Origin of the sequence: Anaerotruncus colihominis (assembly GCF_010206195.1) — a bacterium.
Taxonomy (GTDB): domain Bacteria; phylum Bacillota; class Clostridia; order Oscillospirales; family Ruminococcaceae; genus Anaerotruncus; species Anaerotruncus colihominis_A.
Genome location: NZ_VIQT01000009.1, coordinates 1 through 57,671 on the forward strand (window position 1 = coordinate 1; position 57,671 = coordinate 57,671).

Annotated in this window: 55 protein-coding genes, 1 tRNA gene and 1 pseudogene (1 of these 57 running past the window's edge); 42 read left to right on the plus strand and 15 right to left on the minus strand. The window is 52.4% G+C overall.

Annotated elements, in window-relative coordinates; all coding sequences use genetic code 11:
* Together FMM72_RS04180 and FMM72_RS04185 are read left to right on the plus strand one after the other, a co-directional pair.
* Positions 1 to 532 (plus strand): AAA family ATPase (locus FMM72_RS04180; RefSeq protein ID WP_162220695.1); only part of this gene is annotated, 532 nt, incomplete at its 5' end.
* Between the two features lies 1 nt (position 533).
* Entirely contained in the window at positions 534 to 1,415 is an 882-nt protein-coding gene (locus FMM72_RS04185) for a DUF4435 domain-containing protein (protein WP_162220696.1), read from the plus strand.
* Between the two features lie 302 nt (positions 1,416 to 1,717).
* On the opposite strand, the gene FMM72_RS04190 is transcribed toward FMM72_RS04185, so the two are convergent.
* From FMM72_RS04190 to FMM72_RS04235, 10 genes are all read right to left on the minus strand, one after another.
* Positions 1,718 to 1,933, minus strand: a complete 216-nt coding sequence (locus FMM72_RS04190; protein ID WP_162220692.1) for a hypothetical protein — start codon at positions 1,931 to 1,933, stop codon at positions 1,718 to 1,720.
* The gene (locus FMM72_RS04195; protein WP_162220697.1) at positions 1,923 to 2,060 is read right to left on the minus strand and encodes a cysteine-rich KTR domain-containing protein; all 138 of its coding nucleotides are present in this window, start codon (positions 2,058 to 2,060) and stop codon (positions 1,923 to 1,925) included. Before FMM72_RS04195 ends, FMM72_RS04190 begins: the two co-directional genes overlap by 11 nt.
* A gap of 18 nt (positions 2,061 to 2,078) precedes the next feature.
* On the minus strand, positions 2,079 to 2,663 hold the full coding sequence (locus tag FMM72_RS04200) for an MATE family efflux transporter (protein WP_347561259.1): 585 nt from the start codon (positions 2,661 to 2,663) through the stop codon (positions 2,079 to 2,081).
* A 281-nt stretch (positions 2,664 to 2,944) separates the two neighbouring features.
* The gene (locus FMM72_RS04205; RefSeq protein WP_162220698.1) at positions 2,945 to 4,921 is read right to left on the minus strand and encodes an ABC transporter permease; all 1,977 of its coding nucleotides are present in this window, start codon (positions 4,919 to 4,921) and stop codon (positions 2,945 to 2,947) included.
* Positions 4,918 to 6,138, minus strand: coding sequence for an ABC transporter permease (locus FMM72_RS04210; protein ID WP_162220699.1), 1,221 nt, complete (start codon positions 6,136 to 6,138; stop codon positions 4,918 to 4,920). The genes FMM72_RS04205 and FMM72_RS04210 overlap by 4 nt, the downstream gene beginning before the upstream one ends.
* Before the next feature lie 181 nt (positions 6,139 to 6,319).
* Entirely contained in the window at positions 6,320 to 7,183 is an 864-nt protein-coding gene (locus tag FMM72_RS04215) for an ATP-binding cassette domain-containing protein (RefSeq protein ID WP_162220700.1), read from the minus strand.
* Position 7,184: 1 nt separating this feature from the next.
* On the minus strand, positions 7,185 to 8,351 hold the full coding sequence (locus FMM72_RS04220) for a hypothetical protein (RefSeq protein ID WP_162220701.1): 1,167 nt from the start codon (positions 8,349 to 8,351) through the stop codon (positions 7,185 to 7,187).
* A 2-nt stretch (positions 8,352 to 8,353) separates the two neighbouring features.
* Complete coding sequence (locus FMM72_RS04225; RefSeq protein WP_162220702.1) at positions 8,354 to 9,388, minus strand: hypothetical protein; 1,035 nt, start codon at positions 9,386 to 9,388, stop codon at positions 8,354 to 8,356.
* A 116-nt stretch (positions 9,389 to 9,504) separates the two neighbouring features.
* Positions 9,505 to 10,731, minus strand: coding sequence for a sensor histidine kinase (locus FMM72_RS04230; protein WP_243157726.1), 1,227 nt, complete (start codon positions 10,729 to 10,731; stop codon positions 9,505 to 9,507).
* Between the two features lie 47 nt (positions 10,732 to 10,778).
* Positions 10,779 to 11,453: a response regulator transcription factor gene (locus FMM72_RS04235; protein ID WP_160208084.1), complete on the minus strand. Its 675-nt coding sequence runs from the start codon at positions 11,451 to 11,453 to the stop codon at positions 10,779 to 10,781.
* Positions 11,454 to 11,730: 277 nt separating this feature from the next.
* Between FMM72_RS04235 and FMM72_RS04240 the strand changes: the two genes are divergently transcribed.
* Positions 11,731 to 12,135 carry a hypothetical protein gene (locus FMM72_RS04240; protein ID WP_162220704.1) on the plus strand — a complete coding sequence of 135 codons (405 nt, stop codon included), beginning with the start codon at positions 11,731 to 11,733 and terminating at the stop codon, positions 12,133 to 12,135.
* A gap of 625 nt (positions 12,136 to 12,760) precedes the next feature.
* Here the strand turns inward: FMM72_RS04240 and FMM72_RS17585 are convergent.
* Complete coding sequence (locus tag FMM72_RS17585) at positions 12,761 to 13,048, minus strand: polysaccharide biosynthesis C-terminal domain-containing protein (protein WP_243157727.1); 288 nt, start codon at positions 13,046 to 13,048, stop codon at positions 12,761 to 12,763.
* A gap of 461 nt (positions 13,049 to 13,509) precedes the next feature.
* On the opposite strand from FMM72_RS17585, the gene FMM72_RS04250 reads away from it, so the two are divergent.
* From FMM72_RS04250 to FMM72_RS04265, 6 genes are all read left to right on the plus strand, one after another.
* Positions 13,510 to 14,328 (plus strand): 4Fe-4S binding protein, encoded by an 819-nt coding sequence (locus FMM72_RS04250; RefSeq protein WP_162220705.1) that lies wholly within the window; start codon positions 13,510 to 13,512, stop codon positions 14,326 to 14,328.
* 127 nt (positions 14,329 to 14,455) lie between these two features.
* Positions 14,456 to 14,584 carry a hypothetical protein gene (locus tag FMM72_RS17365; protein WP_257431933.1) on the plus strand — a complete coding sequence of 43 codons (129 nt, stop codon included), beginning with the start codon at positions 14,456 to 14,458 and terminating at the stop codon, positions 14,582 to 14,584.
* 14 nt (positions 14,585 to 14,598) lie between these two features.
* Positions 14,599 to 14,712: a TnpV protein gene (locus tag FMM72_RS17125; protein ID WP_243151521.1), complete on the plus strand. Its 114-nt coding sequence runs from the start codon at positions 14,599 to 14,601 to the stop codon at positions 14,710 to 14,712.
* A gap of 149 nt (positions 14,713 to 14,861) precedes the next feature.
* Entirely contained in the window at positions 14,862 to 15,575 is a 714-nt protein-coding gene (locus FMM72_RS04255) for a LytR/AlgR family response regulator transcription factor (protein WP_162220706.1), read from the plus strand.
* A 1-nt stretch (position 15,576) separates the two neighbouring features.
* Positions 15,577 to 16,887 carry a sensor histidine kinase gene (locus FMM72_RS04260; protein ID WP_160208275.1) on the plus strand — a complete coding sequence of 437 codons (1,311 nt, stop codon included), beginning with the start codon at positions 15,577 to 15,579 and terminating at the stop codon, positions 16,885 to 16,887.
* 57 nt (positions 16,888 to 16,944) lie between these two features.
* On the plus strand, positions 16,945 to 17,487 hold the full coding sequence (locus FMM72_RS04265) for a hypothetical protein (protein WP_207710307.1): 543 nt from the start codon (positions 16,945 to 16,947) through the stop codon (positions 17,485 to 17,487).
* A 607-nt stretch (positions 17,488 to 18,094) separates the two neighbouring features.
* Here FMM72_RS04265 and FMM72_RS04270 read toward each other — a convergent pair.
* Positions 18,095 to 18,181: transfer RNA gene (locus FMM72_RS04270), tRNA-Leu, on the minus strand.
* A gap of 343 nt (positions 18,182 to 18,524) precedes the next feature.
* Here FMM72_RS04270 and FMM72_RS04275 point away from each other — a divergent pair.
* The 12 genes from FMM72_RS04275 to FMM72_RS04330 all read left to right on the plus strand — a co-directional run bounded on the left by FMM72_RS04275 (position 18,525) and on the right by FMM72_RS04330 (position 33,070).
* Positions 18,525 to 19,403 carry a MurR/RpiR family transcriptional regulator gene (locus tag FMM72_RS04275; protein WP_160208276.1) on the plus strand — a complete coding sequence of 293 codons (879 nt, stop codon included), beginning with the start codon at positions 18,525 to 18,527 and terminating at the stop codon, positions 19,401 to 19,403.
* Entirely contained in the window at positions 19,378 to 20,631 is a 1,254-nt protein-coding gene (locus FMM72_RS04280) for an NAD(P)/FAD-dependent oxidoreductase (protein WP_162221054.1), read from the plus strand. Before FMM72_RS04275 ends, FMM72_RS04280 begins: the two co-directional genes overlap by 26 nt.
* A 14-nt stretch (positions 20,632 to 20,645) precedes the next feature.
* Entirely contained in the window at positions 20,646 to 21,323 is a 678-nt protein-coding gene (cmk, locus tag FMM72_RS04285) for a (d)CMP kinase (RefSeq protein WP_162220707.1), read from the plus strand.
* Positions 21,324 to 21,342: 19 nt separating this feature from the next.
* Positions 21,343 to 21,915 (plus strand): lysophospholipid acyltransferase family protein, encoded by a 573-nt coding sequence (locus tag FMM72_RS04290; protein ID WP_162220708.1) that lies wholly within the window; start codon positions 21,343 to 21,345, stop codon positions 21,913 to 21,915.
* Positions 21,912 to 23,900 carry a bifunctional 4-hydroxy-3-methylbut-2-enyl diphosphate reductase/30S ribosomal protein S1 gene (locus FMM72_RS04295; protein WP_162220709.1) on the plus strand — a complete coding sequence of 663 codons (1,989 nt, stop codon included), beginning with the start codon at positions 21,912 to 21,914 and terminating at the stop codon, positions 23,898 to 23,900. Before FMM72_RS04290 ends, FMM72_RS04295 begins: the two co-directional genes overlap by 4 nt.
* A 221-nt stretch (positions 23,901 to 24,121) precedes the next feature.
* Positions 24,122 to 26,179: a single-stranded-DNA-specific exonuclease RecJ gene (gene recJ / locus FMM72_RS04300; RefSeq protein ID WP_160208280.1), complete on the plus strand. Its 2,058-nt coding sequence runs from the start codon at positions 24,122 to 24,124 to the stop codon at positions 26,177 to 26,179.
* A gap of 43 nt (positions 26,180 to 26,222) precedes the next feature.
* On the plus strand, positions 26,223 to 28,412 hold the full coding sequence (locus FMM72_RS04305; RefSeq protein WP_160208281.1) for a RelA/SpoT family protein: 2,190 nt from the start codon (positions 26,223 to 26,225) through the stop codon (positions 28,410 to 28,412).
* 32 nt (positions 28,413 to 28,444) lie between these two features.
* A complete protein-coding gene (dtd, locus tag FMM72_RS04310) occupies positions 28,445 to 28,915 on the plus strand; it encodes a D-aminoacyl-tRNA deacylase (RefSeq protein WP_162220710.1) in 471 nt (156 codons plus the stop codon).
* Positions 28,916 to 28,974: 59 nt separating this feature from the next.
* Complete coding sequence (locus FMM72_RS04315) at positions 28,975 to 29,619, plus strand: MBL fold metallo-hydrolase (RefSeq protein ID WP_162220711.1); 645 nt, start codon at positions 28,975 to 28,977, stop codon at positions 29,617 to 29,619.
* Positions 29,603 to 31,057 (plus strand): coproporphyrinogen dehydrogenase HemZ, encoded by a 1,455-nt coding sequence (hemZ, locus tag FMM72_RS04320; RefSeq protein ID WP_162220712.1) that lies wholly within the window; start codon positions 29,603 to 29,605, stop codon positions 31,055 to 31,057. The genes FMM72_RS04315 and hemZ overlap by 17 nt, the downstream gene beginning before the upstream one ends.
* Before the next feature lie 56 nt (positions 31,058 to 31,113).
* Positions 31,114 to 31,590 carry a zinc ribbon domain-containing protein gene (locus FMM72_RS04325; protein WP_160208285.1) on the plus strand — a complete coding sequence of 159 codons (477 nt, stop codon included), beginning with the start codon at positions 31,114 to 31,116 and terminating at the stop codon, positions 31,588 to 31,590.
* 106 nt (positions 31,591 to 31,696) lie between these two features.
* Positions 31,697 to 33,070 (plus strand): MATE family efflux transporter, encoded by a 1,374-nt coding sequence (locus FMM72_RS04330; RefSeq protein WP_162220713.1) that lies wholly within the window; start codon positions 31,697 to 31,699, stop codon positions 33,068 to 33,070.
* Between the two features lie 56 nt (positions 33,071 to 33,126).
* Here the strand turns inward: FMM72_RS04330 and FMM72_RS04335 are convergent, their stop codons facing one another.
* On the minus strand, positions 33,127 to 33,807 hold the full coding sequence (locus FMM72_RS04335; RefSeq protein WP_160208287.1) for a 5'-methylthioadenosine/adenosylhomocysteine nucleosidase: 681 nt from the start codon (positions 33,805 to 33,807) through the stop codon (positions 33,127 to 33,129).
* A gap of 308 nt (positions 33,808 to 34,115) precedes the next feature.
* On the opposite strand from FMM72_RS04335, the gene FMM72_RS04340 reads away from it, so the two are divergent.
* The 4 genes from FMM72_RS04340 (at position 34,116) to FMM72_RS04355 (ending at position 37,357) form a co-directional block, all read left to right on the plus strand.
* On the plus strand, positions 34,116 to 35,837 hold the full coding sequence (locus tag FMM72_RS04340) for a putative polysaccharide biosynthesis protein (RefSeq protein WP_162220714.1): 1,722 nt from the start codon (positions 34,116 to 34,118) through the stop codon (positions 35,835 to 35,837).
* A 46-nt stretch (positions 35,838 to 35,883) separates the two neighbouring features.
* Positions 35,884 to 36,687: a nucleoside triphosphate pyrophosphohydrolase gene (gene mazG / locus FMM72_RS04345; RefSeq protein ID WP_160208289.1), complete on the plus strand. Its 804-nt coding sequence runs from the start codon at positions 35,884 to 35,886 to the stop codon at positions 36,685 to 36,687.
* A gap of 60 nt (positions 36,688 to 36,747) precedes the next feature.
* Complete coding sequence (locus tag FMM72_RS04350) at positions 36,748 to 37,026, plus strand: HU family DNA-binding protein (RefSeq protein WP_006875795.1); 279 nt, start codon at positions 36,748 to 36,750, stop codon at positions 37,024 to 37,026.
* A gap of 88 nt (positions 37,027 to 37,114) precedes the next feature.
* Positions 37,115 to 37,357 (plus strand): RNA-binding S4 domain-containing protein, encoded by a 243-nt coding sequence (locus FMM72_RS04355; RefSeq protein WP_160208290.1) that lies wholly within the window; start codon positions 37,115 to 37,117, stop codon positions 37,355 to 37,357.
* A 60-nt stretch (positions 37,358 to 37,417) separates the two neighbouring features.
* On the opposite strand, the gene FMM72_RS04360 is transcribed toward FMM72_RS04355, so the two are convergent.
* Positions 37,418 to 38,710 carry an alkaline phosphatase family protein gene (locus tag FMM72_RS04360; RefSeq protein ID WP_162220715.1) on the minus strand — a complete coding sequence of 431 codons (1,293 nt, stop codon included), beginning with the start codon at positions 38,708 to 38,710 and terminating at the stop codon, positions 37,418 to 37,420.
* 167 nt (positions 38,711 to 38,877) lie between these two features.
* Here FMM72_RS04360 and FMM72_RS04365 point away from each other — a divergent pair, with 167 nt between their 5' ends.
* The 13 genes from FMM72_RS04365 (at position 38,878) to FMM72_RS04425 (ending at position 51,927) form a co-directional block, all read left to right on the plus strand.
* Entirely contained in the window at positions 38,878 to 39,807 is a 930-nt protein-coding gene (locus tag FMM72_RS04365) for a YhfZ family protein (protein ID WP_162220716.1), read from the plus strand.
* Positions 39,808 to 39,843: 36 nt separating this feature from the next.
* Positions 39,844 to 41,217, plus strand: a complete 1,374-nt coding sequence (locus tag FMM72_RS04370; RefSeq protein WP_160208293.1) for a nitrogenase component 1 — start codon at positions 39,844 to 39,846, stop codon at positions 41,215 to 41,217.
* The gene (locus tag FMM72_RS04375) at positions 41,190 to 42,374 is read left to right on the plus strand and encodes a nitrogenase component 1 (RefSeq protein WP_162220717.1); all 1,185 of its coding nucleotides are present in this window, start codon (positions 41,190 to 41,192) and stop codon (positions 42,372 to 42,374) included. The genes FMM72_RS04370 and FMM72_RS04375 overlap by 28 nt, the downstream gene beginning before the upstream one ends.
* A complete protein-coding gene (locus FMM72_RS04380) occupies positions 42,371 to 43,201 on the plus strand; it encodes an AAA family ATPase (RefSeq protein ID WP_160208295.1) in 831 nt (276 codons plus the stop codon). Before FMM72_RS04375 ends, FMM72_RS04380 begins: the two co-directional genes overlap by 4 nt.
* Positions 43,201 to 44,199 carry an ABC transporter ATP-binding protein gene (locus FMM72_RS04385; RefSeq protein ID WP_160208296.1) on the plus strand — a complete coding sequence of 333 codons (999 nt, stop codon included), beginning with the start codon at positions 43,201 to 43,203 and terminating at the stop codon, positions 44,197 to 44,199. Before FMM72_RS04380 ends, FMM72_RS04385 begins: the two co-directional genes overlap by 1 nt.
* Entirely contained in the window at positions 44,186 to 45,196 is a 1,011-nt protein-coding gene (locus FMM72_RS04390) for an ABC transporter ATP-binding protein (protein ID WP_162220718.1), read from the plus strand. The genes FMM72_RS04385 and FMM72_RS04390 overlap by 14 nt, the downstream gene beginning before the upstream one ends.
* Positions 45,197 to 45,219: 23 nt before the next feature.
* The gene (locus FMM72_RS04395) at positions 45,220 to 46,896 is read left to right on the plus strand and encodes an ABC transporter substrate-binding protein (protein ID WP_162220719.1); all 1,677 of its coding nucleotides are present in this window, start codon (positions 45,220 to 45,222) and stop codon (positions 46,894 to 46,896) included.
* Between the two features lie 78 nt (positions 46,897 to 46,974).
* Positions 46,975 to 47,901 carry an ABC transporter permease gene (locus FMM72_RS04400; protein WP_162220720.1) on the plus strand — a complete coding sequence of 309 codons (927 nt, stop codon included), beginning with the start codon at positions 46,975 to 46,977 and terminating at the stop codon, positions 47,899 to 47,901.
* Between the two features lie 101 nt (positions 47,902 to 48,002).
* Entirely contained in the window at positions 48,003 to 48,944 is a 942-nt protein-coding gene (locus tag FMM72_RS04405; protein ID WP_162220721.1) for an ABC transporter permease, read from the plus strand.
* Positions 48,945 to 48,947: 3 nt separating this feature from the next.
* On the plus strand, positions 48,948 to 49,772 hold the full coding sequence (locus tag FMM72_RS04410; protein WP_160208300.1) for a radical SAM protein: 825 nt from the start codon (positions 48,948 to 48,950) through the stop codon (positions 49,770 to 49,772).
* A gap of 31 nt (positions 49,773 to 49,803) precedes the next feature.
* Complete coding sequence (locus FMM72_RS04415) at positions 49,804 to 50,343, plus strand: YqeG family HAD IIIA-type phosphatase (RefSeq protein WP_347561260.1); 540 nt, start codon at positions 49,804 to 49,806, stop codon at positions 50,341 to 50,343.
* Between the two features lie 77 nt (positions 50,344 to 50,420).
* Entirely contained in the window at positions 50,421 to 50,594 is a 174-nt protein-coding gene (locus FMM72_RS04420) for a hypothetical protein (RefSeq protein WP_162220723.1), read from the plus strand.
* Positions 50,595 to 50,835: 241 nt separating this feature from the next.
* Entirely contained in the window at positions 50,836 to 51,927 is a 1,092-nt protein-coding gene (locus FMM72_RS04425; RefSeq protein WP_160208302.1) for an isocitrate/isopropylmalate dehydrogenase family protein, read from the plus strand.
* A 53-nt stretch (positions 51,928 to 51,980) separates the two neighbouring features.
* On the opposite strand, the gene FMM72_RS04430 is transcribed toward FMM72_RS04425, so the two are convergent.
* A complete protein-coding gene (locus FMM72_RS04430; protein WP_162220724.1) occupies positions 51,981 to 52,859 on the minus strand; it encodes a LysR family transcriptional regulator in 879 nt (292 codons plus the stop codon).
* A gap of 231 nt (positions 52,860 to 53,090) precedes the next feature.
* Here FMM72_RS04430 and FMM72_RS04435 point away from each other — a divergent pair, with 231 nt between their 5' ends.
* The 4 genes and pseudogenes from FMM72_RS04435 to FMM72_RS04455 all read left to right on the plus strand — a co-directional run.
* Positions 53,091 to 54,134, plus strand: a complete 1,044-nt coding sequence (locus FMM72_RS04435) for a tripartite tricarboxylate transporter substrate binding protein (protein ID WP_160208304.1) — start codon at positions 53,091 to 53,093, stop codon at positions 54,132 to 54,134.
* A 111-nt stretch (positions 54,135 to 54,245) separates the two neighbouring features.
* Positions 54,246 to 54,719, plus strand: a complete 474-nt coding sequence (locus FMM72_RS04440) for a tripartite tricarboxylate transporter TctB family protein (protein WP_162220725.1) — start codon at positions 54,246 to 54,248, stop codon at positions 54,717 to 54,719.
* Between the two features lie 71 nt (positions 54,720 to 54,790).
* Positions 54,791 to 56,183: pseudogene (locus FMM72_RS04450) on the plus strand (tripartite tricarboxylate transporter permease).
* A gap of 116 nt (positions 56,184 to 56,299) precedes the next feature.
* Positions 56,300 to 57,671, plus strand: the 5' portion of a protein-coding gene (locus tag FMM72_RS04455) for an NAD(P)/FAD-dependent oxidoreductase (protein ID WP_257431959.1). 506 nt of this gene lie beyond the right edge of the window; only the first 1,372 of its 1,878 coding nucleotides appear in the window; its start codon is at positions 56,300 to 56,302; its stop codon lies off the right edge, out of view.

Sequence of the window (57,671 nt, forward strand, 5' to 3'; positions counted from 1 at the left end):
ATTTGAAAATTTACAACGATATGGTTTTAACAAATTTGAACTAGGTCTTGTCATGAAATTTCAGGAAATATCAAAAATAAAAAAGCTGTTGGACTTAGCAGAAAAAATGGAGCAAAGCAAAGCCGCTGTGCGGAAGCCGACGGAAACCTTTTTACATATAATGAATGAGTTCATTGAGAATGGAGAAGATGGGAAAAAAGTTGAGATAGACTCCATGGGAAGAATCTTCTTTACTACAAAATATAGCAATAATCCGATCAGCATTCAAAATCTCTCCTCAGGAGAAAAGCAGCTTATTACGTTTTTTGCCAATTTGATTTTTAATGTTAAAAGCAATTCATCAGGTATTTTTGTTGTCGACGAACCGGAACTTTCATTACACTTATCCTGGCAGAAGATATTTGTAGAAAAAACTTTAGAATTGAACAAGAATATACAATTAATATTTGCAACACACGCTCCTGAGATTATTGGCAGAAGGCGAAACAAGATGTTTAAACTGGAAAAACAGTATGTGGGGACGGTAGAATGAGATGTGCTTTGAATCAAATGATTTGACATATTCGTTGGAGGCATCTGCCACGCGATTTGTATTCTATCAGGAGCTTAATGATATTAATCTATTTGTAGAGGATAAGGGAGCGGAATATGAATACGAATCAATATTTAAAAGACTTTTAGAGGATAAGTATTGTATCAGAGCAATTTTTTCACTGGGTGGAAAATCTAACGCGAAAAAGCTATATAGAGAGTTCGGAAATAATACAAGAGGCATTAAAAATTATTATATAGTTGATGGGGATTTTGATCGATATATAGATTCAGAGTCTATGATTCAAGATAGCTGTTTTATTTATTTAAAGGCGTATAACATAGAAAATTATTTTTTAGATGAATATGCCTGTGAACAGTTTGCAAAGAGTAGATTAAAGTGCCTGGATCATGAGGTGAAAACGAGGGTCAATTTTCTTGATTGGAGAAAAAAGATTGTGAATCAATCAAAAAAATTATTTTTATGTTATTGTTTCCTTCAGAAATATTATCCTCAAATACCAACTTGTTCAAGATCGCCTTATTTATTTATAGATAATACTACTGGATTTGAAAGAGAAGATGGGGCTTTTCAACGATATTGGGAATCTGTGTTGGAGCTGGATCCATCTGTCGAGATCAAGCTAAATGAACTGGCTTATATTTATGAAAGTGTGAATGGGGAGGACTATTTTAACCTGATTTGTGGAAAGTTCTTATTTTGCAGCCTTTATAGCTATTTGAGAGCTATTATAGGGTACAAATTTGAAAAATTGGATTTAAGGTGGTATTTATTAAATCATTTTGATATTTCAAGTCTTTTTTACGTAAAAACAGCTATTTTATCTGATTTTGTGCATAAAGAACCAATTGCTGTTGGATAAGACTTTGTGCAGTAATAGTGTGTTTTTCGTATAGTCTAAATATTGTCGTTATACTTTGAGTCTAGATGTTAGGCATATGGGCTAAGACGCTGGTTTTTCCAGCGTCTTTATTTTTGTATTCAAAAAAGGTGGTTTTACAAGCTGCATGTAGTTCTGTGTAAGCTGACCTGACTGGTATTGCAAATGCCATAGTTTGTTCTTCGGGAAATATAGAAGGTAAATATTCCCGTTTTCTGCGTTCTGAATCTGGGAGTTATTTCAACATGATTAGTCCCTTGAAAAACTTTTATGTCACAGCTCTATCACTTGATAATTGTCTCAGAAGGAAAATTCTCACTCCAGTCAAACAAAGCCTTCGATTTGTGCTGGCGGACATATTTTTCCACCTCTTTGTACATTTTCTTTTCAATCATGGAAAGGATCATCAAATGTTCTTGATAGGAAGAGACCATGCGCTGCGGCGTAACGGAGAAAACCCGAGTTGTAAAATGCCATTTATCCCAAACCTTATGGATCAAATCCAAAAGATCTGCATTTAGGGCAGTATAACGGCAATCTCTCTATGACCGTATCCTGCCACAATTTAATTCGCGTCTTATGGTTGCAGACAGGGCATAAGAGCCACTGTTCCTGTGCATTGTGCATGGTATTGTTCTCCCTGTTTCAATCAATCCGCTGTATGGTTATCGGCATTTCTTTTTTATCCATATGGTTCTTTAGGATAACCGCTAACAATGCAGATAAAATCCTCGCAAAAACCGTACTCCACCAAATCATTACCTGTCCGCCGAACAAAGGCGGCAGAATAAGCATAAGCACTAACATAAACAGTGGTTCAATGAAAGTCAAAACATAGGAGAACGTGCTTTTTTCTGTGGCATAAAAACTCGCGGTCGTGATGCGGAGAATTGTAACAAAGGGTACGGAAACTAAAAAGACAGGCATTATTTTTGCAATTTCCGTATTCACGAAATCTGACGCTCCAAACAATGCGCCGAGGCTTCCCTTTGTCAAATACATAATGACGCAGCCAATTAAGGACAGAAACATTGCAAATCCATATGCCATTTTCCTTGTGTTTATCAGCTTGTCAAAATTTTTCTCGCCATAATGTTTACTGAGTAACGGCTGGCTTCCGTCGCCTACTCCCTGTAGTATCAGATAGATAATGCAGATAACATATGCAATACACGCATAGGTAGCGATTGCCGACTCCCCGCCGTAGGACATGGAGAAGCGGTTTATAATCTACAAGGAGGTCTGCAAAGATTTTTTATACAAATTCTAATAATTTATAGGCGTTTTTGTTCCTTTTTATTTACTCTCCGGCACTCTCTGAAACCAGTATTTCCACATGTTCCACGTCTGTCTGTGGTTATTTATGTGGTCAAGAAAATCGGTGCACCGAAAGAGACCCTTCACAAACACAACGAAGTACTGTGTAATACGCTCGATTTTCACCCCTGTATTTCTCCGTTTATCCTTATCGACTTTCGTCTCCTGTTTCGATATTGTGTCACTTGCGAAACCTACGCAAAATACAGAAATATGGTGACTTTCTCGCCGTCATAATCAATAGATCGGGCCGCGTCATTTGAAATCTTCAGACTGTCAACGCCATCCCTGCCGCATAGATAAACGCATTCGGAATCCATACGGTTGATGAAATACAGCCCTTGATCTGTCAGGCGGAAGTCAGAGGCAACCATATTCCGAAACGGTCTTGCCTTGTGGGTCCTGGTGTCATACGCCGTCAGCAGAGAATCTTCGTTGATGAAATAGATCGTCCGCCCGTCAAAGGCGATATTTCCTTTTGTGGGGATGTTTAGCATTTGCGTTCGCTGGCTCGTCCTGCCTACTTCCGTAATCCCATCATTCGTAATGAAAAAGAAACTGTTGTTGTTCAAGAAAAAGCCGTAACAGTATTGCAGAAACATCCAGGTATCCCCCACGGTATAGTCAATTCCCAGCAGAGATCGCCCACTATCCGTTATTTTCTCAAAAATAACCTGTTCTTCAAAGGTTTCTGTATGAAACTGGACGATGGACACTTGGGTAGCTGTGCTGTTATAGCTGCCAACCCGATCCACATACTGATCTGTGCGGGAGGTCATATAGTAAATATACGGGGCATCCATATAAACGGCCTTGATGGATTCTCCGTCCGAAAAGACCCCAAACAGCGGAGAGAGGGCCAAATCCGTCAAAGCGCCGGTTGCCCGGTTCTCCAGAGAGTATGTCCGCGTCTGATCGTCGAATATCACGCTGTAAGTTTCCGACACACTTTGCGAAGATGAATTGAATATCCCGTTTGTGGATTCTTTGGCAGAGCAGCCGGACAGCGAGAGCAAAACCAGCAGGCAGAGCACAGCGGCCCCGCAGCCTTTGACGGGCTTTCTTCCAGCTTGCCAGTAGTTTGTGTTTTGCCGCAGAACCCACCATACCATGAGGGCGCAGCACACAGCGGACAGTCCGAGCAGGACCAGCAGCTCCTGGGGGGACCGCTCTGAAAAAGTAACAATGGGTTCACCTGTCAGCGAATCCTCCACAAAGGAGGCCCCCTCCAGAAAGCCGCTTGTCAGCAGGAACGGCAGGGGCAGCGGCAAGCGGTAACAAATCTGTCTGGACAGGCCAATGTAGGGAATCAAGGTGGATGCCACTCCAATCACCACCGTTAAAGCGTATTTCTTCACCAAAACAGAGGTAAAGAGCAGCAGGGCGGCGAGGTATACCGAACCAAAACAGCGCAGGGCAGTCAGAATCAGATACGCGGCCAGCAGGGAGACATTTTTTGTACTGCCCCCGAAACTGGCGATACTCTGAACAGGGTACTCCCCGTGGGGCAGACCATATTTCATCCCGAAGAATACAAAACGAATCAGGGCCAGCCCTCCGCAGAGAGCGAACACGGCGCAGAGGGTCATTACAGCCTTGCTTCTGGCACTTTTGCGGCTCTGCGGAGCCGTCCGCAAAAGCGCGTCCATCTGGCAGCTATACTCCGAGCAAAAAACCGTAGCTGCCAAAATCAAAATGACAAGGAACAGCGGGAAGTCCAGCGTTTGGGAGGAAAACAGCCCCGCCCAGCCGTTTGTGTTCAGAAAGTAACGGTTGCTGGTGTTCTCGCAGACATATAAATATTGCCGGTACGCGGCTTCAAAGCCATGCTCATGGGCCAAAACCGTGTTGACCTCCGCGATCTGCCGCTCATACTGTTTCGCTGTGATCTGGCCGCTGTAATAGCTTTCCTGGGACCCGGAGCGGGCATAGCGGGCCTCTGTGATGGCCTGGGCCTCCTGTTCCAGCCAAGCGGCCTTTTCCTCTGTGTACGCCCCGTCCAGCCGTTCCAGATACCACTCGTATTCCTCGCGGTATTCTTCCATCGCGCTGTTCTGCGGCCTGTCGGTTGCGGCCAGCCAAACCGTACTGACCAGGAGCGCAGCCAGGATATAGCATAGGCCCCGCTGGTAAATCATCAGTTTTTTCCATTCATAAGAGAAAACGCTCATTTTGCCCTCCGGACACAGCGGTGACAGTTTTCCGCTGACAGAAAATAGATTGCAGCTACAAGCACAAGGCCCGCGATCAGAGCAAACCATATTGCGGCCTGCCAAGTCAAGACGGGGAATCCGCCCAGGTTTACAAACTCCGTTTTGCCCAGGAGAACACGGGTTGTCAGCAGAGAATAAGGGTTCAGCACCTTTGTCCAGAAGAAATTGGAGTAGGCGCAGGCGGCTCCGCTGACAATCAGCGCCATACAGAGGGCAAAGTCGATGACAAAGGGGAGCAGGGCATTTTTCCAGAACATCGAAACCAAAAGCCAGAGCATCCCGATCACCCATATGCCAGCGCATTTGAGCGCCGCAGACAGGAGGACATACTGAAAAATGCTGATATTGACGGAGCCTTCAGCAAAGTTTGGAATTGCGAACACCGGCAGGGCCAGCCCTTCCAAGGTCTGAAAGGAGGCCGCAAAACCAATCAGGTCAAGGAGAGAAAACCACAACGAGGTCAGGAGCAGAAACAGGGTGGCCGCGAGGATTTTTGCCAGGACGGTTTTTCTGCCGCCGTTGGGGCTTACCAACAGCAACATATCCATCTGTGTCTCCCGCTCGCTTACAAAGGTTCCAATAATCCCATAGAGGCAGAGCAGAAGGGTCAGGACAATGGAAAAATCATAGTTCAGATAGTAATTGCACATTTCCCGGTAGGCAAAGGCGGGGATGGTGCGGCCAGCATAAAGGTTATAGATCGCGCCGCTCTCCCTCTGCTGATAGACCGCTCCCAGTTCCCCATAGAGCGCGGCGCTTTGCCGCGCTCTATTTGCCACTTGTTCCGACTGGCCGCTGTACTCATAGAAATACTGCATAGGCTGCACAAAATACTTGTCCAGCAGGTTCCTGTCGCTGTACAGGTTCCCGGTCATCGTGTTGGGGTCATCAGTGGCGGTGCTTGCGGTCATATCTGACGTAGCCTCCACAAGAGGCTGATAGACCGAAAGCAGGTGTTCAATCTTCTCCGGGGTAATCTCACCACGGTATTCCTCGTAAAGCTGCCAATGGAGCGTGTGCCAGCTTCGCTCCCCGTTCCCATCTGCCAAATAGGAGTAGGATTTGTATTCGCCATAGATTTTGAACAGGTTGGCGAGGCTGAACACCACAAAGAGCGCCAGGATAGAGCGTTTACAGAACTGCTTGATAAACTCATACCGTATCAGACGTATCATGGCGCTCCCCCCTGCAATATCGTCAAACAACGCGAAAAACAGCCTTGCTGTTTTTCAGACGGGCAGAGCCCGTCCGCGCGTGAAACACGCTGTGTTTGACGATGAAATCCAAACCAGGGCCGCTGAAAACGGCCTGCTGCGGCCTTTACGCCGCAGCGCATGAAAAAGATCAATATCTTTTTCATGCCGTTTGATTATAGTACAAGAACACATCCTCCAGGTTGGGCTGGACAGGCTGTGCGGTCTTGATCGGGCATCCATCGGTGGCAATGCGGAGGGTAAACTGTCCGCCCTCCTGCTTCATATTGCTGACGCAGTACATATCGGTCAGCAGCGCGGCACTTTCGGCCCCGGCGGTCACATTCCACACCTTGCCCTCAATGTTCCGTTCCAGGGCGGCGGGCGTTCCCTGCATGAGAAGCGTCCCCTGTTTCAGCAGCAGGATTTCCCGTGCGATGCACTCAACATCTGAAACGATGTGGGTTGCCAGCAGGATCGTCCGGCCCTGGGCAAACCGGGAAATCAGGTTCCGAAACCGTATCCTCTCGCTGGGATCAAGACCGGCGGTAGGCTCGTCCAGAATCAGAATTTTGGGGTCGGACAGCATGGCCTGCACAATGCCGACGCGCTGACGCATACCGCCGGAGAGCGCACCGATTTTCTTGTCCTGTGCGTCCGTCAGGTTCACCGTGGCAAGCAGCTCCGCAACCCGGTCTTGCGCTTCATGGATGGGAATGTCTTTCAGCGCACACATATAGAACAGAAAATCCTTGACGGTAAAATCCCGGTAAAAAATAGGGTACTGCGGCATATAGCCGATTTGGGACAGGAACACTTTGCCCAGCGTCCGCACATCCTGACCGTCCACCCGGATCGTGCCGCTGTCCCCGTGCAGGATGCCCACAAAGGTATTGATGAGCGTGGTTTTTCCGGCCCCGTTTTCACCCAGCAGGCCGTACACGCCCTCGCTCAACGTGGCGGTAAAGTTTTTCAGCGCATACTTGCTTTTGTACTGCTTCGATACCCTTTCAAATATGATTTCCATGTTATTCTCCAAAGGTAAATGTAGATACCAGCGTATCAACTTCGCTGATACTGCCTCCAAGAACGACTACGGCGGTTTTGGCCCCGTCTAAAAGGTAAATCCTGGGGATGCGGTTGAAATATGTGGGGTCGGAGTTCTCGATCACTTCGGTGGCAACCAATTCACCGGAGGCCACATCATAGACGCGAACAGTCAGATCATCGCCCAGAACGACGGTTGCAACATAGTTTCCCTGCTCCGAGCTGTACACGCCATCTTTGCCCTCGCCGCTGCCAGAGAAAGAAAGCGTATTGGTGCTGCCTGCTGCCCGGTCCACCCAAAGCAGCGTTCCATCGGCCTGGGTAAAGGTCTGCGGGAAAAACAACCGGCTGACGCTGCTCTGGATTTCTTCCATATCATAGCCGGACGGCTTCGTGAGCTTCAAACCGCTGCCATCCACGGCGATGCTCCCATAGATGGAAAAGCTGTCCTCGCCGTCTACTGCGGGAATTGAGTTTCCACTGCCATAAAATACGATCTGGCTGTTATCCTGGGCAAACGCGGCGCCGTTCAGCATGGAAATTCCAATGCTGGCTGTTCCGGCGTTTTGGGTCAAGTCCAGGAGGGTAGTCAGGCTCCCGCTTTCTAGGTCATACAGATACAGCCCGCCCATGCCTGTGAAAGCCAGCTTCTTTCCATCTGTGGAGGCCGCTACGCCCCCGGATTCGCTGAAAACAAAATCTCCCTGCAAAAGCTCATTCACCGTAATCTCCTTGTTCAAAGAGAGGGAACAGTCATAGATGTACGCCATCATGCCGTCATCTCCCATGCCGGACAGGACGTAGCCCCCGTCAATGGCCTGGGCTTCAAAGTCGCCCAGGGGCGCTTCTGCGGTGGCCAGCACCGAGGAAGTCCCGGTGTCGTAGAGGTACAGCTTATCCGCCAGCACAAGGAGCGTTCCGTTCCCGGCATAGGCGCAGCTCTGGAGCTTGCCGCCAAACAGGGCGGGGTCGAAGGTGCAGGAGGAGGGGGACTGTCCCGGCTGACCGCCAGAGGTGGGAACAGAAACCACGGGAGTGTCGGAGGGAGCGCTTCCCGAAACCGCAGGGGCAGGGGCATCCGTCTTACCGCAGGCGGACAACGCCAGGGTAAAAAGCAGCGCCAATGTGATGCAAAATGTCTTTTTCATGTTCAGTTCTCCTTATACAATAAAATAGAATTGGTCTTAAAGAACGGGGCGGAGACTCCGTCCTGGGGGACGGCCACACAGTAGAAGGTGTGAAACTGCCCCAGCTTGTCCGGGTCGATCACGGCCTCAAGCTCCATGACGCCGCCCTTGTTCAAGGTAATGGAGCAGAAAGTGCTTTCGTCAAGTTTCACCGGCTGATGATCCAGAAAGAAAGCGATGCTGTAACTTGTCCCGGCTGTGCCGCACATGGTAAATCGCAGGGGAACGAGGGCGGAGACCCGCAGGTTGTCATAGGTGATGCCGCCGTCACAGGAGAATGTGTAATAGATTCCGCTGTCCAGCGTGTCCATGCTCACACCGCCCCAGCCGTATTTTGGAAGTTCGTTTTCTACATACTGCGCTGTGACCTTTTCCTCCCGCACTTCGCATTGTGAAAAGATTTCCCGGACAGGCGTAGCGTCCGAACGGGCGACGGGTGCGTCCGCGTTGAATTTCAATTCAACACGGGAATCCAGCGTCTTATGATACCAGCCATAGCTGGAGGTGGATTCCATATCCGGCTGGAAGTCCGGGTTGGTGATGCTCACCACGGTCAAGGCCAGCGTATCGCCGGTACTGCCGGACACAGGCTCAAAGAGGAAAGAAAAGCTCTGGTCCTCCCCTGCGGGAAAGCTGTGGCAATACTCATACTCCGCTGTGGTATCGTTCACCTTGTAGGGCTGGGGTTGGCCGTCCAGAAACAGGAGAAATCCAACGGTATCCATCTTGCCAGTGAGGGAAAACTGGTACTCCAGCCGAAACTCGCCGCCGTCATAGGGAAATGGCAGGCACTCCCCTCTCTCGGAGAAATTGGGCGCAGCGGCCTTGTGGGTGAGCATCCCCAGAAATCCGGCATCCTCCTCCGCCGCCTCAAATGGATTTGCGGCGGCAGCCTGTGACAGTGGGGGCGTACTGTCTGGAATGGCATAGTTCCCGCAGGCGGCGAGGGATAAAAGTGCGCCGCACATCAGGGGAACAGCGATCCATCGTTTTCGCATAAATGGCCTCCTTTGCTTTGATGGATTAAGCATAGCGGGCAAAAGTCAAAATTCGGTCAAGAAAAGTGAAATGCCGCCCAAAAAACTTGGGCGACATCCGGGGGAAATAGTTTTTATCATGTGGATTGTTCAATCTTGATAGAGGCTTTCACGCAGGCCCCGTGGGGCTTCATATTTGATAGTTCTATCGTGCCACCATGTTTTTGGCACAGCACCCGGCTCACGGCAAGCCCCAGCCCCAGGTGCTGGCCTGAGGTATCTTCGGAGTAGAACAAAGCGGTTTTCTTTTTCAGCAGCTTATCCGAAAAGCCCGGCCCGTCATCGGCCACGGTGGCCGACAGGATTCCACGCTCCAGACAAAAAGTAAGTCCAATTTCCCGCTCTGCAAAACGGAGGGCATTGGAGATCAGATTTTCCAGAACACGGTACAACAGCTCCCCGTCAAAGACGGCCCTGCCCTTCAGCACATGGAGGTCACAGGAAAAACGCACCTCAGTATTCTGAAACAGGATAGATAGAGAATCCACCATGTGCTGTAAAAAATCAGGAAGTCCCACTTCTTTGCGATGAACTTCTGTTTCTTCGATAGCGCCCAGGTCGCGCATGGTATCGGTATAGCGTCCCATACGCTCTGCGGTGATGCCGAGATTGGAGAGCGCCTTTTCCAGTTTTTCCTCCGTCAAGGTTCCGCCCCGGCTGTTCTCCTGCAAATATTCCACATAGCCGGTCATGATGGCGATGGGGTTACGCAGATCGTGGGCCACGGATGCCTGTAATGCGCGGCGTTCCTCCAACATACTCCACATCTGACGGTTATTTTCATACAAGGTTTGCCGCATTTTCTCAAAGGCGGCACAGAGCTGGCCCAATTCATCCTGTCCATCAAAGGTGATCTGAAAGTTCAAATCCCGGTCTTGAATGTACGTGGTGGCATCCATCAGGACAGTGATCGGCGGCTCCAGTACCCTGCGATAAAACCACCACGCGCACAGAGTAATTCCAATCACAGCAAACAGGAGCGGCAGCAGTACCATACAAATCTGTGAAGCGCGGTAGGCCGTTCGCGCTTTAGGGGAAAGCATGGAGTAGCTGGATTCAATGTGCTCTATCCTGTAACTCGTCTGTCCCGGACTCTCGCTGTGTTCCTGGCTGTCCGCTACCAGTTGGCCAAATGGCTCTGGCGAGCCATCAAGGACATACCTCATCTTTGCCTCTGTGACTGTACCATCCGGGGCGGTTGTCTGCTGCGTCAGCCAGACCTCATTGGAATCGGGGAGAATATGCTTTTGAAAGCGGTAACAGCCGAAAATCGCAAGGCCGCTGCACAGAAACACAATTGACATAGTAACCGCCACAGCCTTCATAAAAGAGCGTTTCAGGGATTGCCTTTTTATTTTTTCCATCGGTAGCCCATCCCCCAAACTGTTTCGATGTACTCACTTCCGCTGGCCTGCATGAGCTTTGCGCGGATTTTACGGATATGCTCTTTAATCACGTTACTGTCGCCCTCTGCGTCATAGCCCCATACCGCCTCATAGATGTGCTCTTTGTCAAAGACCTGATTGGGGTTCGAGGACAGAAATTCGATGATGTCAAATTCTCTCTTGGAAAAGGAAAGCTCCTGTTCGTTCCAAAATACTTTCCTGTCGGAGAGGTTGATAATCAGCCCCTGGGAGGTCGCGATCTCCGGCGGGCGGCTGTTCCGCTCGTCCCGGCGCAGATGAGCCTCAATGCGGGCAATCAATTCCTGCAAGCCGAAAGGCTTGGTGATATAGTCGTCCCCTCCGGCCCGCAGACCGTTGACCTTATCCTGCTCTGTGATCCGCGCCGTCAGGAACAGGATAGGGCAAACGATATGATTCCGAATGACCTTGCACAGCTCCAACCCATCCATCCCCGGCATATTGATGTCCAGAAGGATAAGGTTTGGCTTTGTATTCAGCTTCGCCAAGGCTTCATCGCTGCTGTTGGCTACGGAAACTGTATAGCCGTGATCCTGCAAATGGGTTGAAAGCAATTCGGTCAGGATTGATTCATCATCAACGATCAAAATTCTGTATGCCATGCGAACACCTCCGGTCTTTTTCATCATATAGGGAGAAAGTCAAAATTTGGTCAAGAATAAAACTCAACGGCATATTTCAATTATATACTGTGGAGCGTCAAGCATCAATTGTGCAAATAAGGCCCCTTATAATTATGTACCCGCCGCCAGAAATGGCGGCAGGTTTTGCTCACCCCGTTACTCCTTCACTTCCCGTTCTCAAAATCAGCAGCAGGCTCGTAGTGCCCAAAGAGAAATTCGTGGAGTGGATGTCGCAGCACACCCAGGGAGGTGCAGATTGAAATACAACACCGTGGCCCAGTGGTCAGAATTTTCACTTTTTGCTGTGGCAGGTGACCGATATCAGAAAATTCAGAGAGAAAACCGCCATGTTCCGCCTTCCTGCAAGGTGGCCGTCACAGGTGGTTTTCAGAGATTTTGCGGAAATCAGCGCGGGGGTCATTTTTTACCCCCTGGAGTCAAGTCAGGGGTCAGTTTTTCCTCTGCCCTTACAGTCGCCGCAATACTGGCGGGTCCAGGCGGGGATATGTGCAAGGATCTGCGCCAACCAAGAGTGGAGACTTCAGAGAGCAAAAATGCCAAGCGGCATGTTGCCACTCAGCATAAACTCAGAACCAAGATCGTCAGTCCATCCGCAGATGCTCAATCGTCTGCTCAAAAAAGTCAACCAGCTGATCCATGACGCCTCACGCTGAGTAGATCGTAGTGATTATGAGCGCATCTGGGTCTACAGAACTCCAGTCAAGATCATATCCAAGGCTGCGAATCCACTGGGCAAAAAGACACTCTGCGCTCTGCCGTTGCCTCATCAAGTGGGTATCAGTGCTCTCCTCTGCGGGAAGTAACATGAGTCAGGTACTGCTCCAGTGTAATTTCGCCGGCGAGCAATTTCCGGCACAGTTCCTTGCAGACCTCCGTAACAGAGAGTCCCTCCATATCTGCAGAGAAACCTCTGCAGCTTCAATAGAACGCTCAATAGAATGCGGCATCTATCACACCTCCACCGGATCAAAAGTTATCGTGCGTATTGTAGCACAAATGGTGAACAGCTGCAAACTGAAAATTACCTCTGTCCCTATCAAATTCTGCGCCGCAAAACAAAGAATAAAAGTCCTCAAAGGCGGTATTCAGATTGACCACAGACGGTTCCAGAAACTCGGGGAGAAGAGGCACATGGCCGACGGCCATGAAGCGAAGCCTCAGAACTCAGAACCAACTGATGACGATAGGATAGTTGTCAGCCGCACCACTGTCTCCAACGAAGAACAACCTATTAAATTTCTGATAATTCTGCTCAAAGTGGATGGCTATTCAACTGCGGTTAGGGTATTGTGTGTTGCTGCAAGGGAGATATTAGGGGATATAGCAAGTCCAAAGGGTGCAATCCCGATTTTAATGATAGATGCGGCTACCTTTCCAAGCTTTGAAAAAGGAATGTTCAACGTAAACTGCCTTTTGCGTAATAAATAGGCAAGCGCAATCAGCATAGTCACGCCCTGCCCGATCACCGTAGCCCATGCCGCACCAGAGGCGCCTTGCTCTAATACCCATACGAACAGGTAGTCGAGAATGATAAAGGTGGGAATTTTATACAAAGATTTTGTAAATCAGTTGGCATTTTAAAAACTTCCCCGTATTAAGAAGCAAGAAAAACTTTTTGAAGAATTTTTCTCAAATATGCAGAGGACAGTGCCTATAGGTGCTGTCCTCTGCTGCTATCTGAATACGAAATCTCCTTGTCTAAAATGCAAAGAGGGTATCTGTATCCTTGTGTCATGCGAGTAAAGGAAGTATAATATGCCTTGTTGAAATGCTTCATGGACTATAGTCATTGTGCGCCAATAGTTTGGTTTTGAAAATAGGAAGCCCTACAAAACTTGACCAAATTTTGACTTTCCCTCTATATGATGAAAAGATTGGAGGTGCTCGCATGGCATACAGACAAGACCGAGCAATCCCCATTGCGGTAATGTAGATAAGGAATCGCTTGCATTTTGTGGGACGCGGATAATAATAAAGCAGAGGCAAATCTGTGTTTTTGAATTGGAGGAACAAAATGAAAATGCATTTCCCGCCGTTTATTATGCTGGTAATATTTGAAACTGTTGCGATAACGTTATGGTTGACACAGGACAATATATTTTATTTATTTAACTTTAGCTATATTGGGATATCGATTTCGCTGGGGATGTTTCTTTACGTCAAAAAATACAAATATGCCCGCAGAGTTGCACAGCTTTTAGTCGGACTTTATATGCTCGTTTATTTGGGGATTATTTGTGGTGAAAATATGCAAATTGAGGGATTTTGGTATTATCTTTTCACAGGTGTGTTTGAAGCCGCGACAATTCATTATGCGGTTGCAAAAGTTTTTGGACCATTGCTTTTTGGCAGAGGGTGGTGTGGGTATGCCTGTTGGACTGCAATGGTGCTTGATTTTCTTCCATACAAAGTTTGTGAAACACCAAGAAAAAAGACTGGGTGGATAAGATATATTACATTTACGTTTTCTCTTATATTTGTTTCGGCGCTATTCCTTGCTCATGTTGGCAATATTGAGAAAATTATGTTTTGGGCATTTATCATAGGGAATGTTATGTATTATGTTGTTGGGATAATATTGGCTTTTGCCTTTATGGACAATCGTGCATTCTGCAAATACATATGTCCTATCACAATATTTTTGAAACCGATGAGTTATTTTTCGCTGCTCCGAATTAAATGTGATCAAAGCAAATGTATATCTTGTGGAAAATGCAAAAAAGTGTGTCCAATGGAAGTGGATGTTACAGATAATTCTCGAAAACGAAAGAACGGCACAGAATGTATTCTTTGTTTTGAGTGTGCAAAAAATTGCCCAAAGAATGCGCTATAAACCTCTGTTTTTTGTAAAAATCGCCCATCACGATGCCGCCCAAAAATTGGGCGGCATTTCGCTTTTCTTGACCGAATTTTGACCTTTGCCTGCTATGCTTAATCCATCAAAGTAAAGAAGGCCATTTATGAGAAAACGATTGCTCCCTGTTTCCCTGATGTGCGGCGCTCTTTTATCCCTCGTCGCCTGCGGGAACTATGCCATTCCAGACAGTACGCCCCCCGCTGTCACAGTCCGTTGCCGCAAACCCGTTTGAGGAGGCGGAGGAGGATGCCGGATGCCCGATATGCCACTCTGGACGCACAGCACGCCTGGGTGGGGCTGATGAATTGCTGTAAGACCCAGGTAGAGGAAATCATTTTTGCAGAACTGATTTATTGCTAAATCATACAGCCCCCAACAGATAACGATGTTGGGGATAGCATTTTGTCAAGAACATTTCATTACATAATTTAGACATTCTGTGACAGTGAGGTTGTCCTTTTACTATGAAACTGATAGTATAAAACACGCAGAAGAAAGTAGGTGAACAAATGATTAAATTCGCAATTTGCGATGACGAACCGATTATGGTACAGGAAATTTCAAACCAGCTTTCACAATACATGGATGGACGGAAGATTACTTCCTATTCTGTCACCAATTTTTCAAATGGCTACGCCCTTTTAGAAAGCAACTGCAATTTTGATATCGTATTTTTGGATATTCAAATGGACAATTTGGATGGAATAGAAACTGCCAAAATATTGCGGCAACAGAGAAATCATAGTCTGCTAATTTTTGTGACTGTCTTGAAAGAATATGTGTTCAATGCGTTTGAAGTGGAGGCTTACGATTATTTGCTCAAACCTCTGGACAGCAATCAGTTCGAGCGGACTATGGATAGGGCTGTCAGCACTTTAGCGCAAAGGGCAGATAAAAGTATTGTCATTCAGCGGGGTAGTTCCTGCGATGTTGTTCCGCTGGCGCAAATCGTGTATTGTGAGGTACAGGGCCGAAAAATTTATGTTCATCAAAGTGATGGGAAGATCATCGATTACTACGACAATCTGGAAAATTTTGAACGTCAGATGGACAGACGTTTTTTTAGATGCCATAGAAGCTATCTTGTCAATCTTGATTATATTCGAGGGTGTGATACGGGGCTGGTTACATTGTCACTGGGCGCTCAAATACCTGTTTCCAGACTGCGTGAACGAGATTTGACACAAGCTCTCTTACGCTACATGAAAGAGAGGAATAGCTGATATGGATTATTTTAGCATAGGGCTTAATATTTTTTGCCTGATAGCCCAAGGCATTATGCACGTTTACTTTTGTGCCAGCCTCACCGGGAAAAAACAGAAGGCATATCATTTTGCCATATACATTTTCGTTTTCTGCATTTTGGACTGGCTTGCAAATAAGTTTTCTTTCCCGTGGGTCATAGTGATTGGGATAGAACTGCTTATTTTGCATGGGGTAAACCGTTTTATTCTGGGTAATTGTCCCTCCGCGTCCTGGGCCGCGGCAATCCTCGCCAATTACATCTCCCAGTTTTCCTTTGGGATTATCAACTCGGTGGAGGCGATGATATTTCCCCATGTGACGACCCCCTTGCTTTTATACTCAATGGTCATAGCGGCAACAGCGGCCTCCCTGGTCATAAGTGTTGCCTGCTATACAATCGTAGTAAAATCCATATCGCCAAAAGAAATTGGACACATGACAAATATGGGCTGCTTATTGTTCCCTGTTCTGTTTTTCTTTACCGCAGAATTGTATATTATGCAGACCTCATATACACAGATTTATTATGATGCGTTGTCTCCTGCTCTTCTATTTGAACATACTGCACTGCTGTTTTTGCAAGCCCTGGGGCTGGGAGCGTTACTCTGTACACTGTATGCCTATCGTCACCTATGCCGCAGTTTACAGACCAAAGCAGAAATGCAATCTTTATCCCAAGCAGCCCAGGCACAGAAAATATATATTGCCGAGGCACGAACTCGCTATGAACAGACAAAAGCATTCCGCCACGATATTAAAAATCATCTTTCTGTATTGAGCGCCCTGCTTAACAATAACAAACTGGAAGAGAGCAAAGCCTATCTGCAAAAGCTGGAAACAGTTTCAACCACATTGTCATTTCCTTGTCAGACGGGCAATCCAGTGGTGGATATTTTGCTGGGAGAGAAGTTAAAGATGACAAAAGCAGATGGAATTGTGACTGAGGTTTCATTGCTCCTCCCAAACCCTTGCAGAATAGATGATTTTGATTTGTGTGTGATTTTTGCCAATGCTTTGGATAACGCGATCAGTGCTTGTCAATCCATTGAGGGAGTAAAGTCAATTCGCATCAGCGGAGAGCGGCAGGGCGACTTCTACATGCTGTCATTTGAAAATACCTGTTCAGATAATCCGCTGCCCCCAGCGGGAACCGGCCTTTGCAATATCAAAGCTGTAACAGAGAAATATCACGGCGCGATGCTGACAGAAAAAATTGAACGGCGATTCTCTTTGAGCGTATTGCTGAACATTTCAATACATCCAGAGAGCATTTCAATACAAAAGCCTTGAAATTCTTTTTTAGCGGGGTAAACTGGTAATAGCAATATCAGCTACCTATTTTTTGGATTGGAGGAATATATCGTGCAGTCTATTTCTGGAATAAGTTCTGGCGCGGCACAACCATCTGTGCCGATTACCGGTGTGGATGGACTGAAAAAAGTCCAGCGGCCCGAAGATGGAACCCAAGAGCGTCACCAAAAACCTGTGATGGATGAATATATTCCGGAGGAAAAACCGGAACCATCAGGGCGTTACTGGCTGGGCAAAGACGAGGACGGCAAACCCAAAATCTATTTCGATAATCCGGAGCGGGCAGAGGACGCCTCGGATGCTCCCGATGTCTCTGAGCGGGATAAGGGTGCAGAAGGGCCGGAAAAAAGCGGCTCTGACAAAAATGTGAAAAGCTGCACCTGCAATACCGATAAGGTTGACCGTGAGATTGAAAAACTGAAAAAGCAAAAACAAGAGTTGGGGCAGCAGATCAACAGGGAAACAGATGAAAGAAAAGTGGAGGATTTGAAAGCGAAATTGGCACAAGTAGAAAAAGAATTGAGCCAAAAGGACAACGATACATATAGGCGTCAGCACGCTACATATACATTCTCCTGAGGAAATGTGCGGATGCTCGAAACAGGCTGTGCGGTTGAGTATTGAGGCCGTCCGCAAAAAGTTTTTCAAAATCTTTCGGTAAACACCTCACCGGCAGACCCCCTAAGTGGGCTATAAGGTGAGGGGCAAAATGCTTCATCACCGGGAGGGGCAAGCAGTTACGGATGCTGCCCCTCCTGTCATTTTTGATTTTTTCATATTCTTCCGCCCTAAATGAAAAAGCAGCGGTGCTCCGGTTTCGCAAAACATCGCCGCTTTTAGTCTTTCTTGCTGATGTATATATTGCTTTCCGGACTGTGTGGTTGATAAAAAAAGGCGGCGGATCTCTAAAAATCAACCACCCTCGTCGAATTGTATTTCTGCATTTTCTGTTCAAATCTTGCCACTGTGGGAAAGTCCCTTTTTGACATCCACTGTTTGCCAGTAAAATTTCGCCCTTTAAATTTTCTTACAAAGAGCGATGCCATGCGGCTTTAGCCGCATGGCATCCTTTTCATCTCTGTGTCTTGGCAAGCCTGCCCAGTTTAGAACCACCCCGGACGCGGGCAGTTGTTTTTAGACATAGGAAAAGGCCCAGAGCGCGAAATGGCTCCAGGCCCTTGCCTGGTGGTGCCGGTGGCGGGGGTCGAACCCGCACCCTGTTGCCAGGACTGGATTTTGAGTCCAGCACGTCTGCCAATTCCATCACACCGGCGAATGCTTTATTAGTATATCAAAACGAAATAAAAAAGGCAAGCCCTTTCGGAAAAAAACGGAACATATTTAAGTGTCACGAAATGTTTACAAATGGGACGTTCTTGTTTTCTCACATTTATAGCAAGGCCATCCCCTGAGCAGGATATGGCCGCAGTATGATGCCATCGTCCGCCAGAACAGATGGTTTTTGGCGTATTTACGCAGGAAGCTTGATTTTTCCTGCAAATTACGCTATGATAAGAAGTCAATAGCGGTTCCAGCCCAGACGGAACGCGGATGCGTCCCATTGACGGGGGACAGCAGAACCTATGCGGACTTCTGATACAGGAAGGGATGTCAACATGAGTCAGGATCTGTTGACAGTGATCGGGCAGATGACGCCGGGTTTTTCCAAGGGCCAGCGTTTGATTGCCGGATATATTGTCAATCATTTTGATAAAGCTGCGTTTATGACGGCCTCAAAGCTGGGCGCGGTTGTTGGAGTGAGCGAATCGACGGTTGTGCGCTTTGCCTCCGAGATAGGCTTTGAAGGTTATCCAGAGCTTCAAAGGGCTCTTCAGGAATTGATCCGCAATAAGCTGACCACTGTGCAGAGAATGGACGTGACGAGCGATCAGCTCGAAAATGCGGATGTTCTGGCCAAGGTGCTCGGCAAGGACATTGAAAAAATCCGCCGCACGCTTGAGGAGACAAGCCGCGCCGATTTTGAGCAGGCGGCTGACTCGATTTGCGCGGCGCGCAGCATCTACATCATTGGTGTGCGTTCTGCGGCTGCGCTTGCACAGTTTATGAGTTTTTATTTCAACCATATATTCCCAAATGTTCGACTGATCAATACAACAAGCCGAAGCGAAATGTTCGAACAGATCATGCGGATCGGTCCTGACGATGTGTTTATCGGCATCAGCTTTCCGCGTTACTCGCGGCGCACGGTACAGGCATGTCATTATGCGCGCACCAACGGCGCGAAGGTGATCGCCCTGACGGATTCGCTCCAGTCGCCGATTGCCGAGGGCGCCAATCATACGCTGGTAGCGCGCAGCGACATGGTTTCCTTCATCGATTCGCTTGTCGCGCCGCTGTCATTGATCAACGCGCTGATTGTCGCGGTCGGCATGAAAAAACGCGGCGAGATTGCCCAGACGTATGAACGTCTCGAACGGATTTGGGATCAATACGACGTGTATGAAAAGCATGGGGAGGGAGCCGGTGGCAATTAAAACCATCGTGATCGGAGCGGGCGCCGCGGGGTTGTGCTGCGCCGGCTTTTTAGCGCGTTCGGGTGTGAAGGCTCTCGTTTTGGAGCGTGGGCCCCGGCCGGCCCGCAAGGTGCTTGTTACCGGAAAAGGCCGCTGCAATGTGACAAATAACTGCACGCCGGATGTTTTTTTGAAAAATGTCCGAACGAACAGCCGTTTTTTATACAGTGCGTCGAGCGCCTTTCCGCCAGAGGATACCATGCGCCTGTTTGAATCACTCGGCGTGTCGCTGAAAACGGAGCGGGGCAATCGGGTGTTTCCGGTTTCGGACCGGGCCGAAGATATTGCCGGCGCACTGAGCCGCTTCGCGGGCAGGGAACGTATACGCACGGATGCGCGCGTTTCAGAGATCTTGATGAAGGACGGCGCCGTGTGCGGCGTGCGGCTGGAAAGCAGCGAAATCTGCGCGGCCGACGCGGTTGTACTGGCCACGGGCGGCATGAGCTATCCGGGAACCGGCTCGACCGGCGATGGTTACCGTCTTGCCGCACATCTCGGCCATACGATTATACCGCCGCGCGCCGCGCTCGTTCCCATTGCGGCGCGTGAAAAATGGTGCGCTGAATTGATGGGACTGTCGCTGAAGAATGTGACGCTGACGCTTAAAAATGCAGCCGGCAAGGCTGTGTTTTCCGAGCTGGGAGAGATGCTGTTTACACATTTCGGCGTTTCGGGACCGCTGGTGCTGTCGGCTTCCTCCTATATTAAGGAGGATCCCGGCGCGTACCGTATAGAGATCGATCTCAAGCCGGCGCTTGATATGCAGCAGCTTGACGCGCGGCTTTTGCGGGATTTCGCGGAGAATAAAAACCGGGACTTTATCAATGCGCTTGACCGGCTTTTGCCGCGCAAGCTGATTCCTGTAGCGGTTCGATTGTCCGGCGTTGCGCCGGAGAAAAAGGTACATTCCGTAACGCAGGCCGAGCGCCATGCTTTCGCGGCGCTTTTAAAAGCGTTTCCGGTCACACCGAAGGCGTTTGCGCCGATCGAACAGGCGGTGATTACTTCGGGCGGAATCAGTGTCCGGGAGATTAACCCCAAAAGCATGGAGTCCAAGCTGATCAGCGGATTTTATCCGATCGGCGAGGTGGTCGACGTTGACGCGTTCACCGGCGGATTCAACCTGCAAATTGCCTTTTCAACAGCATTTCTCGCGGCTGCGGCCATTGCGGCGGCCAACAACGGTTAAAGGGAGCGGAAAGCATGGTTTCTATCGCGATAGACGGTCCCGCGGGTGCGGGAAAAAGCACGATTGCGCGTGCGATTGCCGAACGGCTTGGATATATCTATGTGGATACCGGCGCGCTATATCGTGCGGTTGGGCTTTTTGCCATGGCCAACGGCATCGATACAACGGATGAATCCGGTGTGGAGCGCCTGCTGATGAGCGCCAAGGTTGAGCTGCGCCATGATAAAACCGGGATGCAGCGCGTATATCTAAATGGATATGATGTTTCCGAGGAAATACGCCGGCCTGAAATTTCCATGGCGGCGAGCAATGTCAGCGCGCTGCCGGCTGTGCGGCAATTTTTGTTCGCGCTTCAGCAAAACCTTGCTATGGAGCATGATGTTGTTATGGACGGCCGCGATATCGGAACGGTCGTACTGCCGCGCGCGCAGGTCAAAATATTTTTAACAGCGTCTGAGGAGGATCGTGCGCGCCGGCGGTTCGATGAATTGACTGCTAAGGGCAAAGCCGTTACGTATGAGGAGGTTCTTGAGGATGTCCGAAAGCGTGACGACAACGATATAAACCGCGCGATTGCGCCGCTCAAACAGGCGCGCGACGCCCTGCTGGTCGATACCACCGGCAACACGCTTGAACGGTCGATCGATATCCTTTTAAAACTTGTGAAGGAGCAGCTTGCCCATGTTTTATAGTTTCTGCTGGTGGCTTTGTATGATCTGGATCCGGGTGATATATCATGTAGAGATTGTCGGGTGCGAAAACGTTCCGCGGGACCGCGGCTATATCCTGGCTGCGAATCACCGTACAAATATGGATCCGATCTTTGTGGCCGCCGGTGTGCGTGCGCCGATCCGCTATATGGCGAAGGTGGAGCTGTTCCAGAAGGGAAGACTGTTTTCATGGCTGCTCCATAGGCTTGGAGCTTTCCCAGTGGAACGCGGCAAGGGCGATACAGGCGCGGTTGAATGGGCTGGGCAGGTAGTCCGCAGCGGCGCTGTCCTGGGCATGTTCCCCGAGGGGACGCGTTCAAAGGATGGGACGCCGGGAAAACCAAAGTCGGGGGTAGCGATGATCGCCTCGCAGACACACGCTCCTGTGCTGCCGTGCGCTGTATGCTATGGGAAAGAATTGCGCTTTCGCACACGGCTGACCATCTGTTACGGCCCGCTGATCCCATATGAACGCCTTGGCTTTTCACAGGCAAACGCCGCGCCGCGTGAAATCAAGGCTGCCAGCCGGCTGATTATGGATGAAATCGTCAGGCTTCTGGAGGAACATGCATGAGCGTCACGGTCGCAAAGACAGCGGGTTTCTGTTTTGGCGTCCAGCGCGCGTATGATCTTGCGATGGAGCTGGCCAATTCCGGCCGGCCCGCCTGCACTTATGGCGAACTGATCCACAATCCGCAGATTGTAGCTAAACTTTATAAGGCGGGAATACCGGCGATCAAACGTGTAGAGGACAATATGGACAGACGCGCGGTCATCATCCGGTCGCATGGGGTTCCGCCGTCGGTCTATAACGCGCTGGCCAAAATAGACTGTGAGGTCGTCGATGCGACCTGCCCGTATGTGCAGAAGATACATAAGCTGGCCGCCGCACATGCGAAAGACAGCATTATTTTGATTGCCGGGGATCCTTCACACCCGGAGGTGCAGGGAATCGAGGGCTTCTGCGAACGCCATTTGACGTTTAAAAATGCTGGCGAGCTTGAAAATTTGCTTCCGATTTTGGAAAAAAATGGGAACAAAGCCTTTGTTTTACTTTCACAAACGACTTTTTCAGTGTCGGAATGGGAAAAAAGTGTAGAAAAACTTAAAAAAGTGTGTACAAACCTTCGAATATTTGATACAATATGTATTGCTACTGAGAGACGCCAACATGAGGCAGGGAAATTGGCCGCTGAAAGCGATGCGATGGTAGTGGTGGGCGGCCGCCGCAGTTCAAATACCGTGAAGCTTGCGCAGATTTGTGGGGAATTTTGCGAAACTTTTTTAGTCGAATCGGCAAGGGAATTGTATAATTGCGACTTTAACGGGTATACTAGGGTTGGCGTCACAGCCGGAGCGTCTACGCCGGCGTGGATTATTAAGGAGGTACATAAAACCATGAGTGAGATTCTAAGGGATCAAGACGAGCTTTCTTTCGAGGAGATGTTGAATCAGTCTTTTAAGACGATAGATAACAGGGAGAAAGTAAATGCCGTTGTGACAGGGATCGCCCCAAATGAAATTTCTGTCGATATCGGCACCAAACACGCCGGTTATGTCCCGCTGTCCGAGCTGACAGACGATCCGAACGCGAAGCCTGAGGATCTTGTTAAGGTTGGGGACACGCTCGACCTTCTGGTGGTGCGCGTCAACGATGTGGAAGGCACGGTTATGCTCTCCAAAAAGCGTCTCGACGCGATCGCGGGCTTTGAGAAGGTTATGAACGCGGTCGATACGGATGAAATCCTTGAGGGCACGGTCGTTGAGGTGATCAAGGGCGGCGTGCTCGCGTTGACCAACGGAGTAAAGGTCTTTATTCCCGCTTCGCAGGCGACACTGTCGCGCAGCGACAGCCTCGACGACCTGCTCAAGCAGAAGGTCAACTTCAAAATTCTCGAGGTCAACCGCCAGCGTAAGCGTGCGGTCGGTTCCATTCGCGCCGTTCTGCGCGAGCAGCGCAAGGAGCTTGAGGATAAGTTCTGGCAGGAGGTCGAGATCGGCCGCCATTATACCGGCGTCGTCAAATCGCTCACGAGCTACGGCGCGTTTGTAAATCTCGGCGGCGTGGACGGTATGGTCCATATTTCCGAGCTGAGCTGGCATCGCATTAAACATCCGTCCGAGGTCGTCAACGTGGGCGATACGGTCGATGTGTATATCAAGGACATCGACGCGGAAAACAAGAAAATTTCTCTCGGCTTCAAAAAGGCCGAGGACAACCCGTGGGAAATCATGAAGAAGGATTACGCGGTCGGTACGGTCTGCACTGTCAAGGTTGTCTCCATGACGCCGTTTGGCGCTTTCGCGCAGATTATCCCGGGTATCGACGGCTTGATCCACATCAGCCAGATTTCAAACGAGCGTGTTAATAAGCCCTCTGATGTGCTGTCGATTGGCCAGGAGGTCGAGGTCAAGATCACTGAGCTTGATACGGAAAAGAAGCGTGTCAGCCTGTCGATCCGCGCGTTGAATGAGGATAAGAAGCAGCAGGAGGAAGCGCAGGAGCCTGTCAACGAGGAGTCCGGCGTCGTCTATGAGGCTGGTCCTTCCGAGGCGTAAAACGAAACAGATTTTTTGCGGCGCGGGTTTTCCCGCGCCGCTTTGACATTTCTGACTGTGCACATTTGGAACATGGTCCCTGCCTGTATCGCTTACGACAGAAGGCTTGCATGCGGATATTGTGTTTTATGCAAAAAAGTGGTACAATCAATGCATTCATATTGATGATACGGCCTGGGCGCGCCGCCGCGCGAGGGCGTATAATAAACGGGGGAATCGATGTGCCGATCAAACGCTGGAATATCCGGCAGGCCGACGGCGAAGCCGCGCGGCGCATGGCAGAGGCGTTCGGGCTGCCGCCGCTCGCGGTTCGAATTTTGGCTGGCAGGGGCTTTGATACACAAGAGTCAATCAGGCAGTTTCTAACGGAGGATTGCGCGCTGACCGATCCATTGGCACTGCGTGATATGGACAGGGCCGTGACGCGCATCCGGCGGGCAATTGCAGAAGGCGAAAAAATTGCTGTTTACGGAGACTACGATTGCGACGGGATCCTGTCGACTGTTGTGCTTTATAGTTATCTGGAGTCGGCCGGGGCCGACGTTTGTTATTATATTCCGCATCGCGACCGGGAGGGCTATGGTCTGAACCGCGAGGCCCTGCAGATCATCCGTGACGACGGCGTGCGGCTGGTGATTACGGTCGACAACGGGATTACGGCTGTCGACGAGGTTGCATTCGCCGCCTCCATTGGTATAGACGTGGTGATCACCGACCACCATAAGCCGCGCGATATGTTGCCGCAGGCGGTCGCGGTTGTCGATCCGCATCGTCTGGACGACGAAAGCGGCTGTGAATATCTCGCTGGAATCGGTGTGGCGTTCAAGCTGATCTGTGCGTTGGAAGGTGACGACGGCGATCTGATGCTCGAGCAGTACGGCGATCTGGTTGCTGTGGCGACGGTGGCCGATATTGTGCCGCTCATCGGTGAAAACAGGACCATTGTGCGGCGCGGGCTGGAAAGTTTGCAAAATACAGATAACGAGGGGTTGGCCGCGCTGATCCGTGCCTGTGGCATGGCGGACCGGCAGTTGTCGTGTGAGAATATTGCGTATGGGATTGTGCCGCGTATCAATTCAGCCGGCCGGTTCGACTGCGTCGACAACGCGGTTGAGCTTTTTTCAGGCGGCTGCGACGAGCCGGCAGCGCTTGCCGGCGACATCAATTCACTCAATGAGCACCGCCGCGCTGTCGAAGATCAGATTGTGCGGCAGATAATGAGCCAGCTTGATGCGGACACAGAGGCGCTTGGCCGCCGTATAATTGTGATCCATGGCGAGGGCTGGCACCACGGCGTCGTGGGAATTGTCGCTTCCCGCATGGTGGAACGGTTTGGAAAGCCCTGCATTGTTTTTTCAGTTGAAGGGGATGTGGCGCGTGGTTCGGCGCGCAGCATCGAAGGCTTTTCGATCATTGACGCAATCGACGCTTGTTCACGGCTTTTGATCCGTTATGGCGGCCATAACCAGGCAGCCGGACTGACGGTTTCAATGGAAAACCTGAAAGCGTTTGAAAATGCAATCAACGATTGGGCGGCTTCCTATTATCCCGATATGCCGCAGCAGACAATCAATATCGACTGTGCCATTTCGCCTCGCCAGTTAACAGTTGAGGAGATCGCGCCGCTGTCAATGCTGGAACCGTTTGGATCGGGAAACGAGCCGCCTATTTTTACAATCCACGGCTGCGTTTTGCAGGGGATTTATGCGATCGGCGACGGCAAGCATGTGCGTCTGCGTTTCTGTGGTGATGGATGTGTGTTTTATGCCGTTTATTTTGGTGTGACGCAGGCCAATTTTCCTTATACGATCGGTGAAACAGTGGATTTGGCAGTTGCAGTTGATGTGAATGAATGGAACGGGGAACAACGTGTTTCCGTCAAGGTGCGCGATATTCATCTTTCTGGAATAGACTATGATAAAATCCATCGCTCCGAACAGGTATACCAGCGGCTTGTGCGCAGCGAGCCGGTTGAACCGCCGGCGCGGGCGGCCGCAGTACCTGACCGGGACGACATCGCGGTGGTATATCGTTATTTGCGTACAAAAGGAAATCTGCGCGCGCCGGATGAAATGATCTATGCAAAACTACAGGGCAATATTTCGTGTCTGTGCAAGGTTAAAATTGCAATCGATGTGCTTGACGAAATGCACCTGATCACCCGGGAACGCAGCGGCGATACAAAAAATGTCGCCGTCGTAGCCAATCCGCGCAAGGTGGATATCTCCCAATCCAAGATTCTGCGCGGGCTTGCAAAGCCCGCCGCGGGGCGTGAATGACGCCCCTTCTGCGGGCAGCAGCCCGCAATGGAGGCCTTGTTAGATGAATTACTATGTAATAGATGATTTGCAGCGGGCGATCGACCGGAGCGGCCATACGTATGACCGCGAAAAGATCATGGCGGCCTATCAGCTTGCCAATAACGCCCATAATGGGCAGTGCCGTGTTTCCGGCGAACCGTATATTTCGCATCCGATTGCGGTTGCGATTATCCTGATCGACCTGGGTATGGACAGCGAATGTATCCAGGCTGCGTTGCTGCATGATGTTGTGGAGGATACGGATATCACGGGCGAGGCGGTTGGAAAGCAGTTTGGCACTGATGTGGCGCTGCTGGTCAACGGCGTGACAAAGCTCGGAAAGATCAGTTTTACGTCGCGCGAGGAGCAACAGGCGGAAAATGTGCGCAAAATGCTTCTAGCGATGGCGCAGGATGTGCGCGTTATCATCATCAAGCTGGCCGACCGTCTGCACAATATGCGTACGATCGAGGTCATGCCCGATCAGAAACGGCGTGACAAAGCGCTTGAAACCATGGAGGTTTATGCGCCGCTGGCACACCGGCTTGGTATCCGGGCGGTCAAGGAGGAGCTGGAGGACATCTCCCTACGCTACCTCGATCCTGTGGCATATCATGAGATTGAATCGATGCTGGAGATGAAACGCGCCGACCGTCAGAGCTTTCTGGAAAAAATCAAGGATAAAATACGGGAGCGGCTTGCGGCGGAATACAACGATATCTATGTCGACGGACGCGTCAAAAGCGTTTATGGCATCTACCGCAAGATGTATATTCAGGGAAAGGCGTTTGAGGAAATTTTCGATATTTATGCCGTACGCATCATCGTTGATTCGGTCAATGAATGCTACAATATCCTGGGCATCATCCACGACCTGTTCCGTCCGCTGCCCAACCGGTTTAAGGATTATATTTCCACACCGAAGCCGAATATGTATCAGTCGTTGCACACAACGGTCATCGATAAGGAAGCCATTCCGTTCGAGGTGCAAATCCGCACATGGGATATGCACCATACCGCCGAATATGGCATCGCGGCGCATTGGAAGTATAAAGCCGGCGTCACCGGACGTGACAAGCTCGAGGAGCGGCTTGCGTGGATTCGCCAGTTGATAGAGAACCAGAAGGAAGCTGACGACGTAGAGGACATTGTGCGGTCGATCAAAAGCGATCTTTCGCCTGAGGAGGTATTTGTATTCACTCCGAAGGGCGATGTCGTCAGTCTGCCCGTCGGCTCGACGGTGATCGACTTTGCATATGCTATCCATACCGAGGTTGGCAACAGGATGGTTGGCGCTAAGATTGACGGGCGCATCGTCGCACTTGACACACCGGTGCGTACTGGTCAGATCATTGAGGTTGTCACGACGAACACGAAGGATCATGCGCCAAGCCGCGACTGGCTTAAAATCGTCAAGACGACAGAGGCGCGCAACAAGATCCGCAACTGGTATAAAAAGGAACGCCGCGAGGAAAACGTTGAGCAGGGCCGCACCGAGCTTGAAAAGGAATTTCGCCGCAACATGATTACGCTGCCGGACGGGAAAATGCAGGAATTTTTGTCGGCGATCGCCAAACGGCAGCACTTCGAGCTTTCAGAGGATTTTCTGGCGGCTATCGGGTATGGCGGCGTGCTGCTTTCAAAAATCATGCCGCGCATCAAGGAAACATTTATCCGCATGTACCGCACAGACCCGCACGCGGCGCCCAGTCCGGCGCCCGTCAAGCCGCATCATCGGGTAAGGGGTGCGTCGGGCGGCGTCATTGTGGAAGGGCTTGACAGCTGCCTGGTCAAATTTGCACGCTGCTGCAATCCGCTTCCCGGCGACGAGATCATCGGGTTTGTCACGCGCGGGTTTGGGGTTTCAATCCACAAAAAGGACTGCCTCAACGTGATCAATTCGATCAACGATCCAAACAATGCCGAACGTTGGGTGCGCGCTGAATGGGCGCTCGATCAGGCTAAGCGCGAGAATTTCAAAAGTACGATCGAAATCGTCACGGACGACCGTTTGGGCGCGCTGGCCGATATTTCCGTCGCGCTGTCGTCGATGCGTATTTCGATCAGCACGCTGATGGCGCGTGAAGTAAAAACGGGCGAAAACGTCGTTACGGTTACATTTACCGTCAGCGACATTGATCAGCTCAATTTTATTATCAATAATCTCAAGAAGATTCCAGGCGTGGAGCGCGTCACACGGTCTGCGCAGTAAGGCGCCGGAATAAACTGGAAGGGGGGCTTTGCTTGAAGGCAGTTTTGCAGCGTGTCTCGTCCGCATCCGTCAGAATTGGCGATGAGATCGTCGGGAAGATCGGCCAGGGGCTTGTTGTTCTGCTCGGCGTCGTTGATGGAGACGGCGTGGAGGAAGCTGATTTTCTTGCGGAAAAGGCGGCGAATCTGCGCATTTTTGGGGACGCACAGGGCAAGATGAACCGATCTCTGCTCGATATCGGCGGTGAGATGCTCGTCGTATCAAATTTTACCCTATGCGCTGATATGCGTCACGGCCGGCGTCCGTCGTTCACCGGGGCGGCAGAACCCAAAACAGCCGATTCTCTCTATCTGCGGTTTGTGGCAGCGGTCAAAGACACAGGCGTGACATCTGTACAGACCGGACGCTTTGGGGCCGATATGCTCGTTTCCATTGAAAATGACGGGCCGGTGACGATCATCCTCGACACTGATGAAATCATGAAGCGGCCAGGGAATATTTGAAAGAAAAGCGGCGTGGCCTTATGTTTCAAACAGCTCTGGACCGCGAAGGAGAAACAATCATGAAAGTATATACCATGCCTGTCGGAACGATGGGTACAAACTGTTATATTGCAGCGGACGGCGATGTCTGCGCTGTGATCGATCCGGGCTTTCAGGCTGAAAAGCTGATCTCGTTTCTGCGCGAGCACAAGCTCCGGCCGGAATATATTTTGCTGACACATGGCCACTACGATCATATCGGTGCGGTGCGCGCGCTGCGCGATGCATTCGGCTGCAAGCTGGCGATCGGGCGCGGCGACGAGGAGATGCTGGCCGATCGCAAAAAAAGTTTGGCGATCATGCGCGGCATGACCGATGAGGATTACATCCTGACGCCTGATGAGCGGCTCGATGAGGGCGACAGGGTCACAGTCGGCGGTATGACGTTTGAGGTGATCGACACGCCGGGACATACGGCCGGCGGCGTGACCTACCGGTGCGGCGACGTCCTGTTTACAGGCGACACGCTGTTTGCGGGCGATATCGGCCGTATCGACCTGTATGGCGGCGATTACGGGGAAATGATGGCGTCGCTGCAAAAGCTTTCGAAGCTGGAAGGTGATTACCGCGTGCTGCCCGGTCATGGGCCTGAAACGACGCTTGCGCGCGAGCGCAGAAGCAACCCATACATCAACAGGAACCCGGGCTATGACGCTTTTTATTGAGGGCCATACGTTCGGTTATGAGCTGTCACGCGTCGCGCAGATGTTTTTTCCGGGGGAGAAGGTCGTCTTTCAGGAGGGCGCGCCACAGGGCGCGCCTGCTCTCGGTGCGCGCCTGTGCGGCGGCGTGCTGTCGGTTTCCTACCGGGATGCGTCCGGCAGCCTGCGCAGCGTGCCGGAGGAAACGGCTGCGCCGGGCTGCGCGCCCGGGGAAATGGAACACGCGTTTGGCGTGATGCTGTATCGCCTTCTGTCGCAGGTAACAGGCTTTCGACCGCCGTGGGGTGTGCTGACGGGCGTGCGGCCCGTGCGGCTGTTCATGACAGAGCTTGCGCGCTGCGCGGACGACGGCGCGCTGCGCAGGCGTTTTATGGACGGCAGTCTTGTGAGCGGGGAAAAATTTGACCTCGCGCTGCAAACAGCGCGTATTGAACAGCCGCTGCTCTCCCGTTCAACGCCCGACAGCTTTTCGCTGTATGTTTCCGTGCCGTTTTGTCCGACGCGCTGCGCGTACTGTTCGTTTGTTTCGCAGTCGGTCGAACGCGACGCGGCGTTGATCCCGGCGTATGTGGACAGGCTCTGCGAGGAGCTGGAATACACAGGACGCCTGGCAAAGGAATTGGGGCTGCGCCTGCGCACGGTTTATTTTGGCGGCGGAACGCCAACGACGTTGTCGGCTGAAGATCTGACGCGCGTGATGGGAACGGTTGCAGACAGCTTCGATCTGTCCGGGCTGTGGGAATATACGGTGGAGGCTGGACGGCCTGATACGGTTACGCCTCAAAAGCTGCGCGCCATCTATGAGGGCGGCGCGCGGCGCGTCAGCATCAATCCTCAAACGCTTTCAGATACCGTACTTTTCGCCATCGGCCGCCGCCACACGCAGGCACAGTTTTTTGAAGCGTTTGCAATGGCGCGCGCGGTGGGTTTTGACTGCATCAATACCGACCTGATCGCCGGACTCCCTTCAGATACGCCGGAGGGGTTTGCCGCAAGTGTGGACGGCGTACTTGCGCTCCATCCGGAAAACGTCACCGTCCATACGCTGACGGTCAAACGCGCCTCGCGGTTGACATTTGACGAAGCGCGCGGTGAGCTGGAGCTTGTCGGCGGCATGGTCGGCTATGCGCGAAACGCATGTGAAGCGGCCGGCCTGCGGCCGTATTATCTCTATCGGCAGACGGGCACGCTGGCCAGCCTGGAGAACGTCGGCTATGCCGCAGCAGGAACAGAGGGCCTTTATAATACATACATTATGGATGAAACGCATACGATTCTTGCCGTTGGCGCGGGCGCTTCTACAAAGCTGCGCCACCCGCAAACGGGCAGACTCGAGCGTGTGTACAATTATAAGCATCCGACCGAGTATATCGGGCGCTTTGACGAGGCGCTGCGCCGCAAGCAGCGCGTGCGTCTGTTTTATCAGGGCAGCGGCTTGTAAATATCAGGCGGATGGTGTATAATGCATACTAATTTAAAGGATAGGAGGCTTTCAACATGGGAAAATTCGACGAGCTGATTATAAAGGCAAAAGATTTGGCGGGGGTTGCCGGCAGCAAAGCGCAGGAGGTTGCGGAGCAGGCGAAGCTGCGCATGCAGATCACACAGATGAAAAGCCAGATCGACGCAAATTACCTCAAGCTTGGTGAAATCATCTATGAGCTGAATAAGTCCGGCACACAGAATGAGGAGCTGGTCGGGATGTGTGTCGCCGAGATTGAGACACAGCTTGCAGAGCTTACAGAACTAAAGGACAAGCTGGACGAGATGCGCAAGGTCCTGCGCTGCCCGGATTGTATGTCTGAGAATCCGCGCGACGCGCTCTATTGTTCGCGCTGCGGCGCGTCGCTGAAGGGGCAGTCGCCCACCGCGCCCGCGGACAGCGATGTTGTCAATGAGGAGGATATGCCGGAGGAGCCGGCAGACAAGACCCAGGCGCCAACTGCGATGGTCATCGACGAGTCAAAGGAGTAAACAGATCGATGAAAAGGCCCGGATGGAATATCCGGGCCTTTATCTCGGCGAATGAAAAGTTTAAGATGTACAGATACATGGACAGATTTTGTTAAAGGATGGGAGTATGGAAGCAAGAAAAGAAAACAAAATGGGGACGCAGCCTGTGGGAAAGCTTTTGGTATCCATGTCGTTGCCGGTAATGGTATCAATGCTGATACAGGCGCTATACAATATCGTAGACAGCGTGTTCGTCTCCAAGATCAGTGAAAACGCTCTGACGGCCGTGTCTTTAGCCTTTCCGATCCAAAACCTGATTATTGCTGTTGCGGTCGGCACCGGTGTTGGTATCAATTCACTTTTGTCACGGCGGCTCGGTGAACGCAATTTTGAGGATGCCAACGCAGCTGCTGAAAATGGGATTATGCTCGCGGTGTTAAGCTGGATCGTTTTTGCGGTCGGCGGCGGGCTGTTTGCCGGCGGTTTTTTTCGCATGTTTACCTCCAGCCCGGAGATCGTTGAAATGGGTACGCAGTATTTAAGTGTCTGCTGCATCTTCTCATTCGGCTGCTTTTTGCAGCTTGCAACGGAGCGTATTATGCAGGCCACAGGCGTGACGATCTATAATATGATCACACAGGGCATCGGTGCGATTACAAATATCATCCTCGATCCAATTCTGATTTTCGGTTTGCTTGGTATGCCTAAAATGGGGGTGAAGGGAGCCGCCGTCGCTACAGTTGCAGGTCAGATTCTCGCGATGACGCTTGGGCTTTTGTTTAATCACCTTTTTAACCATGAAGTGCATATGAATTTTTTGAAATTCCGACCCAATTGGCGTATCGTTCGGGAGATTTACAAAGTCGGGGTTCCGTCGATCGTCATGCAGTCGATCGCAACGCTTATGACCGGCGGTATGAACAAGATTCTGATTGTTTTCTCCGAAACGGCCGTTTCGGTATTCGGCATCTACTTTAAGCTGCAAAGCTTTGTATTCATGCCGGTATTTGGCCTGACGAACGGGTTAATTCCGATTGTGGCGTATAATTTTGGCGCGGGCAAAAAGGAGCGCATCATCAAAGCGATTCGCCTGGCGTGCGTCTATGCGCTCGCAATCATGCTGGCTGGTATGGTTGCTTTTATCGCTTTCCCCGCTCAGATGATTGGTATGTTCGCCTCCTCGGAGGAGTCGCTGGGTGCAATGACAGCGATCGGTGTCCCCGCGCTCAGGCTGATCAGTTTAAGTTTTCTGGGAGCGGCGGTTGGAATTGTATTGTCATCCGTCTTTCAGGCGGTTGGAAACGGGATATACAGCCTGCTTATGTCCCTGACCCGTCAATTGGCAGTATTGTTGCCGGTCGCTTGGGTAATGGCCCGTTTTGTGAGCCTGGACGCAGTCTGGTTGGCGTTCCCGATTTCGGAGATGGTTTCGCTTTGCATGGCGCTTATGATGTATCGGAGAATCTATCACAGACAGATCAGTGTGCTCAAGGCGTCCTGAAGGACGCCTGAAAAAGCCCTTCCCCCCGCCTATAGAGGCGGGGGGAAGGGCTTTTTTCAAATGCGTTCGACTAATCCCAACGTCAGTTTGGCACAGCGGTGCGCCGCCTGCTCAACAAAGGTGTCGAAATCCATCTCTCCGTTGTCATCCGCGCCGTCGGAAATACAGCGCAGGATGGCAAACGGCAGATTGTTGAGGTAGCAGACATGGCCGACCGCCGCGCCCTCCATCTCCGTCGCGTCGCCGTGCGTATCGGAAATGATGCGGGCTTTGACAGCAGAATCAGTGATAAACTGATCGCCAGAGACAACGCGTCCGCGAATACAATGCAGCCCCTGTTCGGTACAAACAGCTTCAGCAAGAGCCGCAAGCCGCGGATCCGTGGGGAAGCAGTCACAGTTCGGGAAATTGTTTCTAAGCAGGGAGGCGGGAAACAGATCGTGATACATGACATCGTTTGCAACAATGATATCAAAGATATGGAGCTTGTCCGATAATGCGCCTGCGACGCCGCTGAACACGATGCATTCGACACCGAAATTGGAAATCATCATCTGTGCGCAGGCCGCCGCGTTGACCTTGCCGATGCCGCCGGTCGCCGCGACAATATCCTTACCGGCGTATTCGGCACAGAAAAACGTGCAGCGTCCTGCCTGCGCGGTGCGTCCATGCGCAAGAGCCTCCTTGATAAGTGCGAATTCGTTGTCCATTGCGCAGATGATACCGATTTTTTTCATGAATAAAATCCTCCATTCCACCGTTTGGCGCCGGCACGGATACGGGTCAGGGCTTGCGGGAAAAAACGGCAGATACTAAAATAGCGCCTCTTTAAAGCGATGCCCAGCCGGCGCTGCTGACAGCTCTATTTTATCGGATTAGCCATGGGAATGCAAGGCCGGACTGGTCATAATGCGGTGCATGTGGTAATATAAGTGTAATAACGCACGGCCGTGGCCGCGCGTTTGATGAATGTTTTGGCCCGGTTTTAACACAATAGATCCTGTCAACAGATTACATACCGGGGAAAGCTAAGGAGCGTGGACACATGGAGCAGCGCCGTGGACATGGCTATCTTTACGGCACAATGGTATTGGCGGTTGGGACGGTCATTGTCAAGCTGATCGGCGTATTTTTCAAAATCCCGCTGACGAATATCCTTGGCGGCGTTGGTATGAGCTATTTCAACGTCGCCTATGAGCTTTACTATCCGCTTTATGCGCTGTTTGTTTCAGGCGTACCGGTGGCCGTTTCCAAGCTGGTCAGCGAAAGCGTTGCCAGAGGGCGCGCGCGTGACGCAGAAAAACTGCTGCGCCTGTCTGTGGGCGCGTTTGTCGTGATTGGGATCTTGGGTTCTGCTCTGATGTATTTCGGAGCGGACTGGTTTGCGCAGCGCGTCAACAATCCACCTGCGGCGCTTGCCGTGCGTATGCTTTCGCCCGCGTTGCTTTTTGGCTGTGTAATGGCGGCGCTGCGCGGCTATTGGCAGGGGATGCAGAATATGATCCCGACAGCTGTCTCGCAGGTTGTGGAGGCTGTGGCAAAGCTTGCGCTGGGCCTGACGCTCGCGTATGCGGCGACAGCCATGGGCATGGCTGAATATGCGCGCGCCGGGACTGTATTTGGAATGCTGTGCGATTCCGCCGGGCAGGCGCAGATCGCGGTTCTCCCATATGCGGCTGCGGGCGCGATCCTGGGCGTAACGCTCAGCATGGCGTGCGGTTCGCTTTATATGCTGACGCGCCGGCGCGTCCGTGCGGATAAGGCGGCCCCGCCGCCTGCGCCGGGGGGAGAGCTGCTGCGCAGGCTGGCTGCGATCGCAATCCCGGTCTGTGTCGCGTCCGTAATCGCGAATCTGACTTCGTTTATCGATCTGATTTCTGTGATGAACCGGTTAACCGCGGCGATTGCGCGCGCGCCCCAAACCGTTTGGGGCATGTATGACGGTATGATTCCGGCCGGTGTTGACCAGGGAATGCTCGCGTCATATCTGTATGGATGCTACTCAGGTCTTGCGGTCCCGGTTTATAACCTGGTTCCATCCCTGACGGCGACCATTGGCATCAGCCTGCTGCCCGCTGTTTCCGCTGCCTGGGCGACGCGCAACAGCCGCGTGTTTGAGCAGAACGCCGCGTCGGCGCTGCGGATCGCATCGCTCATTGCGATGCCGGCTGGTATTGGTATCTGTGTACTCGCCGGTCCTGTCATGCGGCTTTTGTATTTCTCCAAGCCGATGGAGGCGGCCGTTATCGCGCCCGCCCTGCGTTTTATGGGTATCAGCGCGATTTTTGTGGCGGTTTCGTTGCCGGTCAACGCAATTTTGCAGGCAATCGGCCGCGCTGATCTGCCGGTTAAGCTGCTGTTTGCAGGCGGGCTGATGAAACTAGCGCTTAATTTTGTTTTGGTTGCAATCCCACAGCTCAATATTCAGGCCGCGCCCATCGGGACGCTTGTCTGTTACTGTTTTGTGCTTTTCGTCAGTCTGTCCCGTCTGGTAAATTTGACCAGCGTGCGTATCCGGGTGCTCCCCGTCTTTGGAAAGCCGCTTTTTGCAGCCGTTTGCTGCGGAGCCGCCGCATGGGCCGCAAACGGGCTTCTGGAGCGGGTTTGCAGGGGTTCGGTCGCCACGTTGGGCGCGGTGGTGGCCGGCGCTGTGACGTATCTTGCTGTTGTACTGCTGACGCGGACATTGACGAAGGAGGATGTCACTATGTTGCCGGGCGGAGAAAAGTTTGCAAAGCTACTTGAAAAGCGTTCCCTTTTGGGGTAGAATACTAAAGTACCGCTAAAATGGCTTAAAAAGGGGGCTTGCGCCGATGCCGGCCGCTTTTGAACGCAAGGCGTCCTACAGGATTGAAGATCTGCTGCGCATCATGGAAATACTGCGCTCCAAGCAAGGGTGTCCTTGGGACCGGGAACAGGATCACCATTCCATCCGCAAAAATTTTGTGGAGGAAACTTACGAGGCCTGTGAAGCGATCGACCGCGAAGATACAGATTTGCTGCGCGAGGAGTTGGGCGATGTGCTTTTGCAGATCGTGTTTCACGCGCGCATGGAGGAGGAGGCAGGCTCGTTTTGCTTTGACGATGTCTGCGATGGTATCTGTAAGAAACTGATCCTGCGCCATCCGCATGTATTTGGCGACACGCATGTTTCAGGAAGCGGGGATGTGCTCGTTAACTGGGAGCGGATCAAGCAGGAGAGCAAGGGGCAGAAAACGGCGGCCGAGACGCTGAGAAGCGTCAGCGCGGCACTCCCGGCGCTGATGCGCAGCGAGAAGGTGCAGCATCGTGCGGCCAAGGTCGGATTCGATTATCCCAACGGCGCGATGGCGCTTGACGATCTTGCCAGCGAATTGGACGAGCTGCGTGAGGCGGTCGCGGAAAACGACGCCGCGCATATCGATGAGGAGCTAGGCGACCTGTTGTTTGCCGCGGTCAATGTGTCGCGTTTTGTTGGGATCGATGCGGAGGAGAGCTTGAACCGCGCCTGTGATAAGTTTATTGGCCGGTTTACAGACGTTGAACAGCTTGCCATGGAGCGGGGAATCGATATGAAAGCTTCGCCCATCGAAAAGCTGGACGAGCTTTGGCGCGAAGCGAAGCGGATGAACCAGTGAGCGTTTTGCTCAGGCATTTCATGTCTGAAGATATATTTATTTTATGGAGGGCTTTTAAAAATGACGAAAGCAGAATTGATTACCGCTGTTGCGGAAAAATCCGGACTTTCTAAAAAAGACAGCGAAAAGGCTGTTGGTGCGATTGTAGAGACGATTACCGAGGCTCTGAAAGCGGGCGACAAGGTCGCGCTTGTTGGCTTTGGTACATTTGAGACAAAGCATCGCAAGGAACGTCAGGGCATCAATCCGATCACCCAGAAGCCGATTACGATTGCGGCGGCGACGGTTCCTGCGTTCAGCGCGGGAAAAGCTCTCAAGGATGCTGTCGCCGGCAAATAAGAAAAGCACATGCAGGGGGGTGAGGGCCTGCCGCTTTGCGGCAGGCTTTTGCCATACATGCCCTATTTCTGTGACGGAGGATTTTTTTGTGAGACTCGATAAATATTTGAAGGTGACGCGGTTGATCAAACGGCGCACGATTGCCAATGAAGCCTGCGACGCTGGACGTATTGTAGTCAATGGCAAGGTCGCGCGCGCTTCCTACGATGTGAAGGAGGGCGACGTCATCGAAATCAATCTTGGGCAGAAGCCGCTGAAGGTAAAGGTCGTCAAGGTCAGTGAATATGCAACAAAAGACACGGCGGCTGAGGCTTACACCGTGATTGAATAGGATCAGAAAAAAGCATGGCGCGGAATATTTTCCGCGCCATGCTTTTTTGAATGGGGCGCGTTACTCTGGTATGGTCAACAAATCGATCAGCGCCTCTCCCTGCGCCCAGGGCATCGAAAGTCCAAGCAGACGCGCAATTGTGACAGGCTCATCGATCAGGTTCGCCTGCTCGATAACCGCGTCCGGACGGACGCCAGGACCCTTCAGAGCAAAAAAAGGCGTCTGACCGCGCCGGGGATCGTGGCCATGATTGGCCCGATAAGGGAGACCCGCGTCCGCCAGAGGGCGCATCAGCGCCGCTCCTTCCCATTCATCACAAAACAGCACGCCTGGCGCGCCCTCGAGCACAAATGAGAACGGCCCTTCCAAATGAAACCGTTCTTTTGCCTGGAGGCGGTCATATACAGCCGCGATTCCCAGACGCTCACGTATTCTTTCGTCGTTCAACATGGCATGGACAGCGGGAACATCCGATGGGTCGGCGACATAGACCTGTGCAGAGCAGCAAGCCGAATGCGATTGCGCCCGCCAATGAACACCGTTTGGCCCTGGCATGAGGAATCCTTTTTCGCGAAGAAGGACATTTGGATAGGACGCACAGTCGACAGGAACCTGTCCATGGTCGCTGCAAAGGGCGATCGTTGTCTCCTCCAGGATTCCGAGAGCGTCAAGCTCGCGCAGCAGGCCGTTTAGAAGAATACCTGTGCGCTTGACAGCCGCCCATGCCTGTGTCGAGTCAAGCCCGCTGTAATGCTTGGCGTTGTCAATCTGGCATACATGCGCGTAGACCAGCGGCGGATTGCCCAAACGGATGACATGACGCAGGCATGCAAAAACAAATTCATCAAGCATCGGCTGTTGAAATCCCTGCGGGATGGAGCCGACCTCCGGCCAGATTTTCCGGATGAACGGCGCGCTGCCAGCCCTGCACATCGGTTCAAAAAAACCGCTGTTGGGATCGCCGTCCCAAATTTCCGGGATCAGATAATCGACAGGGGCGTTGCCCATGCATGGCCAGAGGATGCAGCCGGCACGCAGTCCGGCCGCGTGCGCCGCATGGAAAATAGTGGGGCGGCGGATTTGGTCATGAAAAAAAATCCACGGCCGTTGGCGGGTTTCAGGCAGGAACAATTCATTGTTGAACACGCCGCTTTCCTCGGGCCAGCACCCGCAGGCCATAGCTGCATGGCAGGGATAGGTCAGGGAGGGGTAGACGCTGCGGATATGGCGCGCCAGCGCGCCGTGTTCCCAAAACCACGAATAGCCCGGCAGATCACGCGCTTGAAAAAAATCCTCAAAAGTCATGGCGTCCAAAGAAAGAACAATCACTTTTGAGGAAAGCGGCTTGGACATGAAAAAACCTCCCAACTAAGTTAACGGATAGTAGATTTATACAATATTATTTATTTTTTGTCAAATCATCGAATGAATTTAGTAAAATTGGTTGACAAGCGGAAAATAAAATGTTACCCTTAGATTACAGAAAACTGTATATTGTTTTTATAAGAAAGGGGGAGCGTATGAGAGGGCTGACCAACAAGCAGGACGCGGTACGGCGCGTTTTGGCGCGTGAATTTATCACCATGATTTTCCGCGGGGAAAACAATAAGCTCTCCGGGATCAAGGAATATGCGGACCGTTTTGGCGTCGGCGCGGGAACGGTGCAGGGGGCGTTGGCTGATTTGAAGGCCGCGGGTGCTGTTTCCCTGAAAGCATGCGGCGCGCAGGGAACGTACATAGAAAGCGTCGACCGCGGCCGCCTTTTGGAGATGTGCGAATACGATATATTTATCGGGCTGCTCCCACTCGACAGCAGTCTGTGCGTCAAGGGGATGGCCACCGGTATTTTCGAGGCCTTTACCGAATACCGCCTGCCGATTCATATCCTGTTCGCCCGCGGCTCCCGCAACCGCGCTGGAATATTGCTGCGTGAAAAGTGTGATTTTGTTGTGATGAGCCTGTGTGCTTTTTCGTATATGCACAAGAATGCTCCGGATGAGCGGCGCGACCTTTGCTCCATTGGCACGATCAGCGGCTATCCAAGCGAGCATGTATTTATCACAAAGAAGGGCGCGCCGTTCTCCATGGCAAAAACACAGGTGGCGTATGATGCGTTCTCTTACGATCAGATAGCCATCATGGAAAGCCTGGGAAAGCAGCAGAACCCCTACCGCGAATGTCTCGGCGTCCAGTTGCCGGAGCTGGTACGGCGCGGCGAGGTGGAGTCCGCGCTTGTGGAACGAAAAAGCCTGGGCGGAACGGACGATTTTGACGTTCATCCCATCAAACATTTGCCGGCACAGATGGAAAAGGCCCTTGGCGAAAGCGTGGTTGCGGTCCGAGGCAGCGATCACAACCTGTCCGATCTGTTGAGCCTGGTGCTGACCTCCGGACTGGTTCGTCAGGTGCAGCAGGAGATTTTGGATGAAAAACGGATCGTCACATATTGATGTGAGCTTGGGCGTTTTGTTAAGAAGGGTATACATATGCAGAAATATATCGGCGGTATCGAAGGTTTTCTGGAGCAGGACGCCGCAAAGGAATCAGCTTTCTGGGCTGATTACCAGGTGCTCGGCCCCATGTTTGCGGCCCTGCGCATGTTTATGACAATGGATGATGTGCTGACGGTGATTGTGGGCGCCAAGGGTTGTGCGTATCATCTCAATTTTACAATTGTGGCGTGGGGAGAGATCGATTTCTTCCTGGGCAAACGTCCATTGCCCGTGCTGGAGTACCGGCAGCAACAAATTGCCCTGGGCGATTTTACACCGCCCAAGGACTGGCTTCGCCGCATGAAAAAGCTGTGCGGCGTCTATGGGGCCAAACAGATCGTCCTTTTACCCACGGACGCGCTGCTTCTGTGCGGCGCTGACCTTGCCGGCGTTGCAAAAGAAATTCAAACATTCACCGGAATTCAGACGGAGGCTCTGGAAATCGCGGGAATGTCAAGCCCCAATCAGTGGGCGGGCTATGACGCGGCTCTGGGGGCTCTCTATCGTCCATATCTCGGCAAGCTCTATCGACATGAAAAATCGGTTAATCTGGTGGGCTGGATGTGGCCCTCGCGCCACAGGGGGCATGAAATCGGATGCTGCATCGACATGCTAAAAGAGCTTCAGATTCCGGTGAATGCGGTGATTTCCGGCGGCTCCTCCCTGGCGGATATCGAAAAGAGTATGCATGCTGGTGCAAACGCGCTTGTCTGCTCATCGGTAATGGGGAATTTGCTCCAACGCCTTGACGAGGAAGGAATCCGTCTCGCAGGCCCGCGCGCGCCATACGGCTTTTCCGGAACACGCGAATGGCTCACAAGCATCGCGGATGTATTGGAACTGCCGGTTCATAACGGTATCGACGCGATGGAAAAACGGTATAGGGGCCTATTTGAGAAAAACCGGGAACAGCTCAGGGGCAAGAAGGTTTTTGTCAGCGGAGGCCCTGGACGCCTGATCGGCTTGCTGCACACATTGGCCGACTATGGGATGGATATCCAGGCAGCGGCCATGTTCTGGCCTCATGCGTGGAGCCGGGAGGATATCCGCCACATGCTGCGGGATCACGGCGTTAAAATGAAGGAATTCATTCTGTCGCCGGGCCTGGATGATCTGGAACGCATTGCCTGCCAATACGACGTGGATGTCTGGCTCGGCGGCTATCAGGAGCAGCACACCTGCAAGCGGCATGGGATCCCATTCGTCCCGATCACCGTTTACACGGTTCCACACGTGGGCTTTGAGGGGGCTGTTAACCTCGGAAACAAGCTGCTGTTGGCGATGTCCGGCTATTCCTTCACGGAAAGCCAGTTTATAGCAAGGGAGGTGGAGGGTGTCATATGTCCATCGAACGACTCGAACCAATGACCGGATGCGGGATTTTGGGGATCCTGAAATGTTTGGCCGGCGTCCCGGGTGTGCTCCCGCTGATCCATGGGCCGGTGAGCTGCTCCTCCGGCCATCGTCTGGCGATGCTCTATGCAAATGTAGAGCCGCTTCTCCCAACAACGGCCGTGGTGGAAAGGGACATGGCGCTGGGCGCGCGCGATAAGCTGCGGGAGGCTCTGGCCGAAGCGTGGAAGCAGTACCATCCGGGATTGCTCGCGGTGATCCTGACATGCGCCACCAGCCTTGTTGAGGAAGAATATGAAAGCATCCTGCTGGATTATGAAAGACAAACCGGTGCCGCCGCCGTTTTACTGGATGGCAGCGGCCTGGCAGGCGATGAGACGGATGCGCCCGATGCGGTCTATGATGCGCTGTGCCGAAAGCTGAAGATCATGCTGGCCTCCAGTGGAGGACTTCTGGCGTTGGAGGGCCTGCCGCTGACGGATTACAACCGTGCGGACAACTCTCAAATACTTTGGAAACTGATTGAAACCGGGCTTGGATGCCGCGTCACCCCGGGGCTTTTCTCCGGCATTTCCCTGCCGGAGCTGTCCGCGGATTACCGCGCGGCGGACAAAGTCTTTGCTGGGCTTTTATGGCGTCGATCGGAGCTGGTCTCGGCCGCGCCGTTCGGTGTGGAGGGAAGCAGGCGTTTTTTGGAGTGGGTCGCCAGGCAGACAGGGCGGCATGGATTGACGCCGCAAGGGGTGGATACATATGACCGCGCTGTAAAAGAGCTTGAGCCGTTTGCACAAAAGCTCCGTTCCCATTCGATTTCTGTGGCTATAGAGGCGGCCGGCTGGTATGGCTACGGCCTGGCGGATTTCTTGACCAACGAGCTTGGCTGCCGTGTGCTTCTCTGCGTGGATCGCGCGCACCCAAAGAAACCTGAGCGTCCGGTATGTGAGGAATTTTATGAGGATGTCGGCCGGTGGGAGCTGGTCGAGCTGATGAAGGCGTTTGGAGCCAGGCTTGTATTCGGCTCATCCAACGTTCGTTCTGACGATAACTGGGACTATATTCCTTTTTTTGCCCCTGTTTGGAGGACTGAAGAACCAATTGGCGCGCTGCTTGGATACGAGGGCGCACTGACCATTGCGAATCGGCTGCTGAAGCTTGCGGAGGGTGCGCCATGAAAAAGCGGATTGCGCTCTATGGAAAGGGCGGTATCGGAAAGACGACTGTGGCGGTCAATACCGCGCTGTGCATGGCGCGGTGTGGGTACCGCGTTCTGCTTGTCGGCTGTGATCCGAAGCAGGATACGACGCGGCTTTTGACAAAGGAGCCTCTGTTATCCATTTTGGAACAGTACAGTGGGCCGTGCGGGCTGTCTTTGCAGGAAGGGCTGATCGCCAACCCGCGCCCCAATCTATGGTGCTGCGAAGCCGGAGGCCCGAAGCCGGGCGTTGGATGCGCGGGGCGGGGCATCGCGATCGCCCTGAACGCGCTCGAAAAAGCAGGTTGGTTTGACCGCGTCGACGTTGTACTGTACGACGTTCTGGGCGATGTGGTCTGTGGCGGCTTTTCAACGCCGGTTACAAAGGGGTATGCACGGGAACTCTATATTGTGACATCGGGCGAGCAGGCGTCGCTGTTCGCGGCCAATAATATTCTTGCGGGGATGCAGGGACTAGGCGCCTGCGTCAGGGGACTGATCTATCAGGAACGGCGTTTTACAGGCGAGGATATGCTTGTTGAGACATTCAGCCAGCGCGTCAATGTGCCTGTTGCGGTGAAAATCGGCTTTTCCGAGCGGATCAAGCTGTGTGAGATGCATGATATGGCTGTGAGCGAGGAGGAACGCGCCGGAACTGAAACAGCACAGTTCATGGCTTTAGCCGAACGGCTGCTGACTGAAAGCGGTCCGCCAGTCGAGATCTGTCCAATGGACCGGACACGGTTGAGCCAATTCATACGTGAATGTATGCCGTCGGTTGCAGGCGGTAAAGGGGGAAAATCCTGATGACGAAGGAACAGCCTGTTTTGACGCTTTCACATGTGACAACGAGCTTTCAAACGGCACATGGGCTGCTGCCGGCTGTGGATGATGTCGGCTTTTCGGTTTTCCCGCGTGAGATCGTAGCGGTTGTAGGCGAATCAGGCTCCGGCAAGACGGTAACATGCTTGTCGGTGATCGGGCTGGCCGGCGCGTCGGCTGTGACAAAGGGCAGCATTGTTTTTAACGGGCGGGAGCTTGTGGGGCTGCCCTCCGACGAGCTGCGGCAGGTGCGCGGCGGAGAGATCGGGTTTGTGTTTCAGGAGCCGATGACAAGCCTCAATCCCGTTTTTACCGTCGGCAACCAGTTAGACGAGACGCTGCGCGCCCACACAAAGCTGTCAAAGGAGCAGCGCAAACAGCGAATCATACAGCTGTTTGAGCTTTGCGGCATTCCGGAGCCGGAACAGCGGATGCGTTGTTATCCATACGAGCTCTCAGGAGGGATGAAGCAGCGCGTGATGATTGCGATGGCGCTTTGCTGCGATCCGAAAATCCTGATCGCGGACGAGCCGACCACCGCGCTTGACGTGACCATTCAGGCACAGGTATTGGGGCTTCTGCGCACGCTGCGCGATCAGCTTGGGATGTCGATTGTGATTGTAACGCACGACCTTGGGGTCGTCGCAAACTTTGCGGAACGGGTCGTTGTCATGTACGCAGGCAAGATTGTGGAGGAGGGACCGACCCGTGAGGTGCTCGATCATCCGCGCCATTGTTACACGCGTGGTCTGATCGCATCGATTCCCCGCCTGACAACACAGCGAGGGCAGGCTCTCCCAGTGATCCCCGGCAACGTGCCGGATCTTTCACAGATGCCCGAGGGGTGCCGGTTCGCGCCGCGCTGCGGCTCGGCGACGGACGCTTGCAAACAGCCGCCGCCGGAAATCGTTGTAAGTCCCGGCCACCGTGCAAGCTGCTGGCTTGCGGAGCAAAAGGAGGATACAGCGTATGGCGCAGACTGACCGGCCGCTTGTGAAAGCGGAGCATATCGTCAAGCATTTCCCAATTCGCGGCGGGGTGTTTTTACGGCAGGTGGACAGCGTCAAGGCGGTCAATGACGTTTCGCTGGAAATCCGCGAGGGGGAGACATATGGCCTGGTGGGGGAATCAGGCTGCGGCAAATCGACGCTGGGCAGCGTGCTGCTCGGGCTTGAGCAGCCGACTTCAGGCAGAGTGCTGTTCGATGGCGCAGACCTGACCGCCTATTCCCGGCAAAAGCGGCGCGAGCTGCGCCGGCAGATTCAGGTTGTTTTTCAGGATCCATATGAATCCTTAAACCCGCGTATGACCGTCGGGGAGATCGTGTCCGAGGGGCTGCGCATCCAGGGCGGTTGTTCCGCGCAGGAACGCCGCGAACGCGTGCTGCAAATTCTGGAGCAGGTCGGCCTTTCCAAAGAGCATTACGCACGCTATCCGCATGAATTTTCCGGCGGCCAGCGGCAGCGCATCGGTATTGCCCGCGCGCTGATTGTCAGCCCGCGCTTTATCGTGTGCGACGAGCCGGTTTCCGCGCTGGATGTTTCCGTACAGGCACAGATTATCAATCTGCTGCGCGATTTGCAGCGCAGGCACGGCTTTGCATATTTGTTCATCGCCCATGGCCTGAACGTCGTCAAATATCTCAGCGGGCGCATTGGCGTGATGTATCTTGGGCAGCTTGTGGAGGAGGCCGGATCGGACGCCTTGTTTGACCATCCGCGCCATCCATATACACAGGCGCTTTTGAAGGCGATTCCGGACATCGATGCGGTATCCGGCGCTTTTGAACAGACGCTCGGCGGCGATGTACCAAGCCCGGTTCATCTGCCAACCGGCTGCCCGTTTCATCCGCGGTGTGCGCACCGCATGGAGATTTGCTCATCCGCGCTTGCCCCTGTCGTAAGCTTCGGCGGAGAAATGGTGCGTTGCCACCTGTATTCACAGTCCGACGCCGCCCCGGATGGGCGGAAAATACCATAGATGCCATAATAAGGAGGATCATTATGTTGCATTCTGTCAAGACGAGGCTTTTTGCGGCGGCGCTTTGCGGCGCGATGCTACTGACCACCGCGTGCGGCGGCTCCGCAGCGGGAGGGACCGGTCCCGCCGCTGCATCCGGCGCGGGAAATGCTTCAACTGCATCGTCCGGGACCGCAGGAACAGGGGAAACGGATGGCCCAAAGTACGGCGGCACTCTGACGACCTATACGTCGGCCGACCCGAAAAGCTTTGACCCGGCCGCCTTGAGCGCATGGGACCAGACAATCGTAGCGGCAAACATCCTTGAGGGCCTGGTGCGTTTAAATCCCGAGGGCAACACGATTGAGCCTGGTATCGCAAAGAGCTGGGAGCCATCCGAGGATGGAACGGTCTGGACCTTCCATCTGCGCGATGCGAAGTTCCACAATGGCCGCGTGGTGACAGCGCAGGACTTCAAATATTCCTTTGAGCGTGTCGCCAATCCGCAGACAGCTTCCCCAGCCGCATGGATGCTTAATAAGCTCCAGGGCTTCGCCGAATATACCGCCGGCAGCGCCAGTGAGATCAGCGGCATCAAGGTTGTGGATGATCATACATTGGAGCTGACTCTGACAGAATCATATGCGCCGTTTGTTTCAATGCTGTCGTCAGCCGCACTGGCTGTTGTCCCGCAGGAAGCCGTCGAGGAATTCGGCGACGATTTTGGACAGCATGTTGTAGCCGCCGGACCGTTTACTGTCGGACAGTGGAATTTCAACCAGGATCTGACGATCAATGCGTTTGAAGATTACTGGGCGGGCCGTCCATACCTTGACAGTGTAAAATTCAAGGTCATTAACGATGAAAACACACGCATTGTAGAGTTTGACGCAGGCACGCTCGATGTTGCCTGGATCACCCCGGCGCACTACGATCGCCTGACGAGCGATCCGCGCTATGCCAACAGCATCGGCCGCGCTGATACGCTGCATACCAGCTTTTTGATGTTCAACATGGAAAAGGAGCCGTTTGCGTCGAACAAGGCGCTGCGCGAGGCTGTGCTGTATGCGCTTGATACACAGGCTGTTATCGATATGCTCCAAGCGCGCGCCTCTGTGGCGAACGTCCTGCTCCCGAGCGGTATGCTCGGTTCCGGCGACCCGGCGACCACGCCGCCCTACGATGTGGAAAAAGCAAAGGCCAAAATGGCCGAAGCTGGTTATGCCGACGGTTTGCCGCAGGCATTTGAAGTCATCACGCCCGCATGGAACAATAACATCAAGATTTTGGAGATCTACCAGCAGAATCTGAAAGAGATCGGCATCAACATTGAAATCAAGGCGCTGGAAAATTCCGCTTATAACGAGGCGCGCGATTCCGGACAGTTTGAAATCGCCTGGGGCAATATCGTTGCGACATATCCCGATTCAGACGCTATGTTTTATCCACTGCTTCATTCCGACAATATCGGAGCAGCCGGAAACTACGCCCGCTACTCCAATCCGGAGGTTGACGCGCTGATTGAACAGGCCCGCGCCTCCACAGATGACAATGAGCGCGCGTCTCTGTACCAGCAGATCGAACAGTTGGTGCTTGAGGATCTGCCGTATACATATCTGACGCACAATATTTACGTCGACATCTGCCAGCCGTTCGTCCAGGATTACTGCCCGAGCGCCCTGGATGTATCGACCTATCACCGTGTCTGGCTTGATAAGTAAGAGCTGTTGGAGCAGTCAGGCCCCGCGGAACAGCATTGTTCCGCGGGGCCTGATGAAGAATGAAAGGGAGTGGCTTTGATGCCCCGCTATATTGTCCGCAGACTGCTTGCCCTGATTCCTGTCATACTCGGGCTGACGCTGGTCATTTTCCTGTTGGTCAACGTTATTCCCGGCGACACGGCCAGGCTGATCGCCGGCGAATACGCCGATGAGGCCACAGTGGAGCAAATCCGCACAACAATGGGGCTTGACAAGCCGATCCTGGTACAGTATGGCAATTACCTTCTGGACTTGGTACAGGGGGATTTGGGACGGTCCTATCAGACGCATCGTCCCGTGCTGGAGGAAATATTGACTGTCTTTCCAAAAACGATTCAGCTGGCCGTCACAACAGAAGTGATCAGTATCGTTGTCGGCCTGTTTTTGGGAATGAGCGCGGCCGTGCGCCGTGGCAGCCTGTTTGACCGAGGCATCACGATGTTTGGAGTATTGGGGCTTTCAATCCCGCAGTTTTGGTTCGCACTGATTTTACAGCTTGTTTTAGCTGTAAAATTCGGCTGGCTGCCCCCTTCCGGTTATCAGGGCGGGTTTGATATCTATATCATCCTGCCGGCTATTACCCTGGGCATTCCGTCCGCCGGAATGATGGCCCGCATCTCCCGATCAGCGTTTTTGGAGGTGTTGCCACAGAACTATATCCGCACAGCGCGTGCCAAGGGCCTGCAGGAAAAAAGTGTCATCTGGAAACATGCGCTGAAAAATGCGTTGATCCCGGTGCTGTCGCTTGTCGGTACGGATATGAGCCGCCTTTTGACAGGCACAATGATTGTGGAGAGCGTTTTTTCCTGGCCGGGGATTGGAAAGTATGGATACGACGCCTTATTTTATAAGGATATGCCGGCTTTACAGGCAACCGTACTCGTCCTTGCCGTGAGCATCTGCCTGGTCAACCTGGCGGTCGACGTCCTGTATGCCGCCGCTGATCCGCGCGTCAGATATCATTAAGGCTTTGTCGAAGCCAGAACGTTTTCAAACAGCCCCTCAGGCTGTAGAAAATCCACTTTTATCTTTATGCCGATGCGAAGCGGCGGAATGGATGGTCTTTTATGGAACAGAACCGATACCTTCCTAAAAATAAAAAATACCGTTGGATGCTGGAATCAGGCGCGCCGCCATCGGGAAGCCTGTATCGGGATGCCTGGCAGGCGCTCAAAAAGGATCGCGCCGCTATGATTGGGCTAGTGGTCATCGTGGCTCTGGCTGCGCTTTCGATTCTGCTCCCCATGATTCTTGGACTCGATCCGGAAGCTATCGAGTCGCGCAGAGTTGTCGATGGGAAAAACCTGTTTCCACCATTTGCGCCTGACCTTGCGAACATCATGGGCACGGACCAGCTTGGCCGCGATATATTCACCCGCGTGCTGTATGGCATTCGCGTTTCTTTGCTGGTCGGCGTTGTCGCACGCGGGCTTACCATGATTGTTGGAATTGTACTCGGCGTTGCGGCAGCCTATTTTGGCGGATGGGTCGACATGGTCATTATGCGTCTGACCGACGTTTTTCTCGCTTTCCCAGTGATGCTGCTGGCGATGGTGATCACACTGGTCATGGGGCCGAGCCTGTTTACTGTTTGCCTTGCGCTCGTCGTCGTCGGCTGGCCGGATGTCACAAGGCTTTTGCGGGGGCAGGCGCTGGCGCTCAAAGAGAAAGAGTATGTCAAGGCGTCGCGTGCGCTTGGCGCGTCGCATTTCTGGATCATCACACGTCAGCTTCTGCCTGGATGCCTGTCTCTGATTATCGTATCCTTTTCAATGGGAATTCCAGGCGCAATCATGTACGAGTCCGGGCTGAGCTTTTTTGGATTTGGTATTCGTCCGCCGACGCCTTCCCTGGGAAATATGATCGCCGATGCGCGCGGCTACATGACCATTTGTCCGTGGTACATTCTGTATCCAGGTCTGATGCTGATTATTATTGTTGTCGCATTTAATATTCTGGGCGATGGGCTCAACGATGCGCTTGACCCGTATGCCAGAAAACGGAAGTAAAATATGAGTCAATCAACAATTCATTCTGCGCTCCCATTTGAACACCCCTGCTTTTCCAATCATGGAGCGCGTGTGGCGCGTATGCATCTGGCTGTCGCGCCATACTGCAATATCAAATGTGCGTTTTGCCGTCCTACGGTCAATCCGTGCATACACGGATGCGCCCCCGGGCTGGCCAATGAGATTCTGACGCCGCAGCAGGCTTTGGAGCGCCTTCGCAGGGTGCGTGAGAGCGGGATGGATATCCGCATCGTCGGAATCGCGGGACCAGGGGAGCCGTTGGCAAATCCCGAAACCTTTGAGACGCTGCGCCTTATAAAAGCTGAATACCCGCCAATACATCTCTGTTTAAGTACAAATGGTCTGTTCCTTCCGGAGCATGCAAGCCAGCTGGCGCGGCTTGGCGTCGAGACGCTGACTGTAACAGTCAATGCCCATACGCCGAAAGCGGCTATACATATTTATGAGCATGTGTCGGGCGAGCGGGGAGAGAGTGCCGTCCGCCGCCTTTTGGAGCGTCAGAGGACGGGCGTCAAAGAAGCTGTCAAGGCTGGTTTGGTTGTTAAAATCAATTCGGTCTATGTTCCAGGCGTCAATGACGATGAAATTTTGCAGATTTCCCGGGAAATGCGGGCGATGGGAGCTATGATTCAAAATATCCTGCCTGTAATCGCACGCGATACAATGGCGCGGGTTACTCCACCGGACACGGAGCAATTGGAACAGATACGGGAGAGATGCGGCGTCAATCTGGAACAGTTTGTGCGCTGCCGGCATTGCCGCGCTGATGCAATTGTGGATGCAAAACCGTCCTGTACGGGAAAATGAGAAACAGGGAGTTGTGGAAGCATTGTTCAATGTGTTCCCGGATTATTTTGCGAAGGATGTAACCTGTATTGACAGCAGCCTCTTGGACCGATTGAATATCCAGGCCGTCATCACTGATATCGACAATACACTGGCCTTGGTGGACGCTCCAGACCCGGAGCCTCTGGCGCAGGAATGGCTGAATTTTTTAGATCGGCACGGTTGCCGGACCGCGATGATTTCTAATAACGACCCGCCGCGTGTAGAGGCGTTTGCAAAGCTGTTCAACGCGCCCTATGCCGCACATGCGCAAAAGCCTGCATCCGGCGCTTTTCTGGAGCTGGCCCGCCGGCTCGGCGTCGAGCCGGAACAGTGCATGGTGGTTGGGGACCAGATGTTTACCGACATTATGGGCGGAAATCGGGCCGGGATGCATACGGTTTTGGTGGAGCCTTTGGGGAGCGAGCTGGATCATGCGCAGTTTCGGATTCGGCGATGGACTGAAAAGCTGCTGATGGCCATTTACAAGCGAGTGGCACGCGGCCGAAGCCTGTCAGGCCGAAGTCCGGCCGGCGCAGACGTGACGCTTTGAAAATGGAATTATAAAATTTTTGTTCCCCTGCGATGCAAATGGAAATAAAAATCCCCCCGCTAAGGGGGATTTTTTGTATGATGGATGGTGCTTTAAAAGAAAGGAATATTACAGTTTCAGAAAAGGAGCCGGCCTGGGCCGGCTCCTTTTTTCTTTATATGCCAATATATCAAAAGTTAAGAGCTGTTTCGACACGCCGCCGCACCGCAGGCGGTTTCATATACCGTATAAAAGCCTGTCGCCCACTGTAGTCTGAAATGGCGTTCAATCCAAAAGAGGCAGCTTTGAAATCAAAACCAAAAGTTATTGATTTGATGAAAATTATGTATTTTTAATTATCGATTAAAACAGTTATACTTTTACTATAGTAAGAAAAAATAAAAAAAACACGATATCGTGATAAAAACTGTAGAAAATATGGAGGTTTTTGCAGAAGATCAGACTGCTGGAATCAGACATAGAAATTTAAAGATGAGGAGGATATCAGAGATCATGGCAAGTTATAAAATCGGCATCCTGAATGGAGACGATATTGGCCCGGAAATCGTGCCGGTGGCGGTTGACGTATTGAAAGCCGCAGTGCTCCCATATCCGCAGATTCAGATCGAATGGACGCCGCTGCCCATTGGCTACACCTCGTTTCTTGAGCACGGGATCACGCTGTTGCCCGCAGTGCGGGAAGCCCTATATACCTTGGACGGATGGATTTTAGGTCCCATCGGGCACATGGCATATCCAAAGGATCAACCCCAGTGCTTTAACCCGCATCCGATATTACGGCGCGAATACGACCTGGTGTCCAACGTCCGCCCGGCCAAATCCTATCCGCAAATTTCCTGTATAAACCCAGATGTGGATTTGGTGATCATCCGCGAAAACAACGAAGGCTTTCAACCGGATCGGAATATGTTCCGGGGGACCAGCGATTGTATGCCGACGCCCGACATGGCGCTTTCCCTACGCGTAATCACAAGACGCAACAGTACCTTGGTGGCGCGGGAAGGATTTGAGTTGGCGCGCCGCCGCGGCGGACGCAAAAAGGTGACGGCTGTCCATAAAAACACCGTGTTTAAGCTGGGGTGCGGGTTGTTTATAGATTCCTGCCGTGAAGTGGCGCAGAAGTATCCCGATATCGAATTTGAAACAGTGGTGGTCGACACCTTTGCCATGAAGATGCTGATGCGGCCGCAGGATTACGATGTTGTTGTCACCACCAATATGTTCGGCGATATCCTCTCAGATGAAGCGGCAGGATTGGTGGGCGGCCTGGGCATGGCGGCGGGGCTGTGCACCGGTCCACAATACTGTATGGCGCAGGCCACACACGGTTCGGCGCCGGATATCGCCGGCAAAGGGATTGCCAATCCCTTTGCTATGGTAAAATCCGCACAGATGATGCTGGCCTGGCTGGCCGGGCGTAAGCAGGATAAAGCGGCGCTGAAAGCGGCGGCTGAAATGGAAGCGGCCATGGAAGGGGCGCTCAAAGATCCGGCAAGCGTGACTGTGGATTTGGGCGGTACGGCGTCTACGGCTGAAATGGGACGGGCGATGTGCCGGCTGTTGCAAGAACGGACTATGGCGTGACCGCTGAAAGAAGCGTCTGACAGTGTTCCTGCATGAGTTGAATGAACCGTTTTTCATATTTGGTGAGATGCGCATTTTGCCGGTACATAATATGAAAATCCGCGCTGCAAGGGCTGTGCGCCCACTGAAAAATAACGCAGGCCGGACTGCTGATACTGACTTTTCAAAGCGAAAAAACCGGGAACGAACACAGCGCCCAGCCCGGCGGCCGCCATACACATGGCAGTATCTGTATTGGCCGTCACAATGGTGCGCGTGGGAGAAAAATCGTTTTGCGAAAAAAGCTGGTTGGCCAGAAAACGAGTATGATGGCCCTCCTTGAGCAAAAGAAAGCATTCCTGAGAAAGCTCGCGCAGATCAAGCCAGGGGTAGGGCGCGCCGTCGGTATACACGGCTTTAACAGCGGCCGGATGCGTATTTGGAAGGCCGAGCAGAAACTCCTCGGTGAAAAGCGGAAAGCTGGCAAACTTGTAAAGGGGATTGATAGGGCCTTTTGCAGCGACCAGGTCAATGATGCCGTTGGCAAGCCCTGATTCCAGATGATACGAGTTTTCCTCAGACAGAAGAAGCTCAACATTGGGATACTCCTGATGAAATTTGGCCAGAACCTCGGGCAGAAGCATCGGGCTTCGGGAAAAGGTGCCCCCAATCCGCAGGGAGCCATGAATCATATTGTCTGATCGCAAGATGTTTTTTGACATGTTGTCATAGATCGCCAGCATATCCCGTGCAGCCTGCGTATAGTACTGGCCTGCGTCGGTGAGGATTACACTGCGTCCTACATTTTCCAGTAGCTTTGTGTCCAGCGTTTCTTCGAGGGTGTGGATATATTTGCTGAGAGCGGGCTGTGAGATATACAGATGCTTTGCGGCTTCACTGATGCTGCCATACTTTTCGACCGCCAGAATATAGGCAAGCTCCTTTAAAAGCATACTGGAAAACCTCCTTGGCTTTTATCACGTTGGTTTTTGCAGGCAATGTAAGAATGAGCTATCCGTTTGGCTGATCCGAGACAGATTCAGTTTAATATACGCTGTGCTTTTTTGCAAGAATAAATTGATAAGGAGGAATTGCGGAGAGAAAGTACTGTAAATGCATTTTGGCGCTGGGGATACTTTGCGCCGATTTATAAGAACATTTATTTTGAAAAAGGAGAGAACAAAATGAAAAAGTTGTTCAGCATACTGCTTTGTACAGCGATGGTATTTAGCCTGGCGGCCTGTGGCAGCGCCAACTCATCCAATACGCCGGCTGCTTCCACGGCTCCGGCCGCTTCCGCTGCCAACCCTGCTTCCGGCGCAGATACGCAGGCCGAAACAACGGCATGGGCGCCCACGAAGGACGTTGAGATTGTCACCCATTCCGGAGTTGGTTCCGGCGGCGACGTAATCGGCCGCGCGATTATTGAGTCCTGTAAGGGCATTGTAGACGCGAATATGTTTATGCAGAACAAAAAAGGGAGCGCTGGTTCCGCCGTATGGGCCTATGTACAGAAAGGTAAAAACGACGGGCACACGCTGATCGTGATCACCCCCACGAACTTTTTGTGGTACTACAATGCCAACAACGGCATGAACCCCAGCACAGATCTGGTGCCTCTGGTTCGGTTCCAGTTGGATCCACAGGTGCTGTGCGTGCATAAGGACAGCCCGTATCAGGATATTGAATCCTTCAAGCAGGCATATAAGGAAGGTAAGGTCACCATTGCAGGCGAAGCCAGTGGCGGACCCGCGTGGATGGGTGCGACCATCATGGCGGACACACTGGACTGTGCGGTCAGCTTTGTACCCTTTAGCGATGGCGGCGAGGCTCTGACAGGTGTATTGGGCGGCAATGTGGATGCTGTTTTAGGGCAGTTCGGCGAGTGCTACGATCAAATTATCGCGGGCGAGATTGTCCCCATCGCGTTTGCCGAATCTGAAAGAATAGAGGGCTTTGAGGATGTCCCCACATTAATCGAATCCGGTATCGATTTTGCGTTCCCGCAGTGGCGCGGCCTTGCGGTGCCGAAAGATACGCCTTTGGAGGCGATTGCTTATTGGGAAGGTGTTTTCTCCCAGTCCTCCCAAACGGAATATTTCCAGAAGTATCTCAAGGATGGCAGTACGCTTGACGGCTGGATGGACATTAAAGAGTTCACGGCGCTTTGTGGGGAGCAGGACAGGGTTGTACGTGAAATCATTGAGAAGTATGGGTCCGGCGAATAACCGCCTTTTGGGGAGTGCTTGTTGAAAAGTACAGCGTGAATTGCGCCAGGCGGGCTGTCGCCTGGCGCAATTCTTAAGAAATGTTGTTTGTGTTCAGGAGGATTGCGTTTCATGAAGAAAAAGAAATATGTGGATACCATATCGGCCATTTTGCTGATCGCGCTTGGTTTGGTGTATTTCTACGCTGCGGCCCGCCTGCCGGAACCGTTGACGCCTGAACCTTTGGGATCTGCGGGCTTCCCGCAGTTTTTGGCGGTGATCCTGATTGGTTTGAGCGCGTGGATTCTGGTGCGTGCGCTGCTTGATAAATCGGAAGAAGCGAATACCCCGGCAAACTTTACGCCAAAGGACATCAAATGCTTCCTGCTTGTGATTGGCTTGCTGGTGCTGTATGTTGTGGGTATGAAGATCCTAGGATACCTGCTTTCCACATTCTTATTTGCGTCTGTCTGTTTTTGCATCATGGGCGCGTCCTGGAAAAAGCCAACGGCCGTGCTGCTCCCTTCCGTTGTGATCGCCGCTGTGTGCTATGTGCTCTTTAAGGTCCTGTTCCGGGCGGATCTGCCCAGCGGCTTTTTGATTTGATGAAGTGAGAGGAGGAATCATCATTGACGACCATGCAGCTTTGGGGAGAGATATTCTCCACGTTTTCGCCCATGAGTATCGTATGGGTAACGGCAGGCGTTATATGGGGAATTTTTGGAGGGGCGCTGCCCGGCGTCACAGCTTCTCTGGCCATGTCGCTTATCATGCCGTTTACAATCGCGCTCGAACCGGTGAACGCATTCATGCTGTTGGCAGCGACTTATGTCGGCGCGGAGTACGGCGGTTCAGTTCCCGCCATCCTTCTTGGCGTGCCTGGGACGCCGGCAAACGCCCCCACGGCCCTGGACGGGCGGCAGCTTCGGCAGCTTTTTTGGCGGAATCCTGGGCGTGTTCCTGTTGGGTGTCCTGGTCAAGATTTCCCTGATGCTCGACCCTTCGGCTTTCTTCGCCCTTGCACTGTTCGGGCTGTCCGCAGTGGTGAGCATGTCCAAGAAAAATATGGCCAAGGGCTTTATCTCCATCATCCTGGGCGTTATGCTGGGCAGCATCGGATCGGATAACTTTACAGGGATGACGCGCTTTACCATGGGGATGATCCAGCTTGGCGACGGCGTCAGCGACGTGCCTGCCGTGGTGGGCTTTGTGGCGGCGGCTGAACTGTTCGGCCAGGTCATCGTACAGATACAGGAAAAGAATCTTGTATCCAGTATGTTGGGCAAGCTGGACTATACATTTGTTACAATTAAGGAATTTTTAGCCGGCATCAAAGTATCGCTTTTCAGCATGGTGCTCGGAATCGTAGTGGGCGTTATGCCTGGCGCAGGTCCTACCGTGGCTTCTTTTATCGCATACAACGAGGGCCGCCGTATTTCCAAGGACGGCGATAAATTCGGTACCGGCGTCCCAGACGGTATTCTTGCGCCCGAGGTTGCGAACAACGCCTGCGTACCCGCGGCGGTGGTTCCGCTGCTCTCCTTCGGTATCCCCGGTTCCACATCCGCTGCAATTATGCTGGGCGCTATGGTGATGCACGGTATGCGCCCCGGTCCGCTGCTTTCACAGAACAACCCCGAGGCGTTGGGCGCGGTATTCCTGGGCATCCTTCTGGCCTGTCCTTGCCTGCTGATCGTAGGCCGGCTTATGATGAAGCCTTGGGTAAAGGTAACGGCCATTCCGCCGCATTATCTGAATACGATCATTTTGTGTCTGCTTGTGGTCGGTTCCCTGGCTTTGAATGAGGGCATTTTCGCTGTCGGTATCCTGATTGTCTGTGCGTTTTTAGGATATCTTATGAAGCTGGCCGGCTTTAATCCCATCGCGACGGTGTTGGGCTTTGTATTGTCGCAGCTTGTTGAGGACAATCTGCACCGCACGATGCTGCTCTCCAAAGGTTCGCTGATGACATTTGTCGAACATCCCATCACGTTGGCGCTGTTGGTACTGACTGTGGCGTCCGTGGTATTTGGTTTGGTGAAGGGGAGAAAGAAGGAACAGAAAGCCTGATTTGGCAACTGAATAATGCTATGAAATATACGTGTTAAAAGGAAAATAGTACATGCTGCGTATACAGCGCGTTCAGTATGTTTTTACACGCAGTGGAAAGGTATGATTGATTTATGATGAGTGTATTGGATCCAGTACGGATTGGTAACGTTGAAATGAAAAACAGGGTGGTTTTCCCTTCTATGTGTGTGTTCTTCTGTGATTCGGAAGGATATATCAATGAAACGATGATAGAGTATGTCCATGAGCGCGCCGTGGGCGGCGCAGGGTTGTTGATTATTCCCGGCAGCCCCCATGGAAAGGTGGGGCCTGGCCGGCCGGCGCTGTCGCATAACGGCTATATCCCTGGGTGGGAAAAGCTGGTCGCCGTGGTCCATGAGCATGGCGCGAAATTATTTTGCCAACTGCATCCGGCAAAATTCCAGGCGGGTCGTGGCTTTGCTATCGATGACGTCAACGATTTTACACCTGAATACATCCACAGCCTGATCGAAAGTTATGCCGATTGTGCGGTGCGCGCCAAAATGGCCGGCGTGGACGGCGTTGAAATTCATGGCGCGCATGCCCATGAGGTGGCGCAGTTCATGTCCCCCTTCTACAATAAACGTACCGACTCTTATGGCGGCAGCACAGAAAACCGCGCGCGTTTCGGGGTTGAAATCGTTGAGGGCATCAAGCGCAAAACCGGGGCTGATTACCCGCTGATTTTCCGTATCAGCGGCAATGAGATGGTACAGGGCGGCCGTGAAATCGAAGAAACCGTAGAGATTGCCCGCCTGCTGGAAAAGGCGGGAGCGGATGCGCTCCATGTTTCCTGCGGTATGCCGGAAAGCGAATATGCCATTTCCATGCCGATGGATATGGACGATCTGTTCAATGTGGACAGCGCGGCGGCGGTGAAGGCCGCTGTCAGCGTTCCTGTCATCGCGGTGGATCGCATTGCCACGATGGAGGAGGCCGACGCTGTTATCAAAAGCAAAAAGGCGGATTTGGCGGCGTTGGCGCGTGCGCAGCTTGCGGACCCGGATATTGTGGCGAAATATGAGGGGCGTGTACCTGGGCCAGTGCGCCGTTGTATCGGGTGCAACCAGGGTTGCCGCGATGCGGCGGTGTATAAAAAAATCCGCTGTATGCAGAATGCCCGTCTGGGTTTTGAAAGTACGCTGAATTATCTGCCGGTTTCCCAGGAGCAGGCGCAGCGAAAAATTATGATCGTGGGCGCAGGTCCGGCAGGTCTGGAGGCCGCATACGATCTGAGTCTGCGTGGATTTCGTCCGACAGTGTACGAAAAAGAGGCCGCGCCCGGCGGCCTGCTCAACTTGGCGTCGCTTCCGCCGAAAAAGGAACGTATGAACGATTTGACGCATTTTCGCGTAGAGGCGCTGAAGCAGGCGGGAATCGAGATTCATTACAATGTGGAAGTAACCCCGGAGCTGGTGGCCAAGCAGGCGCCGGATGTCTTGATCGTAGCCACGGGCAGTACAACGG

Bases quoted from the DNA above. Each gene is read 5' to 3' on its own strand.
- FMM72_RS04185 (WP_162220696.1), top strand. From the start codon at position 534: ATGTGCTTTGAATCAAATGATTTGACATATTCGTTGGAGGCATCTGCC.
- FMM72_RS04195 (WP_162220697.1), bottom strand. From the start codon at position 2,060: ATGCACAATGCACAGGAACAGTGGCTCTTATGCCCTGTCTGCAACCAT.
- FMM72_RS04205 (WP_162220698.1), bottom strand. From the start codon at position 4,921: ATGAGCGTTTTCTCTTATGAATGGAAAAAACTGATGATTTACCAGCGG.
- FMM72_RS04210 (WP_162220699.1), bottom strand. From the start codon at position 6,138: ATGATACGTCTGATACGGTATGAGTTTATCAAGCAGTTCTGTAAACGC.
- FMM72_RS04215 (WP_162220700.1), bottom strand. From the start codon at position 7,183: ATGGAAATCATATTTGAAAGGGTATCGAAGCAGTACAAAAGCAAGTAT.
- FMM72_RS04220 (WP_162220701.1), bottom strand. From the start codon at position 8,351: ATGAAAAAGACATTTTGCATCACATTGGCGCTGCTTTTTACCCTGGCG.
- FMM72_RS04225 (WP_162220702.1), bottom strand. From the start codon at position 9,388: ATGCGAAAACGATGGATCGCTGTTCCCCTGATGTGCGGCGCACTTTTA.
- FMM72_RS04230 (WP_243157726.1), bottom strand. From the start codon at position 10,731: ATGTCAATTGTGTTTCTGTGCAGCGGCCTTGCGATTTTCGGCTGTTAC.
- FMM72_RS04235 (WP_160208084.1), bottom strand. From the start codon at position 11,453: ATGGCATACAGAATTTTGATCGTTGATGATGAATCAATCCTGACCGAA.
- FMM72_RS04250 (WP_162220705.1), top strand. From the start codon at position 13,510: ATGAAAATGCATTTCCCGCCGTTTATTATGCTGGTAATATTTGAAACT.
- FMM72_RS17365 (WP_257431933.1), top strand. From the start codon at position 14,456: ATGAGAAAACGATTGCTCCCTGTTTCCCTGATGTGCGGCGCTCTTTTA.
- FMM72_RS17125 (WP_243151521.1), top strand. From the start codon at position 14,599: ATGCCGGATGCCCGATATGCCACTCTGGACGCACAGCACGCCTGGGTG.
- FMM72_RS04255 (WP_162220706.1), top strand. From the start codon at position 14,862: ATGATTAAATTCGCAATTTGCGATGACGAACCGATTATGGTACAGGAA.
- FMM72_RS04260 (WP_160208275.1), top strand. From the start codon at position 15,577: ATGGATTATTTTAGCATAGGGCTTAATATTTTTTGCCTGATAGCCCAA.
- FMM72_RS04275 (WP_160208276.1), top strand. From the start codon at position 18,525: ATGAGTCAGGATCTGTTGACAGTGATCGGGCAGATGACGCCGGGTTTT.
- FMM72_RS04280 (WP_162221054.1), top strand. From the start codon at position 19,378: ATGGGGAGGGAGCCGGTGGCAATTAAAACCATCGTGATCGGAGCGGGC.
- cmk (WP_162220707.1), top strand. From the start codon at position 20,646: ATGGTTTCTATCGCGATAGACGGTCCCGCGGGTGCGGGAAAAAGCACG.
- FMM72_RS04290 (WP_162220708.1), top strand. From the start codon at position 21,343: ATGATCTGGATCCGGGTGATATATCATGTAGAGATTGTCGGGTGCGAA.
- FMM72_RS04295 (WP_162220709.1), top strand. From the start codon at position 21,912: ATGAGCGTCACGGTCGCAAAGACAGCGGGTTTCTGTTTTGGCGTCCAG.
- FMM72_RS04305 (WP_160208281.1), top strand. From the start codon at position 26,223: ATGAATTACTATGTAATAGATGATTTGCAGCGGGCGATCGACCGGAGC.
- FMM72_RS04315 (WP_162220711.1), top strand. From the start codon at position 28,975: ATGAAAGTATATACCATGCCTGTCGGAACGATGGGTACAAACTGTTAT.
- hemZ (WP_162220712.1), top strand. From the start codon at position 29,603: ATGACGCTTTTTATTGAGGGCCATACGTTCGGTTATGAGCTGTCACGC.
- FMM72_RS04325 (WP_160208285.1), top strand. From the start codon at position 31,114: ATGGGAAAATTCGACGAGCTGATTATAAAGGCAAAAGATTTGGCGGGG.
- FMM72_RS04330 (WP_162220713.1), top strand. From the start codon at position 31,697: ATGGAAGCAAGAAAAGAAAACAAAATGGGGACGCAGCCTGTGGGAAAG.
- FMM72_RS04335 (WP_160208287.1), bottom strand. From the start codon at position 33,807: ATGAAAAAAATCGGTATCATCTGCGCAATGGACAACGAATTCGCACTT.
- FMM72_RS04340 (WP_162220714.1), top strand. From the start codon at position 34,116: ATGGAGCAGCGCCGTGGACATGGCTATCTTTACGGCACAATGGTATTG.
- mazG (WP_160208289.1), top strand. From the start codon at position 35,884: ATGCCGGCCGCTTTTGAACGCAAGGCGTCCTACAGGATTGAAGATCTG.
- FMM72_RS04350 (WP_006875795.1), top strand. From the start codon at position 36,748: ATGACGAAAGCAGAATTGATTACCGCTGTTGCGGAAAAATCCGGACTT.
- FMM72_RS04360 (WP_162220715.1), bottom strand. From the start codon at position 38,710: ATGTCCAAGCCGCTTTCCTCAAAAGTGATTGTTCTTTCTTTGGACGCC.
- FMM72_RS04365 (WP_162220716.1), top strand. From the start codon at position 38,878: ATGAGAGGGCTGACCAACAAGCAGGACGCGGTACGGCGCGTTTTGGCG.
- FMM72_RS04370 (WP_160208293.1), top strand. From the start codon at position 39,844: ATGCAGAAATATATCGGCGGTATCGAAGGTTTTCTGGAGCAGGACGCC.
- FMM72_RS04375 (WP_162220717.1), top strand. From the start codon at position 41,190: ATGTCCATCGAACGACTCGAACCAATGACCGGATGCGGGATTTTGGGG.
- FMM72_RS04380 (WP_160208295.1), top strand. From the start codon at position 42,371: ATGAAAAAGCGGATTGCGCTCTATGGAAAGGGCGGTATCGGAAAGACG.
- FMM72_RS04385 (WP_160208296.1), top strand. From the start codon at position 43,201: ATGACGAAGGAACAGCCTGTTTTGACGCTTTCACATGTGACAACGAGC.
- FMM72_RS04390 (WP_162220718.1), top strand. From the start codon at position 44,186: ATGGCGCAGACTGACCGGCCGCTTGTGAAAGCGGAGCATATCGTCAAG.
- FMM72_RS04395 (WP_162220719.1), top strand. From the start codon at position 45,220: ATGTTGCATTCTGTCAAGACGAGGCTTTTTGCGGCGGCGCTTTGCGGC.
- FMM72_RS04400 (WP_162220720.1), top strand. From the start codon at position 46,975: ATGCCCCGCTATATTGTCCGCAGACTGCTTGCCCTGATTCCTGTCATA.
- FMM72_RS04405 (WP_162220721.1), top strand. From the start codon at position 48,003: ATGGAACAGAACCGATACCTTCCTAAAAATAAAAAATACCGTTGGATG.
- FMM72_RS04410 (WP_160208300.1), top strand. From the start codon at position 48,948: ATGAGTCAATCAACAATTCATTCTGCGCTCCCATTTGAACACCCCTGC.
- FMM72_RS04420 (WP_162220723.1), top strand. From the start codon at position 50,421: ATGATGGATGGTGCTTTAAAAGAAAGGAATATTACAGTTTCAGAAAAG.
- FMM72_RS04425 (WP_160208302.1), top strand. From the start codon at position 50,836: ATGGCAAGTTATAAAATCGGCATCCTGAATGGAGACGATATTGGCCCG.
- FMM72_RS04430 (WP_162220724.1), bottom strand. From the start codon at position 52,859: ATGCTTTTAAAGGAGCTTGCCTATATTCTGGCGGTCGAAAAGTATGGC.
- FMM72_RS04435 (WP_160208304.1), top strand. From the start codon at position 53,091: ATGAAAAAGTTGTTCAGCATACTGCTTTGTACAGCGATGGTATTTAGC.
- FMM72_RS04440 (WP_162220725.1), top strand. From the start codon at position 54,246: ATGAAGAAAAAGAAATATGTGGATACCATATCGGCCATTTTGCTGATC.